Origin of the sequence: Stutzerimonas stutzeri KOS6 (assembly GCF_000307775.2) — a bacterium.
Taxonomy (GTDB): Bacteria; Pseudomonadota; Gammaproteobacteria; order Pseudomonadales; family Pseudomonadaceae; genus Stutzerimonas; species Stutzerimonas stutzeri_B.
The window spans coordinates 305,547-362,661 of the sequence record NZ_KK020675.1; the positions used below are offsets into that span (position 1 = coordinate 305,547).

56 protein-coding genes and 1 pseudogene (1 of these 57 running past the window's edge) are annotated in these 57,115 nt (G+C 61.9%); 15 read left to right on the top strand and 42 right to left on the bottom strand.

The features are described from left to right. Positions 1 to 719: hypothetical protein (locus B597_RS46835; protein ID WP_192939376.1), on the top strand; the 719-nt coding region annotated here is incomplete at its 5' end. 253 nt (positions 720 to 972) lie between these two features. Here B597_RS46835 and B597_RS25395 read toward each other — a convergent pair. From B597_RS25395 to B597_RS25405, 4 genes and pseudogenes are all read right to left on the bottom strand, one after another. Beyond that, positions 973 to 1,608, bottom strand: coding sequence for a hypothetical protein (locus B597_RS25395; protein ID WP_024161594.1), 636 nt, complete (start codon positions 1,606 to 1,608; stop codon positions 973 to 975). A 165-nt stretch (positions 1,609 to 1,773) separates the two neighbouring features. After that, positions 1,774 to 2,025 (bottom strand): BPSL0761 family protein, encoded by a 252-nt coding sequence (locus tag B597_RS25400; protein WP_003293540.1) that lies wholly within the window; start codon positions 2,023 to 2,025, stop codon positions 1,774 to 1,776. A 279-nt stretch (positions 2,026 to 2,304) separates the two neighbouring features. Then, positions 2,305 to 2,427 (bottom strand): annotated as a pseudogene (locus tag B597_RS46190) (radical SAM protein); the annotation flags it as partial. A 39-nt stretch (positions 2,428 to 2,466) separates the two neighbouring features. Continuing rightward, a complete protein-coding gene (locus B597_RS25405) occupies positions 2,467 to 3,087 on the bottom strand; it encodes a TetR/AcrR family transcriptional regulator (protein ID WP_003293537.1) in 621 nt (206 codons plus the stop codon). 74 nt (positions 3,088 to 3,161) lie between these two features. Here B597_RS25405 and B597_RS25410 point away from each other — a divergent pair, with 74 nt between their 5' ends. Next, on the top strand, positions 3,162 to 4,295 hold the full coding sequence (locus tag B597_RS25410; RefSeq protein WP_003293536.1) for an aminotransferase class V-fold PLP-dependent enzyme: 1,134 nt from the start codon (positions 3,162 to 3,164) through the stop codon (positions 4,293 to 4,295). 219 nt (positions 4,296 to 4,514) lie between these two features. On the opposite strand, the gene B597_RS25415 is transcribed toward B597_RS25410, so the two are convergent. The 14 genes from B597_RS25415 to B597_RS46195 form a co-directional block, all read right to left on the bottom strand. Beyond that, entirely contained in the window at positions 4,515 to 5,912 is a 1,398-nt protein-coding gene (locus B597_RS25415) for an amino acid permease (RefSeq protein ID WP_003293535.1), read from the bottom strand. 120 nt (positions 5,913 to 6,032) lie between these two features. Next, a complete protein-coding gene (locus tag B597_RS25420) occupies positions 6,033 to 6,818 on the bottom strand; it encodes a TatD family hydrolase (RefSeq protein WP_003293533.1) in 786 nt (261 codons plus the stop codon). Positions 6,819 to 6,920: 102 nt separating this feature from the next. Then, positions 6,921 to 7,277 carry a PilZ domain-containing protein gene (locus B597_RS25425; protein ID WP_003283656.1) on the bottom strand — a complete coding sequence of 119 codons (357 nt, stop codon included), beginning with the start codon at positions 7,275 to 7,277 and terminating at the stop codon, positions 6,921 to 6,923. A gap of 31 nt (positions 7,278 to 7,308) precedes the next feature. After that, complete coding sequence (locus B597_RS25430) at positions 7,309 to 8,295, bottom strand: DNA polymerase III subunit delta' (protein ID WP_003293531.1); 987 nt, start codon at positions 8,293 to 8,295, stop codon at positions 7,309 to 7,311. Beyond that, positions 8,288 to 8,920 carry a dTMP kinase gene (tmk, locus tag B597_RS25435; protein WP_024161596.1) on the bottom strand — a complete coding sequence of 211 codons (633 nt, stop codon included), beginning with the start codon at positions 8,918 to 8,920 and terminating at the stop codon, positions 8,288 to 8,290. Before tmk ends, B597_RS25430 begins: the two co-directional genes overlap by 8 nt. Further along, entirely contained in the window at positions 8,917 to 9,987 is a 1,071-nt protein-coding gene (mltG, locus tag B597_RS25440) for an endolytic transglycosylase MltG (RefSeq protein WP_003293528.1), read from the bottom strand. The genes tmk and mltG overlap by 4 nt, the downstream gene beginning before the upstream one ends. Further along, the gene (pabC, locus tag B597_RS25445) at positions 9,984 to 10,799 is read right to left on the bottom strand and encodes an aminodeoxychorismate lyase (RefSeq protein ID WP_003293526.1); all 816 of its coding nucleotides are present in this window, start codon (positions 10,797 to 10,799) and stop codon (positions 9,984 to 9,986) included. The genes mltG and pabC overlap by 4 nt, the downstream gene beginning before the upstream one ends. Positions 10,800 to 10,801: 2 nt before the next feature. Continuing rightward, positions 10,802 to 12,046: a beta-ketoacyl-ACP synthase II gene (gene fabF / locus B597_RS25450; RefSeq protein ID WP_003293525.1), complete on the bottom strand. Its 1,245-nt coding sequence runs from the start codon at positions 12,044 to 12,046 to the stop codon at positions 10,802 to 10,804. 160 nt (positions 12,047 to 12,206) lie between these two features. Further along, positions 12,207 to 12,443, bottom strand: a complete 237-nt coding sequence (acpP, locus tag B597_RS25455) for an acyl carrier protein (protein WP_003283670.1) — start codon at positions 12,441 to 12,443, stop codon at positions 12,207 to 12,209. Positions 12,444 to 12,639: 196 nt separating this feature from the next. Next, complete coding sequence (gene fabG, locus B597_RS25460) at positions 12,640 to 13,383, bottom strand: 3-oxoacyl-ACP reductase FabG (protein WP_003293523.1); 744 nt, start codon at positions 13,381 to 13,383, stop codon at positions 12,640 to 12,642. A 14-nt stretch (positions 13,384 to 13,397) separates the two neighbouring features. Continuing rightward, a complete protein-coding gene (gene fabD / locus B597_RS25465) occupies positions 13,398 to 14,336 on the bottom strand; it encodes an ACP S-malonyltransferase (RefSeq protein WP_003293521.1) in 939 nt (312 codons plus the stop codon). 63 nt (positions 14,337 to 14,399) lie between these two features. After that, a complete protein-coding gene (gene plsX / locus B597_RS25470) occupies positions 14,400 to 15,470 on the bottom strand; it encodes a phosphate acyltransferase PlsX (RefSeq protein ID WP_031323175.1) in 1,071 nt (356 codons plus the stop codon). A gap of 3 nt (positions 15,471 to 15,473) precedes the next feature. Beyond that, the gene (gene rpmF / locus B597_RS25475; protein WP_003293518.1) at positions 15,474 to 15,656 is read right to left on the bottom strand and encodes a 50S ribosomal protein L32; all 183 of its coding nucleotides are present in this window, start codon (positions 15,654 to 15,656) and stop codon (positions 15,474 to 15,476) included. A gap of 12 nt (positions 15,657 to 15,668) precedes the next feature. Beyond that, positions 15,669 to 16,196, bottom strand: a complete 528-nt coding sequence (locus B597_RS46195) for a YceD family protein (RefSeq protein WP_003293517.1) — start codon at positions 16,194 to 16,196, stop codon at positions 15,669 to 15,671. Positions 16,197 to 16,301: 105 nt separating this feature from the next. Between B597_RS46195 and B597_RS25485 the strand changes: the two genes are divergently transcribed. Next, a complete protein-coding gene (locus B597_RS25485) occupies positions 16,302 to 16,880 on the top strand; it encodes a Maf family protein (protein ID WP_003293516.1) in 579 nt (192 codons plus the stop codon). Positions 16,881 to 16,893: 13 nt separating this feature from the next. Here B597_RS25485 and B597_RS25490 read toward each other — a convergent pair whose 3' ends face one another. From B597_RS25490 to rluC, 3 genes are read right to left on the bottom strand one after another with little or no spacing between them, the layout of a single operon-like run. Further along, positions 16,894 to 17,877: a S49 family peptidase gene (locus tag B597_RS25490; RefSeq protein WP_031323176.1), complete on the bottom strand. Its 984-nt coding sequence runs from the start codon at positions 17,875 to 17,877 to the stop codon at positions 16,894 to 16,896. Between the two features lie 4 nt (positions 17,878 to 17,881). Next, on the bottom strand, positions 17,882 to 18,550 hold the full coding sequence (locus tag B597_RS25495; RefSeq protein WP_024161602.1) for an HAD-IA family hydrolase: 669 nt from the start codon (positions 18,548 to 18,550) through the stop codon (positions 17,882 to 17,884). After that, a complete protein-coding gene (gene rluC, locus B597_RS25500) occupies positions 18,543 to 19,496 on the bottom strand; it encodes a 23S rRNA pseudouridine(955/2504/2580) synthase RluC (protein WP_024161603.1) in 954 nt (317 codons plus the stop codon). Before rluC ends, B597_RS25495 begins: the two co-directional genes overlap by 8 nt. Before the next feature lie 748 nt (positions 19,497 to 20,244). Here rluC and rne point away from each other — a divergent pair. After that, positions 20,245 to 23,421, top strand: a complete 3,177-nt coding sequence (rne, locus tag B597_RS25505) for a ribonuclease E (protein ID WP_192939377.1) — start codon at positions 20,245 to 20,247, stop codon at positions 23,419 to 23,421. Positions 23,422 to 23,585: 164 nt separating this feature from the next. Further along, the gene (locus B597_RS25510) at positions 23,586 to 25,190 is read left to right on the top strand and encodes an FMN-binding glutamate synthase family protein (RefSeq protein ID WP_031323178.1); all 1,605 of its coding nucleotides are present in this window, start codon (positions 23,586 to 23,588) and stop codon (positions 25,188 to 25,190) included. Between the two features lie 16 nt (positions 25,191 to 25,206). Here the strand turns inward: B597_RS25510 and murB are convergent, their stop codons facing one another. From murB to B597_RS25550, 8 genes are all read right to left on the bottom strand, one after another. Then, positions 25,207 to 26,226, bottom strand: coding sequence for a UDP-N-acetylmuramate dehydrogenase (gene murB / locus B597_RS25515; protein ID WP_003293510.1), 1,020 nt, complete (start codon positions 26,224 to 26,226; stop codon positions 25,207 to 25,209). Further along, entirely contained in the window at positions 26,223 to 26,687 is a 465-nt protein-coding gene (locus tag B597_RS25520; protein WP_003293509.1) for a low molecular weight protein-tyrosine-phosphatase, read from the bottom strand. Before B597_RS25520 ends, murB begins: the two co-directional genes overlap by 4 nt. Position 26,688: 1 nt before the next feature. After that, positions 26,689 to 27,453, bottom strand: a complete 765-nt coding sequence (gene kdsB / locus B597_RS25525) for a 3-deoxy-manno-octulosonate cytidylyltransferase (protein WP_003293508.1) — start codon at positions 27,451 to 27,453, stop codon at positions 26,689 to 26,691. Beyond that, positions 27,450 to 27,635, bottom strand: a complete 186-nt coding sequence (locus tag B597_RS25530; RefSeq protein WP_003293506.1) for a Trm112 family protein — start codon at positions 27,633 to 27,635, stop codon at positions 27,450 to 27,452. Before B597_RS25530 ends, kdsB begins: the two co-directional genes overlap by 4 nt. Positions 27,636 to 27,680: 45 nt before the next feature. Continuing rightward, on the bottom strand, positions 27,681 to 28,685 hold the full coding sequence (gene lpxK, locus B597_RS25535; protein WP_024161606.1) for a tetraacyldisaccharide 4'-kinase: 1,005 nt from the start codon (positions 28,683 to 28,685) through the stop codon (positions 27,681 to 27,683). Next, positions 28,685 to 29,113 carry an ExbD/TolR family protein gene (locus B597_RS25540; protein ID WP_031323179.1) on the bottom strand — a complete coding sequence of 143 codons (429 nt, stop codon included), beginning with the start codon at positions 29,111 to 29,113 and terminating at the stop codon, positions 28,685 to 28,687. Before B597_RS25540 ends, lpxK begins: the two co-directional genes overlap by 1 nt. Then, entirely contained in the window at positions 29,110 to 29,742 is a 633-nt protein-coding gene (locus tag B597_RS25545; protein WP_003293502.1) for a MotA/TolQ/ExbB proton channel family protein, read from the bottom strand. The genes B597_RS25540 and B597_RS25545 overlap by 4 nt, the downstream gene beginning before the upstream one ends. Before the next feature lie 71 nt (positions 29,743 to 29,813). Continuing rightward, positions 29,814 to 32,039 (bottom strand): DNA internalization-related competence protein ComEC/Rec2, encoded by a 2,226-nt coding sequence (locus B597_RS25550; RefSeq protein ID WP_024161609.1) that lies wholly within the window; start codon positions 32,037 to 32,039, stop codon positions 29,814 to 29,816. A gap of 148 nt (positions 32,040 to 32,187) precedes the next feature. Here B597_RS25550 and B597_RS25555 point away from each other — a divergent pair, with 148 nt between their 5' ends. After that, positions 32,188 to 32,703 (top strand): DUF2062 domain-containing protein, encoded by a 516-nt coding sequence (locus tag B597_RS25555; RefSeq protein WP_003293500.1) that lies wholly within the window; start codon positions 32,188 to 32,190, stop codon positions 32,701 to 32,703. A 1-nt stretch (position 32,704) separates the two neighbouring features. Here B597_RS25555 and B597_RS25560 read toward each other — a convergent pair whose 3' ends face one another. The 3 genes from B597_RS25560 to B597_RS25570 are packed head-to-tail and all read right to left on the bottom strand — an operon-like array spanning position 32,705 to position 35,902. Beyond that, positions 32,705 to 33,949 (bottom strand): lipoprotein-releasing ABC transporter permease subunit, encoded by a 1,245-nt coding sequence (locus B597_RS25560; protein ID WP_003293499.1) that lies wholly within the window; start codon positions 33,947 to 33,949, stop codon positions 32,705 to 32,707. Then, positions 33,949 to 34,647, bottom strand: coding sequence for a lipoprotein-releasing ABC transporter ATP-binding protein LolD (gene lolD / locus B597_RS25565; RefSeq protein WP_003293498.1), 699 nt, complete (start codon positions 34,645 to 34,647; stop codon positions 33,949 to 33,951). The genes B597_RS25560 and lolD overlap by 1 nt, the downstream gene beginning before the upstream one ends. Positions 34,648 to 34,654: 7 nt before the next feature. Beyond that, complete coding sequence (locus tag B597_RS25570; protein WP_003293496.1) at positions 34,655 to 35,902, bottom strand: lipoprotein-releasing ABC transporter permease subunit; 1,248 nt, start codon at positions 35,900 to 35,902, stop codon at positions 34,655 to 34,657. Positions 35,903 to 35,935: 33 nt separating this feature from the next. Here B597_RS25570 and B597_RS25575 point away from each other — a divergent pair, with 33 nt between their 5' ends. The 3 genes from B597_RS25575 to B597_RS25585 are packed head-to-tail and all read left to right on the top strand — an operon-like array spanning position 35,936 to position 37,605. Further along, positions 35,936 to 36,571, top strand: coding sequence for a PilZ domain-containing protein (locus B597_RS25575; protein WP_003293494.1), 636 nt, complete (start codon positions 35,936 to 35,938; stop codon positions 36,569 to 36,571). A 3-nt stretch (positions 36,572 to 36,574) separates the two neighbouring features. After that, on the top strand, positions 36,575 to 36,883 hold the full coding sequence (locus B597_RS25580) for a hypothetical protein (RefSeq protein ID WP_003293493.1): 309 nt from the start codon (positions 36,575 to 36,577) through the stop codon (positions 36,881 to 36,883). Then, on the top strand, positions 36,880 to 37,605 hold the full coding sequence (locus B597_RS25585) for a glycerophosphodiester phosphodiesterase (protein ID WP_003293491.1): 726 nt from the start codon (positions 36,880 to 36,882) through the stop codon (positions 37,603 to 37,605). Before B597_RS25580 ends, B597_RS25585 begins: the two co-directional genes overlap by 4 nt. Positions 37,606 to 37,736: 131 nt before the next feature. Here the strand turns inward: B597_RS25585 and sthA are convergent, their stop codons facing one another. The 10 genes from sthA to B597_RS25635 all read right to left on the bottom strand — a co-directional run bounded on the left by sthA (position 37,737) and on the right by B597_RS25635 (position 48,209). Further along, positions 37,737 to 39,131, bottom strand: a complete 1,395-nt coding sequence (sthA, locus tag B597_RS25590; RefSeq protein ID WP_003293490.1) for a Si-specific NAD(P)(+) transhydrogenase — start codon at positions 39,129 to 39,131, stop codon at positions 37,737 to 37,739. Positions 39,132 to 39,286: 155 nt separating this feature from the next. Then, positions 39,287 to 39,514 (bottom strand): (Na+)-NQR maturation NqrM, encoded by a 228-nt coding sequence (gene nqrM, locus B597_RS25595; RefSeq protein ID WP_003293489.1) that lies wholly within the window; start codon positions 39,512 to 39,514, stop codon positions 39,287 to 39,289. Beyond that, positions 39,511 to 40,434: an FAD:protein FMN transferase gene (locus B597_RS25600; RefSeq protein ID WP_031323180.1), complete on the bottom strand. Its 924-nt coding sequence runs from the start codon at positions 40,432 to 40,434 to the stop codon at positions 39,511 to 39,513. Before B597_RS25600 ends, nqrM begins: the two co-directional genes overlap by 4 nt. A gap of 130 nt (positions 40,435 to 40,564) precedes the next feature. Further along, a complete protein-coding gene (nqrF, locus tag B597_RS25605) occupies positions 40,565 to 41,791 on the bottom strand; it encodes an NADH:ubiquinone reductase (Na(+)-transporting) subunit F (protein ID WP_192939381.1) in 1,227 nt (408 codons plus the stop codon). Positions 41,792 to 41,803: 12 nt separating this feature from the next. Next, positions 41,804 to 42,412, bottom strand: a complete 609-nt coding sequence (nqrE, locus tag B597_RS25610) for an NADH:ubiquinone reductase (Na(+)-transporting) subunit E (protein WP_003283709.1) — start codon at positions 42,410 to 42,412, stop codon at positions 41,804 to 41,806. Further along, the gene (locus B597_RS25615) at positions 42,412 to 43,086 is read right to left on the bottom strand and encodes an NADH:ubiquinone reductase (Na(+)-transporting) subunit D (protein ID WP_192939378.1); all 675 of its coding nucleotides are present in this window, start codon (positions 43,084 to 43,086) and stop codon (positions 42,412 to 42,414) included. Before B597_RS25615 ends, nqrE begins: the two co-directional genes overlap by 1 nt. After that, the gene (locus B597_RS25620) at positions 43,083 to 43,877 is read right to left on the bottom strand and encodes a Na(+)-translocating NADH-quinone reductase subunit C (RefSeq protein ID WP_003293484.1); all 795 of its coding nucleotides are present in this window, start codon (positions 43,875 to 43,877) and stop codon (positions 43,083 to 43,085) included. The genes B597_RS25615 and B597_RS25620 overlap by 4 nt, the downstream gene beginning before the upstream one ends. Continuing rightward, a complete protein-coding gene (locus B597_RS25625; protein WP_003293483.1) occupies positions 43,870 to 45,081 on the bottom strand; it encodes an NADH:ubiquinone reductase (Na(+)-transporting) subunit B in 1,212 nt (403 codons plus the stop codon). The genes B597_RS25620 and B597_RS25625 overlap by 8 nt, the downstream gene beginning before the upstream one ends. Before the next feature lie 3 nt (positions 45,082 to 45,084). After that, the gene (locus B597_RS25630) at positions 45,085 to 46,422 is read right to left on the bottom strand and encodes a Na(+)-translocating NADH-quinone reductase subunit A (protein WP_003293482.1); all 1,338 of its coding nucleotides are present in this window, start codon (positions 46,420 to 46,422) and stop codon (positions 45,085 to 45,087) included. A gap of 335 nt (positions 46,423 to 46,757) precedes the next feature. Then, a complete protein-coding gene (locus B597_RS25635; RefSeq protein ID WP_003293480.1) occupies positions 46,758 to 48,209 on the bottom strand; it encodes a glyceraldehyde-3-phosphate dehydrogenase in 1,452 nt (483 codons plus the stop codon). Positions 48,210 to 48,367: 158 nt separating this feature from the next. On the opposite strand from B597_RS25635, the gene mfd reads away from it, so the two are divergent. The 6 genes from mfd to B597_RS25665 all read left to right on the top strand — a co-directional run. After that, complete coding sequence (gene mfd, locus B597_RS25640; RefSeq protein WP_003293479.1) at positions 48,368 to 51,805, top strand: transcription-repair coupling factor; 3,438 nt, start codon at positions 48,368 to 48,370, stop codon at positions 51,803 to 51,805. A 9-nt stretch (positions 51,806 to 51,814) separates the two neighbouring features. Continuing rightward, positions 51,815 to 52,336: a CsiV family protein gene (locus tag B597_RS25645; protein ID WP_003293478.1), complete on the top strand. Its 522-nt coding sequence runs from the start codon at positions 51,815 to 51,817 to the stop codon at positions 52,334 to 52,336. Between the two features lie 77 nt (positions 52,337 to 52,413). Further along, positions 52,414 to 54,744 carry a DEAD/DEAH box helicase gene (locus B597_RS25650; protein WP_003293476.1) on the top strand — a complete coding sequence of 777 codons (2,331 nt, stop codon included), beginning with the start codon at positions 52,414 to 52,416 and terminating at the stop codon, positions 54,742 to 54,744. Between the two features lie 145 nt (positions 54,745 to 54,889). Next, positions 54,890 to 55,456, top strand: a complete 567-nt coding sequence (locus B597_RS25655) for a hypothetical protein (protein ID WP_003293475.1) — start codon at positions 54,890 to 54,892, stop codon at positions 55,454 to 55,456. A gap of 78 nt (positions 55,457 to 55,534) precedes the next feature. Beyond that, positions 55,535 to 56,551: a ligase-associated DNA damage response exonuclease gene (locus B597_RS25660; RefSeq protein ID WP_003293473.1), complete on the top strand. Its 1,017-nt coding sequence runs from the start codon at positions 55,535 to 55,537 to the stop codon at positions 56,549 to 56,551. A 226-nt stretch (positions 56,552 to 56,777) separates the two neighbouring features. Continuing rightward, on the top strand, positions 56,778 to 57,115 hold the 5' end (the start) of the coding sequence (locus B597_RS25665; RefSeq protein WP_003293471.1) for an ATP-dependent DNA ligase. The gene runs 1,372 nt beyond the window's last position; only the first 338 of its 1,710 coding nucleotides appear in the window; it begins with the start codon at positions 56,778 to 56,780; the stop codon falls past the right edge of the window.

The following is a 57,115-nucleotide window of genomic DNA, read 5'->3' on the forward strand; positions in this document are numbered from 1 at the left end:
TGTGCGAAGCTCTGCTTATTGCATCGCCTAAACAGGGGGTGATGTTGTGGCGAGCCCTGAGTGAGGCTCTGATAACTCGTTTCGTTGGGGTGGCTCTAATTGAAGAAATGACTCAAATGCTCTTTCGCGCACCTGAATCGGAAGAAGTTGAAAGGCTGCTTAAGGAGGTGGTGGATAATGCTAGTAACGATCAGCAACTCTTTGAGGTAGCGATTGCAGCCAGCGTGAACGGCAAAGAGGCGTGGCTGGATCGTGTCATTCAGACTGACGAATCTTCTGGGGTGGTCTGGCGGCGTCAACGAGCGCAGAAACTGTATGGCTTCAAAAGCGGGAATCCGCTTCTCGATGTTTGGCCTGAGGGGCCAGAAGAGAATCTTCAAATATCACGAAGAAATGAAACAGCACAATGGCGACATAAAGAAGCCTGCGCGCGCTATTGGTGGAGCTCTTACTGGAAGTCAGAGAGCGATGAGAATGCATTCGCAGCGTGGATTCTCTTCATGGAATCAGCAGATCGGCGGGCGTATGGCTGGATGAGATTGGAAACAGATGAACTCGATGAGTTCGCTCCCACAATTCAGAGTCGTTTGGCACATGCCAACTACAATGTAAGCAACTTGAAATCTGCAATTAAAAAGCAGGAGAACCAGCTAGATAGGAAGTTTTTAGGTCGGACAATCATTGAGGGAATTGGTCCTTGGGGAAAAGCTACAGGCTAGCTTATTAACGAAATGCGAGTATAGGCTGGGGATGTCTATTGGAGCGGGGGGTGAATAAGCGCTGCTTTCATAGAGCCATTCAACCCTCAGATGCGCTCCTGCGGCTCGACTCAAGCTTGTCCGCTTTTGGCCGGCTTCTGTCACTCCTAATTGGTAGAGCTCAGCTAGTTCCGGGCTGATCAGTGCTTGGACGACGAGCGAGCGGCGTTGCGACACTCAAAGGACAAGTATGTCCATTTCCACACTAGGGAAACTAGGCCAACTGGAACTGCCCACGGAGGTGCAGCGCAAGTCGCGATCGCCATCGCTCCACGACCAGCCCCGCTAAGTCTGCCAGGTTGCTGTCAGTTGAATTCATGATGGCATGGACGGCGGAAAGCAGGTTATCCGCCAAATCTTGTTCGGGGCTCATTCCTAGTGTGCGGATAAGAGTGATTGTGTCTTGCGATTGCCCTGGCGCGCCGCGCCAGTCCTTCGGCCACTCGAAGCGGTGTTTATAAAAATTTGCTGCTCCGTTTGCGATCGCGACGTAGCTCAGGCTTGACCTCGAATCGAGATCTGCCTCCAACGACATCACGGCGTTTTTATTTATCTTCTGTCCGTTTAGCTCGTAGATCCGCTTTACAATCGAAACCGTCTCGGTGATGGCCGCCTGAATAAGTACAAACATGGCCCCGAGCAGTACACCGACCTCGTCGTACATTAGCTCCGCTGGGTGATCCCAGAATTTGCGCCCCGGATGGCCTATGTCCCGGAGGCGATCAGACCAAGCATCGAGTGCTTGTTCAGTTAACTCCGCGTGCGATCGGATTACGCTGGAGAGGGGAAACTGATCGAGCTCGTCTTCTAGCTCCTGCACCAATCTCAATATCTGCGTTTGCTTGTCCAAGATGTCCTCCTATGCAGATGGGCATCATAACGTCAGCAGACTCCAATGCGCCTCGCTGGATGCGTACAGGGAGACTGTTTCTGGTCGAATCTGCTCTCCCTGGATGACCGCTCCTGGCCGATTTCTGCCCGTTTCGACAGCCAGGTTTGGGTGGACTGCAGCCGGTCATGGCTGACAGTAATCCCCCTGAAATAAATACTCGGCGGCGGAACTGAATACATTCGACCAGCAAATAGTGCTTGCGAGAAGCTCTTCGCCTTTCCCTGCCAAAAAAACTTCAGTTGCGTTCGGATAGTGCCGCAGCAAGTGCTTTGCACTGGATCTGACATCCTCCGGCAGCTCGACACTTCGTGACAACTCGACCAAAAAATCTCTGGTGTGGATGGCTACCCTGGTGCGCTCATGCGGCATGGTCATGCCAAGCCCTCCAAATAATGTTCCAAACCTTGGTTCATAAGGACTAGCAGACCTATATTGGCCAACACTCACATGGCCTAGCCACTCAGTTCTGTCATATCGACTCATACACCCTGGCATGAGCGGCCCTACGATATTCCTTAGTTTTTATGTACTCGTTCTGGATAAATCTAGCTCTTAAACTCGCACCAACAAGCCCTCACCAAATAAATATCAGGGATATCTATGCTGGATGTGGGCTTTTGAGTTGAGGTTTAGGACCGCGTATTGGGATAACTAATCGCAGAAAGTGCAGTTGTTCCACGAACAACCATTGGTCACCGGGAGAATCAGCGAGTGTGATTCGCTGGGCGGCCGGAAAACCGGCTCGACATATCGAATGGGAAATTCGCTCGCGCTCATGGATGCCACACCTGCCCGTCCATCATCTGCTCGGTCGCTTCAGTCACGCTTGCGCTTGTTGCCCATGCGTACGCCGATATCCATCAGGAACTGAAAGAAGCCGTCCTGATCCTCCAGCACGTTGCTCCAGAACGGCGAGTGATAGAGCGCGACGGCACCATGCACCAACGCCCAGGCTGCGCAGTAGTGGAAGTAGGGAGGCACGTCTTCCAGCTTTCCTTCGGCGATGCGCCCCTTGATCAGCTGGGTCAGGTGCTCGAAGTTCGATGCGCGAATACTGTGCAGTTGCTCGACCATTTCCGGCACCTGATTGCCCTTGACCACCTTCTCTTCGAGGCGATCGAACAACCGATAGCGCTGGGGATCACGCATGCGGAACTCGAAGTAGGCGCGCGATAACGCCTCCTTGTCGCGGTCCAGATCAGGAGAATGCAACAATCTGTTCAAATCGCGCTCATAGTCGAGCATCAGCCGCAGGTAGATTTCAGCCTTGGATTTGAAGTGCTTGTAGATGGTGCCTTTGCCGATACCCACCGCATCGGCAATCATCTCGACAGTGACGCTGTCCTCGCCCTGGTCGAGGAAAAGCTGCAACGCGGTATCGAGAATTTCCTGTTCGCGACGGCGAAATTCGCGGACCTTACGAGGTTCATTCTGCATAAGAAGGCTGCTTCGGTGAAAATCGAGACCGCCATTATGCCTAACCGGTCATGAAATGCACGGAACATCCAGCAATGATTCAATTAGATAACGAATTCCCGCAAATAGTCGGTTTGAGATATCTGAACCACGCGGCCGTCGCACCCTGGCCTCGCCGCGCAGCCCGCGCCGTGAGCGCCTTCGCTGATCAGAATGCGACCCTGGGCGCACGCGACTACCCACAATGGCTCACGGTCGAGCGCAGCCTGCGCCAGCGCCTGGCCCGGCTGCTCAATGCGCCGACCAGCGCCGACGTGGCATTGGTGAAGAACACATCCGAAGCGCTGTCCTTCGTTGCATTCGGGCTGGATTGGAAGAACGGGGACCGGGTCGTCATCAGCGATGAAGAGTTCCCATCCAATCGCGTCGTCTGGGAGGCTTTGCGGCCGTACGGCGTAGAGGTCATCCAGGTCAGCCTCAAGGGAGCCGATCCGGAAGGCGACCTCCTCGCCGCATGCGGACCGCGGGTACGATTGATGTCGATCAGCGCCGTGCAGTACGCCAGCGGCATGCGGCTGGATCTCGACCGCCTAGGGGCAGGCTGCGAACAGCGAGGTGTACTGCTGTGCATCGATGCGATCCAGCAGCTCGGCGCACTGCCCTTCGACGTCCGGCAAAACCGCTGCGCCTTTGCCATGGCTGATGGCCACAAATGGATGCTCGGCCCCGAAGGGCTTGGCGTGTTCTATTGCCGCAGCGACCTGCGCGAGCACTTGAAGCTGCACGAGTACGGCTGGCACATGCTCGAGCACGCCGGTGACTACGACCGCAGCGAGTGGGAGCCGGCACGCAGTGCCAGGCGCTTCGAATGCGGCAGTCCGAACCTGTTGGGCGCCATGGCACTCGAAGCGAGCCTGTCGGTGCTCGAGGAAACAGGAATGGAGCGGGTCGCCGCATCGTTGAATACGCGAGTCGACTGGCTGCGCCAGGGGCTGGCCGCACTGGAGGGAGCCGAAATACTCTCGCCCGCCGAGGAAGATCGACGCTCCGGCATCCTCTCATTCCGCCTCGCAGGCTGGGAAAACGCGGCGCTGTTCGAGCAACTCAAGGCCGAACAAGTGGTCTGCGCGCTACGCGGAGGCGGGATCCGACTGTCTCCACATTTCTACACGGCGGAACACGTGATCGAAGAAACGCTCGCCCTGCTTCATGGCCTGGCAGCGCACTGAAGGCGATCAATGAACGGGAGCGGTATTCCAAATACGTTTAAAAAGCATGGAAATGCGTCTGCAAACTTGCAGTACAGGGCTAATACTTGACTGACTGGCGAGGCAATCCCCCCCACTGCCTCACCAGATGAGGTCGCCAGGATTGCGATTTCATAACTCCTAATGGTCTTGGCCCGGCTTCTCCGAAACCGGGTTTTTTTTGTCCTGGCCAAGCCAGGCTCACGCCGTCCCGGGCTGCAAACGCGTCCGTCGGATCCGGAAGCACAACCAGAGAAAGCCCACCCAGACAGGCATGGCGAACACCGACATTCGGATGCCGGGCAACCACAGCATGATGACCAGAATTGCGCTTACGAAGGCCAGGCACAAATAGTTGCTCAGCGGGAACCAGAATGCCTTGAAGCTCGGCTCCACGCCCTGGCGCCGCATCGCCCGACGAAACTTCAGATGGGCGAGGCTGATCATTGCCCAGTTGATCACCAGCGCCGCCACCACCAACGACATCAGCAATTCGAGCGCACCTTGCGGAAGCAGGTAGTTGACCACCACGCACAACAGCGTCACCAGCGCCGAAACGGCGATCGCAAGCACCGGTACGCCGCGGCCATTGATCTTCATCAGGCTGCGCGGTGCATCGCCTTGCTCGGCCAGCCCGTACAGCATGCGACTGTTGCAATAAACGCCACTGTTATAGACCGAGAGCGCAGCGGTCAGCACGACGAAGTTCAGCAGGTGCGCTGCCGTATCACTGCCAATCAGGGAAAAAATCTGCACGAAGGGGCTGCCACTGTATGGATCGCCCGCCGAACCCAGTGTCTGCAGCAGTGCATCCCACGGATAGAGCGCCAGCAGCACCGTCAGCGCGCCGATATAAAAGATCAGGATGCGATAAACCACCTGGTTGATCGCCCTCGGGATGACGGTCTTCGGATCAGCCGCCTCGGCAGCCGTAATACCCACCAACTCCAGCCCGCCGAAGGAAAACATGATGATCGCCGAAGCCAGCACCAGACCGCTGAAGCCGTTGGGGAAGAACCCGCCGTGGCTCCATAGGTTGCTGATGCTCGCCTGTTCCCCGCCCTGCCCGCTGACCAGCAGAAACAGGCCGAGCAGGATCATGCCGATGATGGCTGCGACCTTGATGATAGCGAACCAGAATTCCGTCTCGCCGAAGGCTTTCACGTTGGATAGATTGATCAGGTTGATCAGTACGAAAAACGCCGCCGCGGTGGCCCAGGTGGGAATCTCCGGCCACCAGAACTGCACGTACTTGCCCACCGCCGTCAGTTCGGCCATGCCTACCAGGACGTACAGCACCCAGTAGTTCCAGCCGGAAAGGAAACCGGCGAATCCGCCCCAGTACTTGTGCGCGAAATGGCTGAAGGAGCCGGCGACCGGCTCTTCGACGATCATCTCACCGAGCTGGCGCATGATCAGAAAGGCGATGAAGCCGCCGATGGCATATCCGAGGATCATCGACGGGCCAGCGCTTCTCAGTACGCCTGCCGATCCGAGAAACAACCCGGTTCCGATCGCGCCGCCCAGCGCAATCAGTTGAATATGGCGATTCTTCAGGCCTCGTTGCAGCGGCCCCGTGTGCAGCGTGTCAGCGGACATTACGCAACCTTATGAACAGGAAGAATGATAGCGGCGCGCACCCGGTGCGCGCCGCGTGGGGCTGGGACTGAAGAGACGGATCATGGCGCGCCAACGGCGGCTGACGGCATCACGATCGCGTCAGCCACAAACCCGCGCCAGCGGAAATAGTCGTTTGAAGTTTTCCGTAGTTTGCTCGGCCAGTGCCTCGAACGGCACTCCGCGCAGCTGTGCGAGGAACTCGGCTACCTCGCGCACGTATTGCGGCAGGTTGGCCTTTCCACGATACGGAATCGGTGCCAGATAGGGCGCATCGGTTTCCACCAGCAGGCGGTCAGCGGGTACTTGCCGCGCCACCTCGCGCAACGCATCGGCATTGCGAAAGGTAACGATGCCGGACAGGGAGATGTAGAACCCCAGGTCGAGCGCCGCCCGGGCCATTTCCCAGTCCTCGGTGAAGCAATGCAGGACGCCTGCCTGTGGCAACGCCGCATCCCGAAGCAATGCCAGCGTGTCTGCACGAGCCGCACGGGTATGCACGATGACCGGCTTGCCCGTTATGCGAGCCGCCTCCAGATGCAGGCGAAACGACTGTTGCTGCATCTGCGCTGCGTCAGGCTCGTAGTGATAGTCGAGCCCGGTTTCGCCGATGGCGACGACATGCGGGTGCTGCAGCTCGCCCAGTAGCCAGTCCAGCAGCGGCTGGCTGCCCGGCTCAAGATCCAGCGGATGCACACCGATCGAGCAATCGACGTCGGCATAACGTTCGGCCAACGCCTTGACCGCCGCCGCATTGTCCGCGCTGACGCCGATGCACAGGAAGTGCCCGACCCCACGCGCTCGCGCAGCACCGAGGGCAGCGTCGAGCGAGCCGCCATGGGCGCTCAGGTCGAGTCGATCAAGATGACAGTGGGAATCTACCAGCATGGAAGGCGCTACTTATCGCAAAAAAAAAGCGATTGTAGAGCAAAAAACCAGTCAAGAGAGCCGGCGCCGCTTAGGCCAAGCGAGCGCTGCGCAGACCGTGCCTCACATCGTATGGGTCGGACGATCCGACTTGAGCGCACCGGCCAGGTAGGTCTCGATCTTGTTGCGTGCGGTGCTGTCGCCTTCGTTGAACTGGACGCCGATGCCGGCTGCCCGACTGCCCTGAGCGCCTTTCGGGGTGATCCACACGACCTTTCCGGCCACCGGAATCTTTTCCGGTTCATCCATCAGGTTGAGCAGCATGAACACTTCGTCGCCGAGCTTGTAGCTCTTGTTGGTCGGAATGAACAGACCGCCATGCTTGATGAAGGGCATGAACGCAGCATAGAGCACCGACTTGTCCTTGATGGTCAGGGACAGAATGCCGTTACGCGGACCAAGATTTGCTGGCAGGCTCATGCAGTGTTCCTAACGAAGATACCGATCGATTCTAGCCCGCGCCAGGCAGCGTTGCCCACTGCACCAGTAGCGCTTCGAGAAGCAAGACACGGTTGAGGTTGGCTTTGCCCAGAACCTTTTGCCGATGCTCCAGCAACCAATCCTGCAAGACCAGTACTTTTTGCTGAGACGACTTCTGCGCCAGGTATTGCACGACCTTCTGCATATCGGCAGCGCCGAGCCCGGCCGCATCGCCGGCCATCTGGTACCGCAGGATCAGGTGCGTCCACTCGCAGAACCAGTCGAACAGCAGGATCAACGGCAGCGCGTTCCAGCCTTCGGCCAGTTGGCTGGGTGACTGCTGTTGCTTGAGCAGCTTCTTCACCCCGTCCACCACCAGCGCTCGCAGCTCCAATACCTTCTGCTCGTGTAGTTTCCGGGCTGCCAGTGGCGAACCTGCCGCCAGTGTCAGCAACTGCTCGCGCAACTCAGGGGCAAGCTCGGGTAGTTGGCCGGCTAGCCAGTCGAGGCTCTGTTGGCGTCCCGGCAATGGGCAGGCCTGCTGGACACAGCGGCTCTTGATGGTTGGCAGCAGGCGACTGGGCTGGTGGCTGATGAGCAGCAGCACCGTATCGCCGGAGGGCTCCTCGAGGCTTTTCAGCAACGCATTCGCCGCATTCAGGTTCATGGCTTCGGCCGGCTCCAGCAGCACTACCTTGCGCCCACCCAACTGGGCGGTCTGCGTGACGAAGCCAACCAGATCACGCACCTGATCCACCCGTATGGCCTTGTCGGCCTCCTCGGGCTCCAGAATGTAATGGTCCGGATGGGTGTGCGCAGCCAGGAGCTGGCACGCCTTGCAGTTTCCGCAGGCATGCCCATTGGCGGGACGCTGGCAAAGCAGCAATGCCATCAGTTGCTCGGCTAGCTGACGTTTTCCGATGCCTCCCGGGCCGTGCAGCAAGTAGGCGTGCGCGTGCCGAGCACGGCCTGCCAGTTGCCGCCAGAGTTCTGCCTGCCAGGGAAGGACTTCAGCCATCGAGACGCTCCAGCAGCTCGGGCACCAGCACATCGATATCCTGCTGCACGGCGTCCAGCGACTGGCCGGCGTCGATAACCCGATAGCGCGACGGCGCGGTCCGAGCCCGTTCCAGATAGGCCCGCCGTACCGATTCGAAGAAGCGCATTCCTTCCTGCTCGAAACGATCGAGGCGGCCTCGTGCCGCAGCTCGCGCCAGCCCCACTTCGACCGGAAGGTCGAAAATCAGGGTCAGATCAGGTCTTAGATCGCCCTGGACGAAGGTTTCCAGTTGCGCAATGCGCTGGATCGACAGCCCACGGCCGCCTCCCTGATAGGCATAGGTGGCATCCGTGAAACGGTCGCAGAGTACCACCGCACCACGCGCCAACGCCGGCCGGATGACCTGCGCCAGGTGCTGAGCGCGGGCGGCGAACACCAGCAGCAGCTCCGTATCGACGGCCATCGGCTCGTACGCGGGGGTAAGCAGCAGTTCGCGAATGCGCTCGGCCAGCGGCGTACCTCCGGGCTCGCGGGTCAACACCACATCCAGACCGCGGGCTCGCAAGCGCTGCGCAAGGTACTCGCGGTTGGTACTTTTCCCGGCCCCTTCGGGGCCTTCGAGGGTGACGAAGAGTCCGTTCATTGAACACTCTCGCCGTTAGCCGGCGTCTGGCGTGGTGGGGGACTTGAGCGATAGTCGGCACGCCGCTTGAGCTGATACTCGCGCACCGCGCGATTGTGCTGGTCAAGCGTATCGCTGAAGACATGGCTGCCATCACCGCGGGCAACAAAATAGAGGCTGGTGCCTTCAGCCGGATGCAATGCAGCGTGAATCGCCTCGCGCCCGACCATGGCAATCGGCGTCGGTGGCAACCCGGCGTTGGTATAGGTGTTGTAGGGTGTCGGCTTGCGCAGATCGGCACGCGTGATACGCCCCTTATAGGCCTCGCCCATGCCGTAAATGACGGTCGGATCGGTCTGCAGCAGCATGCCGCGCGCCAGCCGCCGCACGAAGACACCGGCGATCTCGCCACGCTCCTCCGGCACACCGGTCTCCTTCTCGATGATCGAGGCCATGGTCAGCGCCTGGTAGGCGTCCTTGTATGGCAGGCCCTCAGCCCGCCGCTGCCATTCCTCGTCGAGCACCTGCTGCAGCCGCGCATAGGCCCGGCGCAGGAGGTCCACATCGGATGCACCGCGGGTATAGCTATAGGTATCAGGGAAGAACCGTCCCTCCGGGTGCAGGTCAGGCGCACCGATTCGCGCCATGATTTGCGCGTCGGACAGACCGTCCAGCGTTTGCTGCAGCTTGGGCTGACCCTGCAAGGCACTTAGCAACTGGCGGAAATTCCAGCCCTCGACCAGGGTCAGGCTGTACTGTACGACCTCGCCGCGCTGCCACAGGCCGATCATCTCTCGCGCAGTCATACCCGGAGCCAGACGGTATTCGCCGCTATGCAGGGGCTGGCCAGACAGATTCAAACGCCAGTAGAGGCGTAGCCAGAAGGCGTTCTCAAGTACACCCTCAGTCTCCAATCGCTGAAATACGCCGCTGGGCGTATCGCCCGGTCGCACGTCAAGCAGAAGGGCATCGTCAGCGACGACCAAGGGTTGCTCCAGGGCAGCATGCTGTTTCCAGGCGAACAGCCCGAATGCGATCGCTGCCAACAGCATCACCGTCAGCAGCAAGACAAGAAGTTTACGGATCACGAATCACTCAACAGGTCGGCGACAACGGATTGCAGTTTACGGGTCAGCGGACCGACCGGCCAGACACGCTCAGCCAAACCTGTCACCGGCCAGACACCGTAGAGGCTGTTGCAAAGGAAAACCTCATCGGCCTGCAGCAGTTCGGCGTAGCTAATGTCCCGCTCGACGACCGGTAGCGCCAGTTGAGCAGCCCGTGCCATGACCTCCGCACGCATGACACCGGCAACGCCACAGCGCACCAGCGAAGCAGTACACAACGTGCCGTCTTCGATCAGGAACAAGTTGCTGAACACGCCCTCGACCACCCTGCCGGACACATCGCGCATCAGGCCTTCAGCATAAGCGGGGTCCTGCCACTCGGCTCGTGCCAGCACCTGCTCCAGGCGATTCAGATGCTTGATGCCGGCGAGCAAGGGCTGCTCGGCGAGACGCGTACTGCAAGGAAAGAGCCGCACACCGGCTTCGGCATGCCGTGGCGGGTAGGCGGGAAGCGGCGCGCCCAGTAGCAGGCGCTGAGGCTGGCAAGGCTGTGGCGGCGCATAGCCGCGCTGGCCGATGCCACGTGTAACGACGAGCTTGGCGACGCCCTGCCCCAGCAGCTGACAGAAATGCACCAGCTCGTTGCGCAACTCGACAGCGTCGATGGTAATGGCGAGACGTCGGCAGCCCTCACTCAGGCGTTGGAGATGCCGCTCGATCAGCAGGGCCCTGCCGTCCACCACCCTGATCGTCTCGAACAGCCCGTCGCCATAGGCCAGTCCGCGATCATGAACAGGCAGCCCATCGCAGGGCTGCCCGTTCAGCCAGCTCAATGTCACTCGGCGAACCGGCGGAACACCAGCGAACCGTTGGTTCCACCAAAGCCGAACGAATTGGACACGGCGACGTCGATTGGCCTCGGCTTGGCCTGGTGCGGTACGAAATCGAGGTCACAACCTTCGTCCGGCTCGTCCAGATTGATGGTCGGCGGCGCAACCTGATCGCGAATGGCCAGCACGCTGAAGATCGCCTCCACCGCGCCGGCGGCGCCGAGCAGATGGCCGACCATGGACTTGGTGGAACTCACCGACAGTTCATAGGCATGGCCGCCGAAGACACTGCGAATGGCAGCAGCCTCGGCCTTGTCACCCGCGGGCGTGGAGGTGCCGTGGGCATTGATATAGTGCACCTGCTCGACATTCAGCTGAGCGTCCTTCAGGGCATTGCGGATACAGCGCGCTGCACCGGCGCCATCGTCGGGCGGTGACGTCATGTGGAACGCGTCGGCGCTCATGCCGAAGCCGATCAACTCGGCATAGATGTGTGCACCACGCGCCTTGGCGTGCTCCAATTCCTCGAGCACCAGCGCTCCGGCACCATCGGATAGCACGAAGCCATCGCGCTGCCTGTCCCACGGTCGGCTCGCCGCAGCCGGATCATCATTGCGGGTAGACAATGCGCGCGCTGCCGCGAACCCGCCAATACCGAGACCGCTGGCAGCCATTTCGGAGCCACCGGCAACCATGACATCGGCTTCGCCATAGGCGATGTTGCGCGCCGCCATACCGATGCAATGCGTGCCAGTGGTGCAGGCGGTGGCGATGGCGTAATTCGGACCCTGCAGCCCCAGGTGGATAGACAGGAAACCTGACACCATGTTGATGATGGAACCCGGCACGAAAAACGGTGAAATACGCCGTGGGCCCTGCTCGATCAGCGCCTTGCAGCTGTTCTCGATATTGGTCAGCCCGCCGATACCGGAGCCCATGGCGACGCCGATGCGCTCACGATTGGCGTCCGTGACTTCCAGTCCGGAATCACGCACAGCCTGAAAACTCGCTGCAAGACCATATTGAATGAACAGGTCGAGCTTGCGTGCCTCTTTGGCCGGCAAGTACTGCTCGACATCGAAATCCTTGATCGACCCACCAAAACGAGTGGAATAGGCAGAAAGGTCCATGTGCTCGATCAGGCCGATGCCACTACGGCCGGCCAGAATTCCCTGCCAGCTGCTTGGCACATCGTTACCCAGTGGCGATAGCATGCCCATCCCGGTGACTACGACGCGTCTACGCGACACAGCGATTACTCCTATACCTAAACCTACTTGGCTCGACTGCCGCCGAGACAGGAACGACCCCCGGGGCAAAGCCGCAACCCGAGACAATTCCTCTCAAAGAAAAGCCGCACTACCTCGATCAAGGCAGTGCGGCTTTCCTGGTTCCGAAGCGGATTACAACTTACTGCGCGTGCGCGTTGATGTAATCGATGGCTTCCTGAACGGTGGTGATCTTCTCAGCCTGCTCGTCCGGGATCTCGGTCTCGAATTCCTCTTCCAGAGCCATCACCAGCTCAACGGTGTCAAGAGAGTCGGCACCCAGGTCTTCGACGAAGGAAGCGCTGTTGGTTACTTCCTCTTCTTTAACGCCAAGTTGCTCAGCAACGATTTTCTTGACGCGTTCTTCGATGGTGCTCATACCTTGTTTTCACTCCTATGGAAAAATCAGGCAGCTGGTCTGCGCGGTAGTGTATAGAAAGCGTTTTCCGCATTTCAAGCTGGAAGCAGGCAAGCATGACCTCGCCTTCAACCATCTGTCTATAAGCCAGCTGCAGTTTTATAGCTAATTTAAAAAGACAGTCGTTATGACTGCCCTCCTGCCTTGGACGTCACACTCAGCTCATGTACATGCCGCCATTCACCGGCACCGTGGCACCCGTGACATAGGCAGCGCCGTCCGAAGCGAGAAACGCGACGACCTTGGCAATTTCTTCGGCCTGACCGAGACGGCCCAGGGGAATCTGCCCCAGGAGCGCATCACGCTGGGCTTCCGGCAACTCGCGAGTCATGTCGGTATCGATGAAACCAGGTGCCACGGAGTTCACCGTGATACCACGCGACCCAACCTCACGAGCCAATGCACGGCTGAAACCCTCCAGACCGGCCTTGGCTGCGGCGTAGTTTACCTGCCCTGCATTGCCCATGGCACCAACCACGGAACCGATATTGATGATTCGCCCCCAACGCGCCTTGGTCATGCCACGCAGCACCGCCTTGGAGAGGCGATACAGGCTGTTCAGGTTGGTATTGATGACGTCATACCATTCGTCATCCTTCATGCGCAGCATCAGGTTGTCGCGAGTAATGCCGGCATTGTTGACCAGAATGGCCGGCTGCCCGAGGTGCTGCTGGATGTGCTCCAGCGTGCTGCTGACCGACTCGTCGTTTCCAACATCGAGCACCAGGCCGGCACCTTCGATACCGTTGTCCTTCAGGGTTTCGGCAATGCGCTCGGCACCGGACGATGTGGTCGCCGTACCGATCACGATGGCACCCTGGCGGCCCAACTCAAGGGCAATGGCCTGGCCGATCCCGCGACTAGCGCCGGTTACCAACGCCACCTTACCTTGCAGATTCATAGCATTCTCCTAGTTCAAGCCAGTGCGGCACGAGTCGCCGCGAAGGCTTCGGGGGTATCGAGATTGTAGGTGCTGACGCCCTTGACGCAGCGCTTGTTCAGGCCGGACAGAACCTTGCCGGGACCGCATTCCACCAAACCGGTCACGCCACGCTCACTCAGGGCCACCATGGATTCGACCCAGCGCACCGGACTATAGAGCTGCGCCAGAAGATCGCGCTTGAGCGAGCCCAGATCCGCAACCACTGCCGCACTCACGTTCTGCACCAGCGGAATTTGCGGCGCCTGCCATTCGATCGCCTCGACCGACGCCGCGAATCGCTCGGCAGCGGGACGCATCAGATCGCAATGAGACGGCACGCTCACCGGCAGAGCCATCGCTCGCTTGGCACCCTTGGCCTTGCACAGCTCAATGGCCCGCTCGACGGCCGCGGCGCTACCCGCGATCACAACCTGGCCAGGCGCATTGAAATTGACCGCACTGACGACTTCACCTTGCGCAGCCTCAGCACAGGCAGCCAACACATCGGCATCTTCCAGCCCCAGAATCGCCGCCATCCCACCCTGACCCGCGGGCACGGCCTGCTGCATCAACTGGCCACGCAACTCCACCAGCTTGACCGCATCAGCAAACGGCATGCTGCCAGCAGCCACAAGAGCGGAATATTCACCGAGGCTATGACCGGCAACGAAATCGGGAAGAGGACCACCTTCGGCACGCCATAGACGCCAGAGCGCAATGGATGCAGCGAGAATGGCAGGCTGCGTCTTGTCGGTCTGGTTGAGCTGCTCTTCGGGGCCTTGCTGAGTCAACGCCCAGAGATCATAGCCCAGGGCCGAGGAGGCCTCGGCGAAGGTATCGAGAATCACGCTCTGCTGAGCACCCTGCTCGGCCAGCATGCCAAGCGATTGCGAGCCCTGACCGGGAAAGACGAAAGCGACTGATGCGGACATGAAACGACTCTCTTGTGGTTCTGTTCGTCTTGAAGAATACGCCAACGACAGGCGCGCCGAATTTCAGTTGGATGACCGAGCATTCCCGCCAGTCACATCGCCGCACTCTACCGGCAGCTGGCTAGCGGCCAGGAAAGGCCCTAGCCTGCGACCGAGCAACGCAGGAAGATCATGCTCGACATCCGAGGCCGCACGCCGAATGGCCACCTTGAACCCGTCGGCACCGGCACCGCCGTGGCTTTTCACGACGATGCCCTGCAGACCGAGAAAACTGGCACCGTTGTACTGCGCGGGGCTGAGTTCGGCACGCAACCGGCGCAGGAGCGGCAAGGCCGCGACACCGACGATGCGAGCCCCCAACGAGCGCCGGAACAGGGCTTCGACACGGGCAACCAGCATGCTTGCCACACCCTCGCTGGCCTTGAGCAGGACATTGCCTACGAAGCCATCGCACACAGCGACATCGGCCTCGCCCCGATAAAGACCATCACCCTCGATGAACCCCAGGTAGTTGAGATCAGCTGCCTGCTGCAAAAGGAGAGCGGCCTGTTTGACCTGCTGGTTCCCCTTGACCTCTTCGGTCCCGACATTCAACAGCGCCACCCTGGGCCGCATTCGCCCAAGCGACTCGGCGGCCACGGCGCCCATCACCGCAAACTGAAAAAGCTGCTCGGCGGCGCAGTCGACATTTGCGCCGAGATCCAGCAACAGGCAAGGATCACCCTGCGTCGGTATCGCCGTGACCATGGCTGGCCGGTCAATACCGGGCAAAGTCTTGAGCACCTGCCGTGCCAGCGCCATGAGCGCTCCGGTATTGCCGGCGCTTACACAGGCTTGAGCCGCACCATCACGAACCTGTTCGAGGGCGATGCGCATCGAGGAGCGCGGCTTGCCACGCAATGCCTGGCTGGGCCGCTCGTCCATGCCGATCATTTCGGGTGCATCAACGATTTTCAGACGCGAACGATCAACCCCTGAATGCTGGGCAACGAGCTGTTCGAGTAAAGATGATTGGCCCACGAGGACCAGGTGCAGCGAGGGGCTTTCAGCCAGACAGGAAAGACTGGCCGGAACAACGCAGTGGGGACCGAAGTCCCCACCCATTGCATCGATCGCGATGACCGGAGCGGACAAGGATTACTCGTCAGCGCCCTTGTCGATCACCTTGCGACCACGGTAGAAACCGTCCGGGGAAACGTGGTGACGCAGGTGAACCTCACCGGTGCTCTTTTCCACGGACAGAGCGTTCGGCTCGAGAGCGTCGTGCGAACGGCGCATGTCACGGGCGGAACGGGATTTTTTGTTCTGCTGAACAGCCATTTGGATCAACTCCTAAACGTTTGGGTCACGCTTTAACTGCGCCAGTACGCTGAACGGGTTGGACCGCGTTACCTCGTCCTCACTCGGATCAGGCTCATCTGGCCCAACCGGCGGCTGGCAAATTTCAGGGTCATGGAGTGGAACAATCGGCAGAGCGAGCAACAGCTCGTCTTCGACCAGCGCCAGCAGATCCAGAGGATCCTCTCCCACTTCCAGCACGTCATACCCCTTGGGCAGGTGCTGGCTGCTCGCCCCTTCATTCACAACCGCATAATCGCATTCGCTGTGAATCGGCAGAACAACCGGCTCCAGACAACGCTGGCAAATCATCTTGACTTCAACATCGAGCTGACTGTGGATAACCGCAGTACGCTGCTCATCGCGACCAAAGGTGAAACTGGCGCGCACCACACCCTCATCCTCTTCAAGAGGATCGGCGAGCCGCTTGAGCTGTGACAACTGCAGCTCACCCCCCAGGGTGGCCGCTCGGTCAGCGAGCTTGCGCGGATCAACGTGCGGAGGTATCGGTCCTTTCAACATAAGCGCGGCATTCTAGGGACGCGCCCGCCAGCTGTCAAAGGAATTCCGCCCACGCTCATCGTCCAGCGCATACAATCTCGCCGCCTGTATATAAAGGAAGGAATCATGCTCCCCCTGCTGCTCGCATCCAGCTCCCGCTATCGCCAGCAATTGCTTTCTCGCCTGCAACTGCCGTTCGAAAGCCATGCGCCAGACATCGACGAAACCCCACTCCCCGGAGAAGACGCCGAGCGGCTCGTCCGCCGACTCGCCGAACAAAAGTCCAGGGCGCTGGCGGCCGATTACCCGAACCATCTGATCATCGGGTCCGATCAGGTAGCAGTATTGGGCGAGAAGATTCTTGGCAAACCGCATACGTTCGAACGGGCAAAGCAGCAACTGCAGGCAGCCAGCGGCAAAAGCGTTCGCTTCCTGACCGGACTGGCCATGCTCGACAGCGCGACCAACCGAATCCAGGTGGACTGCGTGCCGTTCACCGTGCATTTCCGGTCGCTGGATGAAGCCAGGATCGAACGCTACCTCACCACCGAGCAACCCTTCGACTGCGCCGGCAGCTTCAAGGCCGAAGGCCTGGGCATCAGCCTCTTCCGCGCCACCGAAGGCGAAGACGCCACCAGCCTGATAGGCCTGCCACTGATTCGCCTGGTCGACATGCTACTGGCCGAAGGCGTCGAAATCCCCTGAACACAGGCCTTCACTATCGCAGCGCAGGCCCCTGCAGCCCGACCAGCATTGCCAGCCGCTCGGCAACACCGGCACCCAGCTTCTTGGTAAAGCGATCGAGCGGAGACTCCTTGACGGTGAAGTCGACGATATCAGGCTCGCCGATCACCTCGCGTGCCACGTAGGCAGTGCTACCCAGGGCGTCGATCAGCCCCAGCTCAAGCGCCTGCTCACCCGACCAGATCAGCCCCGAGAACAGTTCGGGGTGTTCCGCATCCTGAAGCCGATCGCCACGACCGAGCTTCACGCTATCGATGAACTGCTGATGAGTGGTGGCCAGCACGCCACGCCAGAAGCGGGTTTCCTCCGGCTTCTCGGGCTGAAACGGGTCCAGGAAGGCCTTGTGCTCGCCTGCCGTATAGACACGACGCTCGACCCCCAGCTTCTCCATGCCGTCGACAAAGCCGAAAGTCGCCGCCGTAACACCTATCGACCCAACCAGACTGGACTTGTCGGCATAGATCTCGTCGGCCGCACTGGCGATGTAGTAGGCGCCGGAGGCCCCCAGATCGGTAATCACGGCATACACCTTGATGGCCGGATACTCGCCGCGCAAACGCCGAATCTCGTCAAAGATGTAGCCCGACTGCACCGGACTGCCACCAGGACTGTTGATACGCAGAATCACGCCCTTGGTATTGACGTCCTCGAAGGCGGCCCGCAAGGCACCGACGACATTATCGGCACTGGCGGACTCCTCATCGGCGATCATGCCCCGCACGTTGATCACAGCGGTGTGACTTTCACTCACAGCGTTGCCCTTGCCGAATTGCAAGGCAGGGGAAAACAAGGCCAGCGCCCCGAAAAGATAAACGAACGTCAGCAACTTGAAGAATATGCCCCAGCGCCTTGCACGGCGCTGTTCCTGAACGCCGGCGAGCAGTGTTTTCTCCAGCAGCTTCCAGCTATCCCGATCTTCCTTGCGCTCCTCCACCGGAGCCTTCCATTCATCTGACATACATTCACCCCAGTACCGCAACGGAGCGAAGCCAGCTGCCAAGCTCCGAGAAATGATTGATTGCCACGTGCGGGTCATACTGCTGAAGAACATGCAGCGGCTGCGCGCCGTAAGAGACAGCCACACTATCGACCCCGGCACGACGAGCCATTTGCAGGTCGAACACCGAATCACCGACCATCAGCGCCTGCTCCGGCCTCACGTTACAGTGAGCGAGAATTTCCTGGATCATCAATGGGTCCGGCTTGCTGGCCGTCTCATCCGCACAACGCGTGATATCGAAGAAACCCTCCCAGCGCTGCCCCGCCAGCACCCGATCCAGGCCCGGCCGCCCTTTGCCGGTCGCAACCGCAAGCAGATATCCCGCTTCGCGAAACTCGGACAACGCTTCAGCAACGCCCGGATAAAGAGCCGAAGGCTGAGCCTCAAGCATCAGATAGTGCTCGCCGTAGCGACGGCGAAATTCCTCGACCAGCGCAGGATCGGACAACCCCGGATACAGCACGGCGATCGCCTCGGGCATCGCCAGACCGATGATACCCCTGATGGCGGAGTCATCGAGCACCGGCAGACCACAACCGCGAGAGGCAACATGAATCGACTCGACGATTCGCCCGATCGAATCCACCAGCGTGCCATCCCAGTCGAATATCAGAACCCGGTATTTACTCACCGAGGCGCTCCAGGGTACGCGCCCACATTTCGTCGACCGGCGCCTCCAGCGATAACTCGCCACCATCTGGCAGCGGCACCTTCAGGGCATAGGCATGGAGGAACAAACGCTTGCCGCCAAGATCGCGAATCTCGCGAGTGAACTCTTCGTCGCCGTATTTGCTGTCACCGGCGATGCTGTGCCCGGCATGCCGGGCATGTACGCGAATCTGATGAGTACGCCCCGTAACCGGCTTGGCTTCAACCAGGGTCGCGAAATCACCGAAGCGGCGCAGCACACGGAACAGCGTCAGCGCCTCCTTGCCATCCTCGGTCACTTCAACCATTCGCTCGCCAGAGCGCAGCGTATTCTTCAGCAACGGCGCGCTGACCTGCTTCTTGGAGGTTTCCCAGCGGCCACGCACCAGCGCCATATAGCGCTTGTCCACGCCGTCGCCACGCAGCGCCTGATGCAGGTGGCGCAGCATGCTGCGCTTCTTGGCCACCATGAGCAGGCCGGATGTATCGCGATCCAGGCGATGCACCAGCTCGAGCTCCCTGGCGTCCGGACGCAATTGACGCAGCGCCTCGATCACACCGTAGCTGAGCCCGCTGCCGCCATGCACGGCTATCCCAGCCGGCTTGTTCAGCACGATGAGCGCCTTGTCTTCGTGGACGATGGCCTTTTCCAGCCGCTCCAGCAACCCCTGGGCCAACGGCTCGGGCTCGTCACGCTCGGCCAGGCGCAGTGGCGGAACACGCACGAGATCGCCGGCCTGCAGCTTGTATTCAGGCTTGATTCGTCCTTTGTTCACCCGCACCTCGCCTTTGCGCAAGATGCGATAGATCAGCGTCTTCGGAACACCGCGAAGCTGGGTACGGAGAAAGTTGTCGATACGTTGGCCGGCAAGTTCCGGCGCCACCTCGAGTATTTGCACACCGGAGGTCTGGGAGGGGGTATTGGTCATCGCGGCATCATAGGGTCTGCTCCCGCTTCGTCGCAAGCTGCGTTGCAGCGGCAAATCGAACCGGACCGGGCAACGTTTGCAGGCGTGGAATCGGGAGCGATGGTACCTTTCCAGGCCCTGTAACGCCGCTTGGCGCCATTCGCCGCCCCCCCTGGGTCTGAGACTCCGGCGCGACCGCTTACGTGACGGAAACAGGCCCTGGCAATTTTCATGGAATTGAAGCACTTAAACATTGCTGTTATAGTCGCGAACGCCGCCAAAAGCGGCCAGGTCACAGGATGCCAGCGATATCGCCATCCCTGACCGGCTAATAAATGTCCGAGGACGTGAGGCCGTCCGACGCAGCTTTCCTCAATGTAGCGGTAAAGTTGTGAAACAAGCCTTGAAGACATGATGCGTGCCCCCGCTGGGGAATCGCGATAATCGACAACCCGCTTCCTGGATTCTGCGAGCGGCACCCGATTTTCAAAGTATGCGTGTTGGGTGGAGATGCACAGCATCGGATTGCGTAGCAAAAGCTTTCACAGACGCTTCATTCCGTCCGCTACCGATGCCTGATTCCTCCTCCCGAACCATTGCTTCTGTTCCGACAGCAAGCAGGAGATGTCGTCGCGACGCCGGCCCATTTGGCCGCACATCGCTGGACACTGGAGTGCCTTACAACCATTCCTGACTCACCTGACACCGACCGCGAGAGTCGTGTGTGCCGAACGCCGTTTCCGGATGCCACGGAAACCGACGGTACTACATGAAAAGAATGCTAATTAACGCAACTCAACCCGAAGAGTTGCGTGTCGCACTGGTCGACGGCCAACGTCTGTTCGATCTGGACATCGAATCGGGTGCCCGCGAACAGAAAAAAGCCAACATCTACAAGGGCAAGATCACTCGCGTCGAGCCCAGCCTCGAGGCCGCCTTCGTCGACTTCGGCGCCGAGCGCCACGGCTTTCTGCCACTCAAGGAAATCTCTCGCGAATACTTCAGCAAGGCCCCCGAAGGCCGCGTGAACATCAAGGATGTTCTGCGCGAGGGCCAGGAAGTCATCGTCCAGGTCGAGAAGGAAGAACGCGGCAACAAGGGCGCCGCCCTGACCACCTTCATCAGCCTCGCCGGCCGCTATCTGGTGTTGATGCCGAACAATCCGCGCGCCGGCGGCATCTCCCGCCGCATCGAAGGCGAGGAACGCAACGAGCTGCGCGAAGCGCTGAATGGCCTCGACGTACCGGCCGACATGGGCCTGATCGTCCGCACTGCCGGCCTGGGTCGCTCCAGCGAAGAGCTGCAGTGCGACCTCGACTATCTGCTGCAGCTCTGGACCGCGGTCAAGGATGCTTCGCAGGATCGTGTCGCGCCGTTCCTGATCTATCAGGAATCCAACGTCATCATCCGCGCCATCCGCGACTACCTGCGCCAGGACATCGGCGAAGTACTGATCGACAGCGTCGAGGCCCAGGACGAGGCACTGAGCTTCATCCAGCAGGTCATGCCGCAATACGCCAGCAAGATCAAGCTCTATGAAGACAGCGTCCCGCTGTTCAACCGCTTCCAGATCGAAAGCCAGATCGAGACGGCTTTCCAGCGTGAAGTGAAGCTGCCGTCCGGCGGTTCCATCGTCATCGATCCGACCGAAGCACTGGTGTCGATCGACATCAACTCGGCGCGCGCCACCAAGGGCGGCGACATCGAAGAAACGGCGCTGCAGACCAATCTGGAAGCAGCCGAGGAAATCGCCCGCCAGTTGCGTCTGCGTGACATCGGCGGCCTGATCGTCATCGACTTCATCGACATGACCCCGGCCAAGAACCAGCGCGCCGTCGAGGAGAAGGTGCGCGAAGCGCTGGAAGCCGATCGCGCCCGCATCCAGGTCGGTCGCATCTCGCGCTTCGGCCTGCTGGAAATGTCCCGCCAGCGGCTGCGCCCGTCCCTCGGCGAAACCAGTGGCATCGTCTGCCCCCGCTGCAACGGCCAGGGCATCATCCGTGATGTCGAGTCGCTGTCGCTGGCGATCCTGCGCCTGATCGAGGAAGAAGCCCTCAAGGACCGCACCGCCGAGGTTCGTGCCCGCGTGCCCTTCCAGGTCGCCGCCTTCCTGCTCAACGAAAAGCGCAACGCGATCACCAAGATCGAACTGCGTACCCGTGCGCGCATCTTCATCCTGCCGGACGACCATCTGGAAACGCCGCACTTCGAAGTTCAACGTCTGCGTGACGACAGCCCCGAGATCGTTGCCGGCCAGGCCAGCTACGAGATGAGCCCGACCGAGGCCGAGGAAGTTCAGCCAGTCAGTTCCACTCGCACCCTGGTACGCCAGGAGGCTGCCGTCAAGACCGCGCCGCAGCGTACTGCGCCAACTTCCGTCGCCACTGCGCCTGCCGAGGCTCCCGCAGCAACCGCCGCTCAGGAGCCCAGCCTGTTCAAAGGCCTGATCAAGTCCCTGGTCGGCCTGTTTGCAGGCAAGCCGGAAGAGCCGCAAGCCGCTGCCGAAGTCGAGAAGAAGCCCTCCTCGCCGCGTCCGCAGCGCAATGACGAACGCCGTAGCGGACGCCAGCAGAACCGCCGGCGCGACTCGCGGGGCGGCCGTGACGAGGAGCGCAAGCCGCGTGAGGAGCGCCAGGCTCGTGAAGAGCGTCAGCCTCGTGAGGAGCGTCAGCCACGCGAAGAGCGTCAACCACGCGAAGATCGTCAACCTCGCGAGGAGCGCCAGCCGCGTCCTCCACGGGAAGAGCGCAAGCCCCGTGAGCAGACTGAGGCGACGGAGACGCAGCTGCGTCGCGAGCGCACTCCTCGCGAGGAGCGCAAACCACGCGAAGAACGCAAGCGCGAGCTGCGCGCGCCGATCGACGAAGCGCCAGTAGCTGCAAGCGAAGAGCAGGCAGAACGTCAACCACGCGCACCGCGTGAAGAACGCAAGCCACGCGCCGAGCAACAGAGCCCGGTCGCCGCCGACGAACTGCTGCAGCAGGTCGAGGACACCTCTGAAGAGGGCCAGGACGCCAACGACAACAGCGAAGGCAACGATGGCGATCGTCCACGCCGTCGTTCGCGCGGACAGCGCCGCCGCAGCAATCGCCGTGAACGTCAGCGCGACGCCAACGGTAACGAGATCGAGGAAGTCGACGAAAACAACTCTCCGGTCAAGACTGAGGAAATCGCTATCGCCGCGACGGCCGCCGCACTGGCAGCCAACACCGCCGACACGGAAGTGACGGAAGTCGCCCAGCCCGCGCTGCTCGACGATACGCTGCCTGCACAGACTGCCGATGCTGTCACCACGGCTGCTGAAGTTGCCGTCGAAGCCGAGCAGGACGTGGGTGAGCCGCAGGTCGCCGAAGAACCGGTAGTTGCTCAGCAGCCAGAGCAGGCTCCTGCTCAGCAAGCCGCAACGGTACCGACAGAAGCGCCCGCTGTAGCCGCTCAGCCTGAAGTCCAGCCAGAGGCAGCCGCACAGCAGCCTGCAGCGGAACTTCCGGAAGTGTCGCCGGTAGTAGCCGCCCCGGCGCTCACCCCTAGCGGCCGCGCGCCCAACGATCCGCGCGAGGTTCGCCGCCGTCAGCGCGAAGCCGAGCGGCTTGCCAAGGAAGCGGCCGAGGCCGAAGCCAAGGCAGCTGCGGAGCAGCCGCTGGCCAGTCCGGAGATCGTCGCCAGCGAACCGGCGCCGCAAGCTCAGCCGGAAGAAGCTGTTCAGCCAGCAGCCGAGGAAGTTCAGCCGGAGCAAGCTGTCGAGCCAGCAGTCCAGTCGGAGCAGCCTGCTGCCGAGCAACCGGCCGCTGCCACTGAAGAGCCAATCCCGGAAACGACTGCTGCTGACGTGAGCGAACCGCAAACGGCACCTGCCGCAAGCCAGGAGCCAGAGCAGGTCGTGCCTCGCGAGCCAGACGCAACTGAAGGCAACGAACCGGACAGTCGCGAGAAGCCTCAGGGCTAAGCTGTTCAGGCGCATGGAAAAGGGATGCTTCGGCATCCCTTTTTTTGTCTGCGCAAAGCAACCATTGGACGCAAAGGTCGCGCACGCCACAAAATTGCTATTGGAACGCCAGCACTCGACAACCTTGCAATACGCCACTTCACGCGAGCCGACACGGGAGCCCGATGAATCTTTCTCTAATGAATCGCTATGCCTTTTTCGCGTTTTGCGTGCTTTTCAGCCTGCTGAGCCTGCCATGGCTAGGGCAGCTCTGGCCCATCACACTGATCACCGCCCTGCTCAGCGCCGTCGGCATCAACGACCTTCTGCAAGCGAAGCAGGCCGTACGCCGCAACTATCCGATTCTCGGCAACATTCGTTATCTCATCGAAACCATTCGCCCGGAGATACGCCAATACCTACTGGAGAACGACAGCGATCCGCTGCCCTTCTCCCGCGCTCAGCGCTCGCTGGTCTATGCCAGAGCCAAGAACCAGGTGGCCGACAAACCATTCGGCACCTTGTCGGACGTTTACGGCAGCGGCTTCGAATTCATCGGACACTCGATCCGAACCGCACCGCACAGCAACCCGCAGGGTTTTCGCATCACGGTGGGTGGCCCACAGTGCCGACAGCCTTATTCGGCCTCGATTTTCAATATTTCAGCGATGAGCTTCGGCTCGCTCAGCGCCAACGCCATTCGTGCGCTCAATCGTGGCGCGCGGATGGGCGACTTCGCCCACGACACCGGTGAAGGCAGCATCAGTCGCTACCACCTGGAACACGGCGGCGACCTGATATGGGAACTCGGCAGTGGCTATTTCGGCTGTCGCAACGAAGAAGGCGGGTTCGATGCCGAGCAATTCGCCCGGCAGGCCCAACTGCCGCAAGTGAAGATGATCGAGATAAAGCTTTCGCAAGGCGCCAAGCCCGGTCATGGGGGCATCCTGCCCAAGCACAAGATCACCGCCGAGATCGCAGCGACACGCGGTATTCCCATGGACCGCGATTGCGTATCGCCTGCCAGCCACAGCCGCTTCTCGACGCCGCTGGAGCTGCTTGGTTTCATCGCCGAGCTACGCGAGCTGAGCGGTGGCAAGCCGGTCGGCTTCAAGCTCTGCTTGGGACATCCATGGGAATTCATGGCGATCGCCAAGGCGATGCTGCAAACCGGCATCCTGCCCGACTTCATCGTGATCGACGGCAAGGAAGGCGGCACCGGGGCGGCACCACTGGAGTTCACCAACCATGTGGGTGTTCCGCTGCGCGAGGGACTGTTGTTCGTACATAACACCCTGGTGGGTTTGAACCTGCGCAAGCACATCAAGCTTGGCGCCAGTGGCAAAATCGTCAGTGCATTCGACATCGCCTGCGTGCTGGCCATCGGTGCCGACTGGGCGAACTCGGCGCGCGGCTTCATGTTTGCGATTGGCTGCATCCAGTCGCAGTCATGCCATACCAACAAATGCCCGACCGGCGTGGCGACACAGGATCCATTGCGCCAACGCGCGCTGGTGGTACCGGACAAGGCCGAGCGCGTCTACAACTACCATCGCAACACCCTGGAGGCGCTGTCCGAGATACTTGCAGCCGCAGGCCTCGGGCACCCGCAGCAACTGGAAGCCAAGCACCTGGTCCGCAGGATGTCGGCAACGGAGATCAAGCTGTTCTCGCAATTGCACACCTTCCTCGAACCGGGCGCCCTGCTCTCTGACGACCTGCAAGGTGATTTCTACCCGCACATGTGGCGGATGGCGCAGGCAGAGAGCTTCGATCCGAAACTGAGCTGAGGATGGCCGTAGCGCCTCAGAGCACGTTTGGCTCGATTTCGAGGGCGACCCCGAAGCGCTCGAGCACGTCGGCCTGGATACGCCGGGCCAGCTGCAGCAGTTGCATTCCAGTGGCCTGGCCATGATTGACCAGCACGAGAGCCTGCAGACGATGCACGCCGGCATCGCCCTCGCGATACCCCTTCCAGCCGGCCCGCTCGATGAGCCAGCCAGCCGCCAGCTTCACCTGGCCGTCGCCCTGCTGATAGGCGACCAGATCGGGATGGCTGCCTTGAAGCTTTCCGGCAACGGCAGCGGATACCAGTGGATTTTTGAAGAAGCTGCCAGCATTGCCCAGCTGTTGCGGATCCGGCAGCTTTTCGCTGCGGATGGCACAAACCGCCCGACTCACATCCGCCGCAGTGGGTCTGCTGATCCCCTGCTCTGCGAGGCGCTGACGGATAGGCCCGTACTCGAGATGCAGCGCGCCCTGACGACGCAAGAGCAAGCGCACACGCAGCACCAGATAGCGCCCCGGCTCCTGTTTGAAGATGCTGTCGCGATAGCCGAATGCACAGTCCTGCAAGGAAAACTCACGGAGCGTCCCGGTTTCGATCTCCAGCGCCGTGAGGCCGGCAAAGATGTCCTTGATCTCGACACCGTAGGCACCAATGTTCTGGATCGGAGACGCGCCGACCGTGCCCGGTATCAGACTCAGGTTCTCCAGCCCTGCCAACCCTTGCTCCAGGGTCCACAGCACGAACGGGTGCCAGGGCTCACCGGCTTGCGCCTCCACCAGCACCTGTCCATCGGAGTCTTCGATGATGCGCCTGCCACGACTGGCCATATGCAGCACCAGGGCCGGCACATCGCGCGTCAGCAGCAGGTTGCTGCCGCCACCGACTGGCAGCAACGGTACGCCTAGCTGCCGCGACAGAGCGAGTGCTTCGCGCACATCCTCATCGTCATGAGCGGAAGCGAAGTAGCGCGCACGCTGATCGACAGCGAAGGTATTGAACGGCTTCAGCGATCGATTGGATTCGAGGGTAAGGCTCACAGTCGCCCCTTGATTTCGACGAGCAGGGCATCGCAGGCCTTTTCGATGAGGTCCAGGACCTCTTCGAAGCCATCATCGCCACCGTAGTACGGGTCAGGCACCACATCGCGCCCCAGTCCATAGCGACGCAGCAACAGGTCCAGCTCTGCACGGCCTCGCGCCGGGCGCAAGGCCTGCAGCCGCGCAAGATTGTCGTGATCCATCGCCAGGATCAGGTCGAACCGCTCGAAGTCCTCGGGCCGCACCTGGCGCGCACGCAGCGCTGCGAGCGAATAGCCGCGCCGTCCGGCTGCGGCGCAGGCACGCGAATCCGGCGTCTTGCCGGCATGCCAGTCGCCGGTCCCGGCCGAATCGATCTCGACCCGGCTGCACAGCCCGGCCTGCTGGACACGCTGACGGAACACCCCTTCGGCAGTGGGCGAACGACAGATATTGCCCATGCAAACGAACAGCACCTTCATTTCAGCCACCCAGCAACCGCCGGACCCGCTCCAGGTCTTCGGCGGTATCGACACCTGCGGGCGGCGCCTGCAGCGCATCGGCGACATGGATTCGCCGGCCATGCCAGAGCGCACGCAGCTGCTCCAGGCACTCGGTATCCTCGAGCCAGCACGGGCCCCAGGACACGAAGTCGGCGAGGAAACCCGCACGATACGCATAGATTCCGATGTGTCGACGGTAAGGCACCCCGGCAGGCAACTGGCTGCGATCCGCGGCAAACGAATCCCGCGCCCACGGCAGTGGTGCCCGGCTGAAGGTCAGCGCCAGGCCATCGATGTCCGAAAGGACCTTCACCACGTTGGGATTGAACAGCGCCTGCACGTCAGCCAGCGGTTCTGCCAGCGTGGCGATGGAGGCCTCGGGATGAGCCGCCAGATTCGCCGCAACCTGATCGATCACCGCCGGGGGAATCAGCGGCTCGTCACCCTGCACGTTGACCACGATCGCGTCTGCTGCCAGTCCGAGCCGCTCGGCCACTTCCGCGAGGCGGTCAGTGCCGGAGTTGTGCTCGGGTCGGGTCAGCACGACTTCCGCACCGAACGCCGAACAGGCATCGACGATGCGCGGGTCATCGGTAGCGACCACGACGCGCTGAGCCGCGCTCTTGCCCGCCTGCTCCCACACGTGCCGGATCATCGGCTTGCCGGCGATGTCCTGCAGCGGCTTGCCTGGCAGGCGGGTCGACGCATAGCGGGCAGGAATAACGACGGTGTAGGCAGTGCTCATTTATCCAGGCGCTCATCCACGTCGAGGGTCCGGGCTTCGCTCTCGAGCATCACCGGTATGCCATCGCGCACCGGGAAAGCCAGGCCGTCGGCCTTGCAGATCAGTTCCGACTTGTCATCAGCCAGCTTGAGCGGCCCCTTGCATAGCGGGCAGGCCAGAATGTCGAGCAGTTTGGTGTCCATGCGCAGTCCTTGGAAGCGGTCGACTGCGTCGGCAGATCGAACGGCTTAAGTGTGGTCGGGCAGCAATCGCGCCAGCTGACTGTCGAACCAGGAGACGAAGGACGCAGAAGGCACGGCCTGCACCTGCAGATACGACCAACCCGGCGGCGCGAATGCCCGGCATTTCACCGCATCCTTTTCGGTCATCACCAGCGGCAACTCGGGGCAGAATTTCAACTGCTCGGGGCTGTAGGTGGCATGGTCGGCGAAGGCATGCGGAATCGGGCGCCAGTGTAGCGTTTCGAGCGTACCGAAGAAACGCTGCGGATTGCCGATGCCAGCCACCGCATGCAGTTGCTGGCCGGCCGGGAAGCGATCGAGCGACCAGCGCGCGCCTGAACACAGTTCGACCAGCGCGACGGGCCGAAGGTTGAACGCATAACCATCCGCGCGATCCGCGTCGGCACCGTTGAACAGCACCGCGTCCACGCTGCTCAGCCGCTCGGCTGGCTCACGCAGGGGGCCGGCCGGCAGGCAGCGGCCGTTGCCCAGTCCGCGGGCGGCATCGATCAGCACCAGCTCCAGGTCGCGCGCCAATCGATAGTGCTGCAGGCCATCATCGGAAAGAATCAGGTCGAGCGATTCCGTCTCCAGCAGCCGGCGGACGGCGCTTGATCGATCAGGATCGATCATCAGGGGTACGCCGGTCCGCTGGACGATCAACAGCGGTTCGTCACCCGCTTGCGCGGCCGCATGTTCCGGGCGCACGCGCCAGGGCAGTGTCGGCGGCTGCGCGCCGTAGCCACGACTGACGACACCGACGCGCAGCCCGCGACTTCGACAGTGCTCGATCAGCCAGAGAATCAGCGGCGTCTTGCCGGTTCCGCCCACGGTGATGTTGCCGACGACGATGACCGGCAGCGGCGCGCGATAGACATTGCCATTGCCTTCGAGGAAACGCCGGCGCCGGGCCTCGACCACGCGCCGGTACAGCAGCTCCAGCGGCGCCAGCAGCCCCAGCGCCGGATGCCCCTGATACCAGGCACGTTGCAGGCGATCGGCGAAGGACATCAGGGCGACGCCTGCGCCTCGACCGTGGTGATGCGCAGCTGAGCGAAGCCCAGCTTGCCGGCAGCGTCCATCGCGGTGATCACCGCCTGGTGCGGTGTCTTGCCATCGGCGCTGATGACCATGGGCAGGCGCGCATCGCCGCCGGACTCCTTGCTGAGCGCAGCCATCAGTGAATTGAGGTCGCTCTTCAACAGGGCTTTGCCGTTGAGTGAGTAATTGCCGTCCACGTCGATCAGCACTTCCAGTTGCCGAATCTCGGCATCCTGCGGCGGCGTGCCGCTGACCGCTTCCGGAAGATCCACCTTGAGCTGCGTTTCACGGGTAAAGGTCGTGGTGACCACGAAGAACAGCAGCAGGATGAACACCACGTCGATCAGTGGCGCCAATCCTATCTCGACGTTCTCGCGAGGTTTGCGCCGGAATTTCACGCCTTGCCCTCACCGAGATCGACATCACGGTCGCCCTGTACCACTTCCACCAGCTTGATCGCTTCCTGTTCCATGCCCACGACCAGTTCGTCAACACGGCGCTGCAGGAAGCGATGGAAGAACAACGCGGGAATGCCGACCATCAGGCCCGCAGCGGTGGTGATCAGTGCCTTGGCGATACCACCGGCGAGCAGGGGTGCGTTGGCCATGCCGGACCCCATGAACGCGCTGAAGATCTCGATCATGCCCAGTACCGTTCCCAACAGGCCGAGCAAGGGGGCGATACCGGCGATGGTGCCCAGGGCGTTGAGATAGCGCTCGAGATCATGGACGACCCGGGCGGCCGCTTCCTCGATGCATTCTTTCATGATCTCGCGGCCACGCTTGGAGTTGCTGAGGCCGGCGGCGAGGATTTCACCCAGTGGGGAATCCGCACGCAGCTCCTTGAGCTTCTGGTTGCTGAGCTTCTTCTCCTTGATCCATTTCCATACCTGGCCCAGCAGGTGCGGAGGCGTGACGCGGCTCGGGCGCAATGTCCACAGACGCTCGGCGATGATGCCGGCGGCAGCGATGGAACACAGGATGATTGGCAGCATTATCCAGCCGCCTGCTTTGACCAGCTCCCACACGAGATGAATCCCCCTCGAAAAAGTGGCGCCACTCTAGCATAGGGGCGCCGGCTCGCCGACGGCCGCCGTTCTCATTTTTCCCGCCAGAATCGTCGCTGCGTGCGCAGTGGAAGGGCTGAGGAAAAGCTGCCGAGATCGATACGAATGGCACCATGCAGGGCGGTGTCGTAGATACCGATATGAGCTGCCCGGAGGCGCTCGATCACGGTGGGATGGGGGTGACCGAAGGCATTGTGCCGGCTGCGGGAAATCAGCACCGTGGAGGGACGCACCGCATCCAGGAAGAGCTCGGATGAAGAACTCCGACTGCCATGGTGCGCGAGCAGCAGCCACTGCGCCTGCAGCGGCTGCTGGCTTGCCAGCAATGCCTGTTCGGCTGCCTGGTCGATATCGCCGGTCAGCAACAGTCTCTCGCCATTCGCCTCGATCAGCAGAACGCAGGACAGCTGGTTGCTGTCGCGTGCAGCCGACCATTGCCAGAGACTGAAGCGCACGCCATCCCACTGCCACTGCGTACCACTTTCGCAAGGCTCTGCGACCACCCGCCCGGCATGTCGGTGAGGCTCGCCACTGACTACACGTGCCGTCGGCATCAGGCGCTGAATGGCTTCTGCGCCACCGGAATGGTCGTTGTCGGCATGACTCAACAGCAGTATGTCCAACCCGCCCACCCCCAACGTACGCAGCGACGGGAAGATTACCCGCTCCCCCGTATCGAAATCGCCATGGCGCGGGCCGGCATCATAGAGAAGCGCGTGCCGCTGGGTACGCACCAGGACGGAAAGGCCCTGCCCTACATCAAGCAGCCATACCTGCGCCCGCCCATCGGGTATCGTCTGCATCGGTGGGAACGCGAGCGGCATCAGCAGCGCCAGCCCAAGCAGGCGAAGCGGGAGGCCTGCCGGCAGCAACAGCAGCAAGACGCCCAAAGCAATCAGCATGTACGCCCAGGACGGCAGGCCTGGCGCCAGCCATGCCGGCTGCCATGACGAAATGGCGGCCAGCAGATCGAACAGCAGGGAAAGCAAGCCGCCGACAAGCCACAGCAACCGTTCACCGACGTCCCATACCGGCAAGAGCAGCGTGCCGAGCAGCGCGAAAGGCACGGTCAGGCTTACCCAGGGTACGGCGATCAGGTTGGCCAGCGGGCCGCTGGCACTGACCGGCAACCCGAGCGCCAGCAACAGCGGCAACAGGCCGAGCGTCGCCGCCCATTGCGCGCGGACCAGGGTCTTCCACCAAACCCACCGCCCGAGGCGACCGGAAAAGACCAGCGCCAGCACCGCCACCGCACCGAACGACAGCCAGAAGCCCGGCTGCAACGTGACCAGCGGATCGATGAGCAGGACCCCGTTCAGTGCCAGCAGCAACGGCAACCAGACGCCCAGATGACGAAAACGCAAGCGCCAGAGCAGGACCACAGCCACCATGAGACAGGCACGGCGCACCGGCACGTCGAAACCGGAAACCCAGCCGTAAACCAAGGCACCGGCAAGCGCCAGCGCACACGCCCAAGGCAGCCAGGGCCACTGCCGCGGCCAGACACCGAAGCGCACGAGCAGCGCCACCAGGCCGTACAGCAAGCCGGCGAGCATGCCGATGTGCTGCCCGGAAATGACCATCAGGTGCACGGTGCCGGTGTCCTGGAGCACCTGCCAGTCATCTCGACTCAGCCCGGAGTCATCGCCTACGACCAGCGCCGCGATCGCACCTTGCCGACCAGAGGCGGAAACAGCCATCAGGCGGCTCCTCAGACGATCGCGCCATCCCTCGGGCGTGCCAGACGTCGATAACCGCTCCCCGGCCTTGACCGTACCGGTCGCCCCGATGCGTCGAGCCAGCAACCAGGCTTCGTAATCGAACGACTGAGGATTGACCTGCCCGCGCGGACGCTTCAGCCGTGCCGCCAGTCGCCATCGCTCTCCCGCCTGCAACAGCGGGCCGCCATACCAGGACAGTCGCAGCCTGGATGGCAGCCCGAAATGGCGCGACTCGATCTCCTCGAGCTCGAAGCGAACCACACCGTCGCGGCTTGCAGGCAAGCCAACCACTCGCCCCTCGAGCCAGAAGGTACGCCCATCCATGGCCGCCGACAGACGGTCATCAAGGGCTGCCTGGATCTGAAAACAGGCCCAGGCCAGGCCGAGCAGGAACAGACCTGGCGCTCGCCAGCGACCGCACAAGAGCGCCAGCACGCCGAGGGTGGCGAATCCCAGCAGGCCCGATGCGGAGGGCAATACAGGCAGGAAGCGCGGCAGGACAAGACCTGCGGCGAGCGCCAGCATCCATGTGCGCATGCTTTTCGACTCCAGGAATCCGTTCCGGAACCGCTTTTCGCGGATGGCCAATTTGTCGCAGGCTCAGACGTAATGTGACAAAACTACTGTCTGCGCCGCGATGCGATTCAAGGCATAATCGCGCAGCTGAGCCTGCCAGAGAACCTTCATGCCGCGTCGCTTTTTCAAACGCTACATGCCGCACCCCGATCGCATCAAGACTAACAAGTCGCTGCGTTTTCTAGGGGCGCTGATTCACGATCCCAATCTCTGGCATCTCAACCGCCACTCGGTATCCCGAGCCATGGCGATCGGCCTGTTCTGGGCGATGATTCCAATGCCCTTGCAGATGCTGGCGGCGGCGATATGCGCACTGCCTTCCAGGGCGAACCTGCCGATCGCGGTGGGGCTGGTCTGGCTGACCAATCCGCTGACCATGCCACCGGTCTTCTACTGCAACTACAAGCTCGGAACCTGGCTGCTGGATACCCCGGCGTCCGACATGCCTGCCGAACTGAGCCTGGCCTGGGTTCGCCATATGCTGGAGCACAACTGGCAGCCACTGTATCTGGGGTCGCTGGTCACCGCGATCGTGTTCGCGATCCTCGGCTACGTGCTCACGCAAGCCTACTGGCGCTGGTGGGTCGGCCGCAGCTGGCGCAGGCGCCAGAGCGGCCGTCGCTAGCTCACTCGTAGCGCAAGGCTTCAGCCGGCTGGGTCTGGGCGGCACGCCATGCCGGATACAGCGTAGCCAGAAAGCTCAACGTCAGTGCCGCGGCGGACACCAGTACGACGTCGTCCAGCCGCAACTCGGACGGCAGGGTACTGATGAAATAGACGTCCGAGCTGAAGATGTGCTGCCCGGATACCTTTTCCAGCCAGCTCACCAGCGCACTCACGTTCAACGCCCCGAGCACACCCAGGACCACGCCGATCACGGTGCCACTGAAACCGATAATGCTGCCCTGCACCATGAAGACCGCCATGATCTGCCGGGGCGTAGCACCGAGCGTGCGCAGAATGGCAATGTCGGCTCGCTTGTCAGCAACCACCATGATCAGCGTCGCGATGATGTTGAACGCAGCGACCGCCACGATGAGCATCAGCAGCAGTCCGATCATGGTCTTTTCCATCTTCATCGCACTGAACAGGCTGCCCTGGGTGTACGACCAGTCCTCCACGCGGTAGCCCTCGCCCAGCAGATCGCCCAGTTGCGCAGCCACTTCCGGCGCGCGGTACAGATCGCTCAGCTTGAGCCGCACGCCCTGCACCTGCTGCGCTGTCCAGCGATGAATCTGCGCGGCATCGGCGCGATGAATCATCCCCAGGCTGCCGTCCAGGTCGGCACCGACCTTGAATACGCCAACCACGTTCAGCCGCTGCATGCGGGGCGTAACGCCACCAGGCGTCGAGCTGACCTCGGGTACGATCAGGGTCAGCTTGTCGCCCAGCTTCAGGCCGAACCGGCGGGCCGTCATCACGCCGATGATGACGCCGAACTCGCCGGGCCTCAGGGCATCCAGGCTGCCAGCGAGCAGACGCTCGCCGACAATGGACACATCCGCTTCTGCCTGCGGGTCGATGCCGCTGATCTGGATCGGTTGCATGCTGCCCTTGAACGACAGCATGCCTTCGAGCTGGGTGACCGGAGCCATGCCGACGATCTGCGGATGCCCGGACAAGCGCTTCGCAACGGCCTGCCAGTCGTCCAGCGGCTGGTCGCCGATGATGGTGGCGTGCGACACCATGCCGAGAATTCGCGCGCTCATTTCGCGCTGAAACCCGTTCATCACCGACAGGACCATGATCATCGCCAGCACCCCTAGCGCCAGCCCGATCAACGAGGTCAGGGAAATGAACGAGATGAAATGGTTACGCCGCTTGGCGCGCGTGTAGCGGCTACCGATGAAGACACTCAGAGGCCGGAACATCATTCGACCACCAGATGCCCGTCTTCCAGCCGCAGGACCTGATCCATCTGCGCGGCCAGCTGGCGGTCATGGGTAACCGCCAGGAAGGCGGTCTGCAGCGAGTTGCTGAGTTCCAGCATCAGATCCTGAATACCCTGCGCGGTATGGTGATCGAGGTTGCCCGTGGGCTCATCGAGCAATACCAGAGCCGGTTCGTTCACCAGCGCGCGAGCGATGGCCACCCGCTGACGCTCGCCACCCGACAATTCCGCCGGCTTGTGCTCGAGACGATGCCCCAGCCCGACCCGCTCCAGCAAGGCGGCAGCCTTCCGGCGAGCTTCCGGGATAGGCGTGCGGCCAATCAGCAGCGGCATGCAGACATTCTCCAGAGCAGTGAACTCAGCGAGCAGGTGATGGAACTGATAGACGAAGCCCAACGCCCGGTTGCGCAACAGCCCACGATCCTTCTCGTTGAGCGCCGACAGCTCTTCGCCGGCAAGCCAGACGCTACCTTCGCTCGGCGTGTCCAGGCCACCGAGCAGATTCAGCAATGTACTCTTGCCGGAACCTGAACTGCCGACGATGGCGACACGCTGCCCCGGAAAAAGCTCCAGCTGCAGCCCGGCCAGTACTTCGACCGACTCCGGCCCCTGCTCGTAACGCTTGCCCAGATTGCGGCAGCTCAGCACTGCCGGCTTTTGCGAAGACTGCTCGTTCATAACCCGCTCACTCATAACGTAGCGCCTCAGCCGGCTGGGTGCGCGCGGCACGCCAGGCCGGATACAGGGTCGCAAGAAAACTCAGGACCAGCGTAGCAACGCAGACCTGGATCACATCGGCGGCCATCAGCCGAGACGGCAGGTAGTCGATGAAGTACACGTCGGCGCTCAAGAACTTGTGGCCGATCAGGCGCTCCAGAGCGGCGATCCAGCCACTGACGTTGACGGCTGCGAACATGCCGAGCAGCGCGCCGACCAGCGTGCCGACGACACCGATCACAGTGCCCTGCACCATGAATACCGCCATGATCTGCCCAGGCGTAGCACCCAGGGTACGCAGGATGGCGATATCGCCACGCTTGTCGGTCACGACCATGACCAGCGTCGAAATGATATTGAAGGCCGCGACCGCGACGATCAGTAGCAGAAGCAGACCGATCATGGCCTTCTCCATGCGAATCGCCTGGTAAAGATTGCCGTGGGTGCGCGTCCAGTCGCGCGAGTAGAAGTCGTCGCCGAGCTGGCCGGCCAGCTCCCAGGCGATGCGTGGCGCCTGGAAAAGATCGTCGAAGCGCAGCCGCAAGCCTTGTACCTGACCCGCCTGCCAACGCTGCAGGCGCGCCATGTCGGCGATGTTGGCCAGCGCGACGTAACCGTCGATCTCGCCGGCCCCGACATGGAAGATGCCGGTGACGGTGAAGCGCTTCATGCGCGGAAACATGCCGGCCGGCGTCACGGTGACTTCGGGCGCCACGAAGGTGATCTTGTCGCCCACGCTTACGCCGAGCTTGGCGGCGGCCTTGTCGCCGATGACGATGCCGAATTCGCCTGGCTGCAGATCGTCCAGCGAACCTTCGCGAAAGAACTGATCGATGATCGAAACCTTGCGCTCGGCCTGCGGGTCCACCGCGTTGACCAGGATCTTGGTCACCTTCCCTTGATAGGTCAGCAGGCCCTGGCTCTGAATGAAAGGTGCCGTAGCGGCGACCTGGGAGTGGCCTTCGAGCCGCCTGCCCAGAGCCTGCCAATCGCTGATCGGCGTAGGACTTTCGATGGTCGCGTGCGGCACCATCCCCAACACGCGGGTACGCATCTCGTAATCGAAACCGTTCATCACCGAGAGCACGACGATCATCACCAGCACGCCAAGGGCGAGCCCGATCATGGAAGTCAGGGAAATGAAGGAGACGAAAAGGCTACGACGTCTGGCGCGGGTGTAGCGCGCCCCGATGAACACGGACAGCGGTCTGAACATAAATCCACGGGTTCGCTGGCGGGGGAAAACAACATGCAGCTGACGCGACCGCGGGGCCTGATACACTCTGGCCATTACTGCTACCCGGGTATCGCCATGCCGACACAAGACACTGAAGAACGCCGCGAATACTACCGTATCGAGGATCGTGTGGCACTGGAAATCATCCCGGCAAGCCAGGACCAGGCTTCGGCTGGCGAGCCGCTGCCGCCGCTGTTCAACCTGCTCAACGAGCTGCATCAGCTCGATTTCGAAGCGCAGCATCTGTTACGGCAGATTGCCGAAAGCAACCGGACCCTGGCCAACTACCTGAAGGTGCAGAACAAGCGAATAGAACTGCTGGGCCAGGCATTGGCGCAGGATCTGCTGAAGGATCAGGGCGCACCGCTGCCGGTGGTGTTGTCCGAAGGCGGTATCAGCTTTGCCAGCGAACAGCCGCAGACCAAAGGGGCCGTTCTCAGGCTGAAGCTGATTCTGTTGCCGCAAGGGCTCGGCCTGCTGCTCGCAGCACGGGTCATTTATTGCACGCTGATGGAGGATGGGCGCTACGACACCGGTACCGAGTTCGAAGCGTTGACTGATGCACAGCGACAGCTACTGGCACGTCATATCCTGCAGAAACAGGCGCTGGAGCGACGCCAGGCCCTGGAACACCTGCAAGGAGACTGACCGATGCGCAACCTGGCATCCGTGCTGTTGCTGATGACATTCAGCTCGCCCCTGTTCGCCGAGGACATTCTCACCCCAGTCGGCCGACAAGGCCTTGCGGAGATGGCAATGCCTGCCCCTGGCGACTCCCGGAGCCGGGTTCTGGATCGCTTCGGTCTGGCCGACGAGGAGCGCCCCGCCGTTGGCCAACCGCCGATCACCCGCTGGGACTACCGGGAGTTTTCCGTGTACTTCGAGAGCGGCCGGGTCATCGACAGCGTACGCCATCACCAACGTACCCAATCATCGCCGAAGGAAGACTTGCAACCGTGACCCTCATCTACGGCCATCGTGGCGCCAAGGGCGAAGCGCCCGAAAACACCCTGGCAAGCTTCGAACAATGCCTGCAGCATGGCGTGCGCCGCTGCGAGCTGGACCTGCACCTTTCCCGCGATGGCGAGCTGATGGTCATCCACGACCCGACACTCAAGCGCACCACCGGTCGCCGGGGCAAGGTCGCCCAGCACGATGCCGAGGATTTGGTCGGCTACGATGCCCGGCTGGGTGGTCCCGGATGGAAGGAGCCCTGCCCTATTCCACGCCTTAGTGAGCTGTTCGAGAAATGCGATTTCGAGCATTGGCAGCTCGAGGTGAAAAGTGCCTCCCGCGTTCGCGCCGCACGCACGGTCATGGCAATCCGGGAACTGGCTGAGCGCCATGATCTGATCGAGCGCATCACCGTGACGTCCAGCTCACGGGAAGTGCTGCGCGCATTGAATCGGCTGGCGCCGCAAATCTCGCGGGGCCTGGTTGCCGAATACAACTGGCTCGACCCGCTCAAGGTTGCCCGCCAGTATGGCTGCGACCTGCTGGCCTTGAAATGGACGCTGTGCACGCCAGAGCGCCTGGAAAAAGCCCGCAAGCAGGGCTTGCATGTGTCGGTGTGGACGGTAAACGAGCCCGCCCTGATGCACAGGCTGGCCGACTTCGGAGTGGACAGCCTGATCACCGACTATCCGGGCCTGGCAGTCACCACGCTAGCGCGCAGCCGATAAAGCCAAAGCGACGTCCCGGCAACAAGTTGCCGGGACAGTCTCACCTGATCAGAAGCTCTCCCGGTTCGGCCAGTGCCAGTCCCGGGAGTCGTCACCCACTCCAGCCGGCTCAGGCCACCGGCCGGAGTTGCTCAAAAAAGCCGGTTGAGCCCATCGAACGCCGCGACCCGGTACGCTTCGGCCATGGTCGGGTAGTTGAAGGTGGTGTTGACGAAGTACTTGATACTGTTCGCCTCGCCCTTCTGGTTCATGATCGCCTGACCAATGTGGACGATCTCCGAGGCCTGGTAGCCGAAGCAATGCACACCCAGCACTTCCAGCGTTTCACGATGGAAGAGAATCTTCAGCATGCCGACCGGCTCGAAGGAAATCTGCGCCCGCGCCATGCTCTTGAAGAATGCCTTGCCGACTTCGTAGGGAATCTTCGCCTGGGTCAGTTCCCGCTCGTTCTTGCCGATGGAACTGATTTCCGGAATGGTGTAGATGCCGGTCGGCACGTCATCGACGAATCGCCAGGTATCGTTTTCAACGATGCTGCCTGCTGCAGAGCGGCCCTGGTCGTAGGCGGCACTGGCCAGCGATGGCCAGCCGATCACGTCACCCGCGGCATAGATGTTGCCAACTTCGGTGCGATAGTGCTCGTCGACCTGAACCTGGCCACGACTGTTGGCCTTCAGCCCGATATTCTCCAGGCCGAGTTTGTCGGTGTTGCCAGTGCGTCCGTTGCTCCAGAGGAACGCATCCGCCTTGATCTTCTTGCCTGACTTGAGGTGCAGGATCACCCCGTTTTCCAGCCCCTCGACCCGCTCGTACTCTTCGTTGTGGCGAATCAGCACGTTGTTGTTGCGCAGGTGATAGCTGAGCGCATCGGAGATCTCGTCGTCGAGGAAACTGAGCAGTTGTTCGCGGTTATCGATCAGGTCGACCAGCACGCCCAAGCCACTGAAGATCGACGCGTACTCGCAGCCGATCACGCCGGCTCCGTAGATGATCATGCGGCGCGGTGTGTGGCTCAGTGTGAGGATGGTGTCGCTGTCGTAGATACGCGGGTGGCTGAAGTCGATGTCAGCCGGCCGGTAGGGACGCGAGCCGGTGGCGATGACGAACTGACTTGCAACGAGTTTCTCCACCATGCCATTGAGGCAAACCACTTCGACGCTCTGTTCATCCGAGAAGCTGGCGGTACCGAAGAAGGTGTCGATACGGTTGCGGGCGTAATAGCCGGTGCGCGACGTCACCTGTTTGCTGATGACCTTTCCGGCACTCTTGAGCACGTCAGGAAAGGAAAACCAGCGCGGCTCGCCAATCTGCCGGAACAACGGATTGGTGTTGTACTGCATGATCTGCCGCACCGAATGGCGCAGAGCCTTGGACGGAATGGTCCCCAGATGCGTGCAGTTCCCTCCTACGAGCGGGCGATTGTCAACCACGGCGACCTTGCGTCCCGCCTTCACGGCGTTCATGGCCGCGCCCTCCCCGGCCGGACCGGAACCCAGTACAACCAAATCGTAGTTATAGACCGCCATATACACTCCTGAAAACGCAGCGGGATACGCCGCTGCAATCAACGAATTCGCCAGGGCTCAAGAAGGAATCAAGCGCATGCAGCGCAAGCGCCGGGTAACGCAGCAGCCCGGCACAGTGACCTTCACACAAACATCTGAGGGCGCATCAACCCGGATCAACGCTTGCTGGCGTCATAGGCGAGGTCGGCACCCGCCGCGCTCTTCGCCTCATTAATCTCTTCGCATTTCTCGCGACTGCCGCCGCAGATGGAGCATTCCTTCTCGATGCCCAGATTGGCGATGCCACCGCAGGATCCGGCGATGGGCTTGCGTCCCATGATCACTCCGATAGCCATGCCGAATACGACCAGCAGCATCACCAGAAAAACCAGAAACCAGGTCATTGCTCTACTCCTTCACCGAATAGCTCATCAAAGGCCTTGGTGCTTGCCGTTACGAACTCCTGCCCTTCCCGAACAACGAAGAAGGCAGCAATTGCATTTCGCTCCGCCAGTGCCAGGCCACGCTCGGGACCGAGCACCATGAGCGCGGTAGACAACCCATCAGCACGCAGGGTCGATTCATCGATCACCGTGACCGCTGCAAGATGATGCTCGATCGGCCTGCCGGTCTGCGGATCGAGCGTGTGCGAATAACGTCTGCCGTCACGCTCGAAATAGTTGCGATAGTCGCCCGAAGTGGAAACGCCGAGCCCATCGAGCTCGACGATCTTCTGTGCTACACGCTCATCGTCCCTGGGTGCCTCGATGGCAATGCGCCAGGGTGAGCCATCGGGCTTGCGCCCTTCGGCCTTCAGCTCGCCGGTGATTTCCACCAGATAGCTCCGTACACCAAGCGCCTCCAGCCGCGCGGTCACGCGCTCGACGGCGTAGCCTGCGGCAATGCTGTTGAAGTCCAGTTGGACGGCCACTGACTTGCAAAGCCGGTCACCCTCGATGCGCAGGTGACGATGCCCGGTCAGCGCACGCGCCGCCTCGACCTCCGCCGCCGATGGAACGCGCTCGCTCCGACCTTGCGGGCCGAAGCCCCAGATATTCAGCAAAGGCTCGAGTGTAAGGTCGAAAGCGCCGTCGCTGTCCGCGGATAGCTGTTCACCGGCTGCGACCAATTCACGCATCGCGTCCGGCACATTTGCACAACTGCCGCCCGGCAAGGCATTGAAGCGCTCGACATCCGAGTCGCTGCGGTAGGTGGAAAGCTGCTTGTCGATCTCGCCCAGGATCGCTTCGACCTCGTCCTGAAGAGCCTCTTTCGCAACGACATCACCGCTACGTACGTACTTGACCGTATAGGTACTGCCCATGGTCGGGCCGCCGAAGGCTTCGACCTTGTCCTGAAAAAAACAGCCCGTCAGGGCTGCCGCCAGGGCGACAGCGATGACGGGCTTCAGGGACACGACAGCGGTTAGAGGCTGCAGTGACGCTTGGATCATGCTAGCCGCCGAAGTCGTCGAGCAGAATGTTCTCCGGCTCGACGCCCAGGTCGGTGAGCATCTTGATCACCGACGCGTTCATCATGGGCGGGCCGCACATGTAGAACTCGCAATCCTCCGGCGCCGGATGGTCCTTCAGGTAGTTCTCGTACAGCACATTGTGAATGAAGCCGGTCGGGCCTTCCCAGTTGTCCTCGGGCAGCGGATCGGACAGGGCCAGATGCCACTGGAAGTTGGGATTCTCCGCCTGCAACTGGTCGTATTCTTCCACGTAGAAGGCCTCGCGCATCGAGCGCGCGCCATACCAGAAGCTCATCTTGCGCTTGGACTTCAGGCGCTTGAGCTGGTCGAAGATGTGCGAGCGCATCGGCGCCATACCCGCGCCACCACCGATGAAGACCATCTCGGCATCGGTGTCCTTGGCGAAGAACTCGCCGAACGGTCCGTACACGGTGATCTTGTCGCCCGGCTTGAGGCTGAAGACGTAGGACGACATCTTGCCCGGCGGAATGTCGTCACGACCCGGCGGCGGCGAGGCGATGCGGATATTGAACTTGACCAGGCCACGCTCTTCCGGATAGTTCGCCATGGAGTAGGCGCGAATCACGGTTTCGTCGCACTTCGACACGTACTTCCACTGGTCGAACTTGTCCCAGTCGCCGCGATACTCTTCCTGGATGTCGAAATCCCGGTAACGCACTTCGTGCGGCGGGCATTCCAGCTGCACGTAACCACCAGCGCGGAAGTCGACATTCTCGCCTTCCGGCAACTTGAGCGTCAGCTCCTTGATGAAAGTCGCGACGTTAGGATTGGACTCGACGGTGCATTCCCACTTCTTCACACCGAAGACTTCTTCCGGCACCTCGATCTTCATGTCCGCCTTGACCGGGGTCTGGCAGGACAGGCGCCAGCCTTCACCTGCCTCGCGGCGGGTGAAGTGCGACTCCTCGGTAGGCAGCATCTCGCCACCACCCCTCTCGACGATGCACTTGCACTGGGCACAGGTACCGCCGCCGCCACAGGCGGACGAGAGGAAGATATTGTTGGCGGCCAGGGTCTGCAGGAGCTTGCCCCCGGCCGGAACGGTAATGGTCCGTTCGCCGTTGATTTCGATTGCCACGTCGCCGCTGGATACCAGCTTGGCGCGCGCAGCCAGAATGATCACCACCAGCGCAAGCACGATGGCGGTGAACATACCGATGGCGAGGAAAATTTCGTAACTCATCAGTTCGTTCCGTCCTTACAGCTGTACGCCAGAGAAAGACATGAAGCCCAGCGACATCAGTCCGATGGTGATGAAGGTGATACCCAGACCCTGCAATCCATCCGGAACATCGCTGTACTTCAGCTTCTCGCGAATACCGGCCAGCAGAGCGATGGCCAGCGCCCAGGAGGCGCCGGAGCCGAACCCGTAGACGACACTCTCGCCCAGGTTGTAGTCGCGCTCGACCATGAACAGCGTGCCGCCCATGATGGCGCAGTTCACGGTGATCAGCGGCAGGAACACGCCAAGGGCGTTGTAGAGGCTGGGCACGTACTTATCCAGCAACATCTCGAGGATCTGCACGATGGCCGCGATCACGCCGATGTAGCTCAGCAGGCCGAGGAAGCTCAGATCGACGTCCGGCAGTCCTGCCCAGGACAGCGCGCCGGCCTTGAGCAGGTAGGTGTAGATCAGGTTGTTTGCCGGCACGGTGATCGCCTGCACCACGATAACCGCGATACCCAGGCCGATCGCGGTTTCCACTTTCTTGGAAATCGCGATGAAGGTACACATGCCGAGGAAGAACGCCAGGGCCATGTTCTCGATGAACACGGCGCGGACGAACAGGCTGATGTAATGCTCCATTAGTAAGCCTCCTTGTTCGAGACTTGCGGCGCCATCTTGAAGGAAGGCTTCTCGAGCTGATCCTTCTTCCAGCTGCGGATGCCCCAGATGAACAGACCGATGAGGAAGAACGCCGATGGCGGCAGCAGCAGCAGACCGTTGGGCTGGTACCAGCCACCATCGTTGACCACCGGAATAATGGTGTAGCCCATCAGCTTGCCAGCCCCGAACAGCTCGCGAACGATGCCCAGCGCGACCAGCATGGCGCTATAGCCCAGGCCATTACCGATGCCGTCGAAGAACGACAGCATTGGCGGATTTTGCATGGCGAAGGCTTCCGCACGCCCCATCACGATACAGTTGGTGATGATCAGGCCGACGAACACCGAGAGCTGCTTGGACAGCGAGAAGGCATAGGCTTTCAGGATCTGATCAACCACGATCACCAGCGAGGCGATGATCACCATCTGCACGATCATGCGGATCGAGTTGGGGATCTGGCTGCGGATCATGGAGATGAACAGGTTCGAGAACGCCGTGACCAAGGTCAGCGCCACCGACATCACCAGCGCCGTGTTCAGGTTGGAAGTGACCGCCAGTGCCGAGCAGATTCCGAGAATCTGCAGGCCGATGGGGTTGTTGTTGAAGATCGGATTGAACAGAACTTCTTTGACAGTGGGTTGCGACATGATCAAGCCTCCCCAGCACGCAGATTAGCGATAAAAGGACCGAAGCCGTTCTCGCCCAGCCAGAAGTGCAACAGGGCGTTGACGCCGTTGCTGGTCAGGGTTGCACCGGCCAGGGCATCGACCTGGTGGTCGGCCTTCGGGCTCTGCGGGTCGACACCGCCCTTGACGATCTGCACGGCCAGCTTGCCGTCCTCGTCGAACAGCTCCTTGCCTGGCCACAGGCCGCGCCACTTCGGATTGTCGACTTCGCCACCGAGCCCCGGTGTTTCACCATGCTGGTAGAAACCAAAGCCGGCCACGGTATCCAGGTCGCCCTCCATCGCCATGAAGCCGTAGAGCGTGGACCACAGACCATAACCGCGCACCGGCAGGATCAGCGTATCGATCTCGCCTTCAGTCTGGCCTTCTACGATGTAGACGGTGCTGTAACGCTCACGACGCTTGATCGAGGCGATATCCTGATCGGACGGCAGCGTCTTGGACAACGCCGGGTCCTTTGCTGCAGCCAGCGGATCGAAGGTCTTGGCATCGAACTCGTCACTGAACTTGCCGGTTTCCAGATCGACCAGACGCGCGACGATACGCTCGTTGAACAGCTGCTTGACCTGGTTGCCAGACATACCGGCATCACCCAGGCCAGCGATGGCCAGGATGCTGCGCTGCTTGTCCAGCAGGCGGTTTTCCTGCTGGGTCGGACGAAGCGCCACGGCGGCGCCAGCCACGAAGATGGAGCACACCAGGCAGACCAACAGGGCTACCGTCAGCGTGCGAACGGTGGATTCTTTCTGACTAGACATTACGTGCCAGCCTCCGCTTGATATTGGCCTGAATGACGAAATGGTCAATCAGCGGCGCACACAGGTTGGCGAACAGGATCGCCAGCATCATGCCTTCCGGGAAGGCGGGGTTGACCACACGGATCAGCACGACCATCACACCGATCAGGATGCCGAACACCCACTTGCCGGTATTGGTCATGGAAGCCGAAACCGGATCGGTCGCCATGAAGATCATGCCGAAGGCGAAGCCACCGACGACCATGTGCCAGTACCACGGCATGCCGAACAGCGGGTTGGTGTCCGAGCCGATCAGGTTGAACAGCGTGCTCAGGCCGATCATGCCGAGCATGACACCGGAGACGATGCGCCAGGAGGCGATCTTGCTGCCGATCAGGATGACGCCACCGATGAAGATCGCCAGCGTGCTGGTTTCACCGATCGAGCCATGAATGGTGCCGACGAACGCATCCATCCAGGTGATGCCGCTATTGATGACGTTTTCGATGCCGCCTGCGAAGCCCAGGCTCAGCGCGGTGGCGCCGGCATAGCCATCGACGGCGGTCCAGACCGCGTCGCCCGACATCTGCGCCGGGTAGGCGAAGAACAGGAACGCCCGCGCAGTCAGCGCCGGGTTCAGGAAGTTCTTGCCGGTACCGCCGAAGATTTCCTTGCCGATCACCACGCCGAAGCTGATGCCCAGCGCGACCTGCCACAGCGGGATGGTCGGCGGCAGGATCAGGGCGAAGAGCACGGAGGTCACGAAGAAGCCCTCGTTCACTTCATGCTTGCGGATGGAGGCGAACAGCACTTCCCAGAAACCACCGACGATGAAGGTCACCGCGTAGATGGGCAGGAAGTAGGCTGCGCCCTGGATGAAGTTGTCCCACAGGCTGTTCGGGTCGAAACCGGCAAGCGCGCCGATCAGGCCGAAACGCCAGCCCTCCTGTGCGGCCAGCAGCTCAGGGCTCTGGGCGAAGATCAGGTTGGCCTGGTAGCCGGTGTTCCACATGCCGAAGAGCATCGCCGGGAAGGTACACAGCCAGACGGTGATCATCATGCGCTTGAGGTCGATGCCGTCACGCACGTGAGCGGTGGTCTTGGTGACGCTACCGGGACGATAGAGGAACGTGTCAGCCGCTTCGTACAGTGCATACCACTTTTCGTACTTGCCGCCTTTTTCGAAGTGATGCTCGATCTTGTCGAGGAATGCGCGAATGCCCATGCCTTAACCCTCCTTCTCGATGCGGGTCAGATTGTCCCGCAGGATCGGGCCGTATTCGTATTTCCCGGCACAGACGTAGGTGCACAGCGCCAGATCTTCTTCATCCAGCTCGAGGCAGCCGAGCTTCTGCGCCACCTCGGTGTCGCCCACGATCAACGAACGGAGCAACTGCGTCGGCAGGATGTCCAGCGGCATGACCTGCTCGTAGTTGCCCACCGGCACCATGGCCCGGGGGCTGCCATTGGTCGAAGTGGAGAAGGCGAACTTCTTGCCGGCCATCAGCTTGGAGATATAGATGTTGAGGATCGAATGCTTCTCGACGCCCGGGCGCAGGTAATGGAGCATCTCGCGCTCCTTGCCCTCGCGCAGACAGGAAACCTGCTGGTGATAGCGCCCGAGATAGGCGAAGGCACCATGCGCAGTGCGCCCACCGAGCAACGAGCCGGATACCACGCGGTTGGCTCCGGGCTGCAGTTCGCCAGCGGTCAGCTCGTCCAGGTTGGCGCCAATACGGGCGCGGACCAGACGCGGTTGTTCCACCACCGGACCGGCCAGAGACACCACGCGCTCGACGGAAAGACGGCCGCTGGTGAACAGTTTGCCGACGGCAATCACGTCCTGATAGCCGATCGCCCAGACACTCTTGCTGGCACTAACCGGATCGAGGAAATGGATATGGGTCCCGGCCAGACCCGCCGGATGCGGACCATTGAAGGCTTCGACCTGCACCTTGGCCAGCGCCTCACCCGGCAGGGAAGCCGTCGGCGCCTTGCAGAGGAACACCTTGGCCAGGTTGCCAAGAACCTTGAGGCCGGCCTCGAAGGCTTCGGCCTGATCGGCAATGATGACCGCCGGGTCCGCCGCCAGCGGATGGGTGTCGATCGCCGTCACGAAAATCGAGCTGGGTACCGCGTCGACCGCTGGCACCTTGCTGAACGGCCTGGTACGCAGGGCGGTCCAAAGACCGGACTGCTGCAGGTTTTCGCGCACCTGCTCGCTGCTCAGGCTTTCCAGCTCGGCAGGGGAATAGCTGGAAAAAGTGATTTCCTCATCGCCTTCGAGGTCGATGACCACCGATTGCAGCACGCGCTTTTCGCCACGATGGACTGCACTGACGACACCCGCGCCTGGCGCCGTGTAATGCACGCCCTCGGACTTCTTGTCGGAAAAAAGGATCTGCCCCAGTTTGACCCGATCACCGACCTGAACAGCCATTGTAGGCTTCATGGTCGGATAGTCGAAGCCGATCACGGCGACGCTGCGTATGGGCCTGCCGGCCTCGATACGCTGCGCCGGCGCGCCGGCTATAGGCAGATCTAGCCCTCGTTTTATATTGATCATCGGTTTGCCTAACCACTGATTTTAGAAAGCTTTTTTTTGCAGACCCGGCGGCATGGCGCAAAGTAGGATTGCGCTGCGCGCACCAATACGTTATTGGCGCGACACCATGTCGCGGACCCAGGTAAAAAATCCGCCCGATTATAGAGGTCGCATGCCTTGACTGACCACCCAAGCATTGCGGATTTTTGACTCGAGACAAGAGAAGAAAAGTAACCGCAGCAGCTGTATCCACCCCGGGCCAGCCACCCGACGTAGCAGAATCGCGACTTGCACCAGCCTGCCAGAAACGCAAAACGGGAGCCGAGGCTCCCGTTTCCGCTTCACCGCCCCAGCGCTTAGCGCGGGAAGGCCGGCGGGTTGACCCCGGCCATGTCTTCCATCACGCGGACCACCTGACAGCTGTAGCCGAACTCGTTGTCGTACCAGACATAGAGCACGACGCGGTTGTCATTGCAGATGGTGGCTTCCGCATCCACCACACCGGCATGACGCGAGCCGACGAAATCAGTCGATACAACTTCCTGCGAGTTGACGAAGTCGATCTGCTTCTGCAGATCCGAATGCATGGCCATCTGGCGCAGGTACTCGTTGATCTCGTCGCGACTGGTTGCCTTTTCCAGATTCAGGTTGAGGATCGCCATGGACACGTTCGGCGTCGGCACGCGGATGGCATTGCCGGTCAACTTGCCCTTGAGCACCGGCAGCGCCTTGGCCGCGGCGGTGGCTGCGCCGGTTTCGGTGATGACCATGTTCAGCGCGGCGCTGCGACCACGACGACTGCCCTTGTGGAAGTTGTCGATCAGGTTCTGGTCGTTGGTGTAGGAATGCACGGTTTCGACGTGGCCGTTGACGATGCCGTACTGATCGTTCACTGCCTTGAGCACCGGCACGATGGCGTTGGTCGTGCAGGAGGCGGCGGAAATGATCTTGTCATCGGCAGTGATGTCGCCATGGTTGATGCCATGCACGATGTTCTTCAGCTCGCCCTTGCCAGGCGCGGTCAGGACGACGCGAGCGACACCCGGGCACTTGAGGTGCTGACCCAGGCCTTCGGCGTCACGCCACTTGCCGGTGTTGTCGACCAGCAGCGCGTTCTCGATTCCGTACTGGGTGTAGTCCACCGAGGCCGGATCATTGGAGTAGATCACCTGGATCAGGTTGCCGTTGGCGGTGATGGTGCTGTTCTCTTCGTCGATGGTGATGGTGCCATCGAAAGGACCATGCACAGAATCACGACGCAGCAGGCTGGCACGCTTGACCAGATCGTTGTCCGCACCCTTGCGCACGACGATGGCGCGCAGGCGCAGGCCGTCGCCGCCACCGGTCTTCTCGATCAGGATGCGCGCCAGCAGACGGCCAATACGACCGAAACCGTACAGCACCACGTCGGTACCCTTGTGGCCGGAGGCGGCGTGACGCTTGTCGGCCACTTCGGCCAGCTCTTCGCGTACGAACTGCTCGAGGTTGCGGCCGTTGTCCGCGTCCTTGTATTTGGCGACCAGCTTGCCCAGGTCCACCGAAGCGGCACCCAGGTTCATTTCGCTCATGGTCTTGAGAATCTGGAAGGTGTCATGCACCGACAGTTCGGTTTCGTCGGCGATGCGATGACGTGCGAAACGGTGCGCCTTGAGTATCGCGATCACCGAGCGGTTGATCAGGCCTCGCCCGTAGATCGAAGTCACCACGTTATTGTTGCGGTACAGCTGACCAATCAGCGGAATCATCGCTTCGGCGAGGGCTTCGCGGTCAATCCATTCACCAAGACACTGGTCGGGCTTCTGAGTCACGGGCAGTTCCTTCCAACATGTAGGGGCTGAGAAAAAGGGCTACATTATGACGACGCACCCTAGCGCCGGCAATCTGCAGCGGACGAAACACTGACAGCCGAGCCCCTCGATAGTTACAATCCCGACGGCCTATTTTTTGATCGGAGCCACGCCCACTCGTGTCCGTCTTGCGCCTTCCCCCCCTGCCTGCCGCCAGCGGCAAGCAACATTGGGGCAATCTTCCAGGAGCCGCGCTGAGCCTGGCGATTGCCGAAGCAGCCAGCAACGCCAAACGCTTCACGCTCCTTCTTACGGCCGACAGCCAGAGTGCCGAACGCCTGCAGGAAGAACTTGCCTTCTTCGCACCAGGACTGCCGGTTCTGCATTTCCCCGACTGGGAAACGTTGCCCTACGACATTTTCTCGCCCCACCAGGACATCGTCTCCCAGCGTATCGCCGCACTCTACCAGTTGCCCGAACTGAGCCACGGCGTACTGGTAGTGCCGATCACCACCGCCCTACACAGGCTGGCGCCCAAGCGCTTCCTGCTCGGTTCGAGCCTGGTGCTGGACGTCGGCCAGAAGCTCGATGTCGAGCAGATGCGCCTGCGCCTGGAAGCGGCCGGCTACCGCTGCGTGGACACGGTCTACGAGCACGGCGAGTTCGCCGTGCGCGGGGCACTGATCGATCTGTTCCCCATGGGCAGCGCACTGCCCTACCGCATCGACCTGTTCGATGATGAGATCGAGACGCTGCGCACCTTCGACCCGGAGAACCAGCGTTCGATCGACAAGGTCGAGTCGATCCGCCTGCTGCCGGCACGCGAGTTCCCGCTGAAGAAGGAAGCGGTCACCGGCTTCCGCGCACGTTTCCGCGAGCGTTTCGACGTCGACTTCCGTCGCTGCCCGATCTACCAGGACCTCTCCACCGGCATCACCCCGGCTGGTATCGAGTACTACCTGCCGCTGTTCTACGAAGAGACGGCCACCCTCTTCGACTACCTGCCCGAGGACAGCCAGGTATTCTCGCTGCCCGGCATCGAGCAGGCCGCCGAACAGTTCTGGAATGACGTGCGCAATCGTTACGAGGAACGCCGCGTCGATCCCGAGCGACCGCTGTTGCCGCCCGCCGAGCTGTTCATGCCGGTGGAAGACTGCTTCGCCCGGCTCAAACTGTGGCCGCGGGTGGTTGCCAGCCAGCAGGACGTCGAGCCCGGCATCGGCCGCGAACGCTTCGCCGCGCAGGCGCTACCGGAGCTGGCGATCGAGTCCAAGGCCAGCGAGCCACTGGGCAAGCTGCGTCAGTTCCTCGACAACTATCCCGGACGCGTGCTGTTCACCGCCGAATCCGCCGGACGCCGCGAGGTCCTGCTGGAACTGCTCGCCCGACTCAAGCTGCGCCCGCAGGAAGTCGAGGGTTGGGAGGGTTTCCTCGCCAGCCAGGCGCGTCTGGCGATCACCATCGCCCCGCTCGACGAAGGCCTGCAGCTGGACAGCGTGGCGCTGGTCGCGGAAAGCCCGCTGTTCGGTCAGCGGGTGATGCAACGCCGGCGTCGCGAGAAAAGCCGCGACGGTGGCGAAAACGTCATCAAGAACCTCACCGAGCTGCGCGAAGGCTCGCCGGTGGTGCACATCGATCACGGCGTCGGTCGCTACCAGGGCCTGGTAACGCTGGAGATCGAAGGCCAGGCGCAGGAATTCCTGCTGCTGCAGTACGCCGAGGAAGCCAAGCTCTATGTACCGGTCGCCAGCCTGCATCTGATCGCCCGCTATACCGGCAGCGACGACGCGTTGGCGCCGCTGCATCGGCTCGGCTCGGAAACCTGGCAGAAGGCCAAGCGCAAGGCCGCCGAGCAGGTCCGCGACGTCGCCGCCGAACTGCTCGACATCTACGCCCGTCGCGCCGCACGCCAGGGCTATGCCTTCAAGGACCCACAGGTCGATTACGCAACCTTCGCCGCCGGCTTCCCCTTCGAGGAGACACCCGACCAGCAGGCCGCCATCGACGCGGTGCGCGAGGACCTGCTTTCGGCCAAGCCGATGGACCGCCTGGTCTGTGGAGATGTCGGCTTCGGCAAGACCGAAGTAGCCATGCGCGCGGCCTTCATCGCCGTGCACGGCGGCAAGCAGGTGGCCGTGCTGGTGCCGACCACCCTGCTCGCCCAGCAGCACTACAACAGCTTCCGCGACCGCTTCGCCGACTGGCCGGTACGGGTCGAGGTGATGAGCCGCTTCAAATCCGCCAAGGAAGTGCAGAACGCCATCGCCGAGCTGGCCGAGGGCAAGATCGACATCCTCATCGGCACCCACAAGCTGCTGCAGGATGACGTCAAGTTCAGCAACCTGGGCCTGGTCATCATCGACGAAGAACACCGTTTCGGCGTGCGCCAGAAGGAACAGCTCAAGGCCCTGCGCAGCGAGGTGGACATCCTCACCCTTACCGCCACGCCGATTCCGCGCACGTTGAACATGTCCATCGCCGGCATGCGCGACCTGTCGATCATCGCCACGCCACCGGCGCGCCGCCTCTCGGTTCGCACCTTCGTCATGGAGCAGCAGAACACCGTGATCAAGGAGGCGCTGCTGCGCGAGTTGCTGCGCGGTGGCCAGGTCTACTACCTGCACAACGACGTCAAGACCATCGAGAAGTGTGCCGCCGACCTCGCTGCACTGGTGCCCGAGGCGCGTATCGCCATCGGCCATGGACAGATGCGCGAGCGCGATCTCGAGCAGGTGATGAGCGACTTCTATCACAAGCGCTTCAACGTGCTGGTGGCCTCGACCATCATCGAGACCGGCATCGACGTGCCCAGCGCCAACACCATCATCATCGAGCGCGCCGACAAGTTCGGTCTGGCCCAGCTGCACCAGCTGCGCGGCCGCGTCGGGCGCAGCCACCACCAGGCCTACGCCTACCTGCTCACGCCCACCCGCAAGGCGATGACCGACGACGCACAGAAGCGCCTGGAAGCCATCGCCAACGCCCAGGACCTCGGTGCCGGCTTCGTCCTGGCCACCCACGACCTGGAGATCCGCGGCGCCGGCGAACTGCTCGGTGAAGGCCAGAGCGGGCAGATCCAGGCGGTCGGCTTCACGCTCTACATGGAAATGCTCGAGCGCGCGGTCAAGGCCATTCGCAAGGGCGAGCAGCCGAACTTGGAGCAGCCGCTCGGTGGCGGACCGGAGATCAACCTGCGCCTGCCAGCCTTGATCCCGGAAGACTATCTGCCGGACGTGCATGCCCGCCTGATCCTCTACAAGCGCATCGCCAATGCCGCCGACGAGGACGGCCTGAAGGAACTGCAGGTGGAGATGATCGACCGCTTCGGCCTGCTGCCTGAACCGACCAAGAACCTGGTGCGCCTGACCCTGCTCAAGCTACAGGCCGAGAAGCTCGGCATCACCAAGATCGACGCCGGCCCGCAAGGGGGACGCATCGAGTTCTCGGCCGACACCTCGGTCGACCCGATGGTGCTGATCAAGCTGATCCAGAGCCAGCCGAAACGCTACAAGTTCGAAGGCGCCACCCTGTTCAAGTTCCAGGTACCGATGGAACGTCCGGAGGAACGCTTCAACACCCTGGAAGCACTGCTCGAACGACTCATGCCGAGCCCATAAGGACCCTGGATGCCGCTACTACGCTGTCTCGCCCTGCTACCCATGCTGTTGACGCCATCGGCGTTCGCGGATGCGCTCTATCGGGTCGAAGTGATCCTGTTTCGCCACGCCACGCCGCTGGAGGCCAGCCAGCGTGCACCCTACGACTGGGCGCAGGGCGCACGGCCATTGGCGCGCAGCGCCGAACGGCAACCGGCATGGGAAACGCTCGCCGCCCGGCTTGCGCCTGATCGGGGCTACCAGGTGCTGCTGCGGCGCGCCTGGCAGCAGCGCGTCACCGACAGCGGCGAGCCAATCGCCCTGCATCAGGGTCGACCGCACTTCGAGCACTATCCGATCGAGGGCACGCTGAAGCTGCAGCCGGGCCGCTACATGCCGGCGGAGGTCAGCTTCTGGGTCAATCGATTCGGTGACCATGACCAGTTGCTCGCCAGCGAGCGCCTGACCCAGCGGCTTCGCCTGGTACCGGGTCGACTGACCTATATCGACCACGACAGTCTCGGCCTGTTGATCGAGCTCAAGCCGCTATGAACCAGCCCTGCTGGTTGGCGGCCCTTGTGCCGCACCGCGGGCCGAACTGCCCGCTGTCCGCGGCGAGGGCCTGAACGATGGCTCCCCCCCTGGCGCCGCGCAAGGAACGGCTGATCGACGACCTGATGCCAACCGCGCTGCTCAGCCTCGGCAGCCATCTGGCGATCAGCTATCAGCCGGGCAATCGACGCATGGTCAGTGAGCACCAGCACCGGGCCGGCCTGTCGTTTCTTTATGGCGATGCGCGCGTCCACGGCAAGCGCGACAGCGAGCGCATTCGCCATCCGGCAGACGAAGAACTGCAGTTGATCGTCCGGCAGCCGCGGGCCGAACAGGCATTGCGCAACCAGCTCGAGCGCCTGGGCTTCCGTCCGGCGCTGCGCCAGAGCCTGGCCCTGCCGAAGGAGTCGGCGGAGATGTTCCAGTTGCCCGGCGAAGAGGCCTGGCTCAGGTTCGTCCAGCAACAGCTACCCGAACTACGCCGCCAGGGGTGGCAGATCGATGTCCACCCCGGCTTCGCCTACGACCTGACGCCAATCGACAGTTGGTATGCGCAGATCGACGAGTCCGAGGAAGACGACTGGTTCGATCTCGACCTGGGCATCGTCGTCGAAGGCAAGCGCATCGGCATATTGCCGGTCCTGCTGCGTCTGATCCGTCAGAGTCCGCAGCTGTTGAGCCCGCGCGCCATCAGCCAGCGCAGCGACGACGACCAACTGCGGGTGCAACTGGAACGCCCCGGCCAGCGCGACGGCCAGACACTGCAGGTGGCCCTGCCCTTTGCGCGCATCAAGCCAATCCTCGCCACGCTCGGCGAGCTCTATATGCGCGAACAGCTGGACGGGCCGGCGCTACGCCTGAACAAGGCCGACGGTGCGCGTCTGGCAGGGCTCGACAGCCTGACGCCGCAATGGCAAGGCGGTTCCCGGCTCCGCGAGTATGCCGCCCGCCTGCAAAACCCCGGCGACCTGACACAGCTGCCGCCCGCCGCGCTGGTAGCGACGTTACGTCCCTACCAGCTGCAGGGCCTGGCGTGGATGCAGACCCTGCGCGAACTGGGTGCCGGCGGCATCCTGGGCGACGACATGGGCCTGGGCAAGACGCTGCAGAGCCTTGCCCACATCCTTCTCGAAAAACAGGCCGGTCGTCTCGACCGGCCTGCGCTGGTGGTCATGCCGACCAGCCTCATCCCGAACTGGCAGGACGAGGCGAGTCGTTTCGCGCCTCAACTGCGGGTGCTGACCCTTCAGGGAGCGACCCGGCACAAGCATTTCGCCGACCTGGCCAACCATGACGTCCTGCTGACCAGTTACGCACTGCTCGCGCGCGACATCGCGGTGTTTCGCGAGCAGCCGTTGCACCTGCTGATTCTCGACGAGGCCCAGCACATCAAGAATCCGGCCGGCAAGGCGGCCCATGCCGCACGTGCGCTGCAAACCCGGCAGCGGCTGTGCCTGACCGGCACGCCACTGGAAAACCACCTGGGCGAACTGTGGGCGCTCTTCGACTTCCTGATGCCTGGCTGGCTCGGCGATGCCAGACGCTTCAGCCTGGACTACCGCACGCCGATCGAAAGACATGGCGACGATGCACGGCTGTTGCATCTTCGCGCCCGCATCAAACCATTCCTCCTGCGTCGCACCAAGGAACAGGTAGCCACCGAACTGCCGGCCAAGAACGAATTCGTCCACTGGGTCGAATTGAACGACTCCCAGCGAGAGCGCTACGAAACGGTGCGCCTGGCGATGGATCGCAAGGTGCGCGAGGAAATCGAGCGCAAGGGCCTGGCGCGCAGCCAGATGATCATCCTCGAGGCGTTGCTCAAGCTGCGCCAGGTCTGCTGCGACCTTCGCCTGCTCAAGGGCGACTCGGCACGGGCTATCCGCGGCAGCAGCTCGGGCAAGCTGGACAGTCTGCTGGAGATGCTCGGCGAACTGATGAGCGAGGGGCGTCGAGTACTGCTGTTTTCCCAGTTCACCTCGATGCTGACGCTGATCGAGCAGGCGCTGCACAAACGCGGCATCGCCTACGTCAAACTGACCGGCGAGAGCGACGACCGGCGAACGCCGGTAGAGCGTTTCCAGGCGGGCGAAGTGCCGCTGTTCCTGATCAGCCTGAAGGCCGGTGGAACCGGACTGAATCTGACGGCGGCGGACACCGTGATCCACTACGATCCCTGGTGGAATCCGGCCGTGGAAAACCAGGCAACCGACCGTGCCTATCGCATCGGCCAGGACAAGCCGGTGTTCGTCTACCGCCTGATCACCCGCGGCACCGTCGAGGAGCGCATCCGCGAGCTGCAGTCACGCAAGGCCGAACTGGCCGCAGGCGTGCTCGAAGGCACTTCGGACAGCGGCTGGCAGCTGGGCGAGCAGGACGTCGAGGCGTTGTTCGCTCCACTGCCCTGAACACCCGGCGCCGCAGGCAAGATGTGACGTCGGCAAGCGCAGCGTTCTACGCTTTGCCAGATCATCGCCATCTCGCTTATGTTTCCTCCGGCGGCGGCACGGCCGCCCTCACGAACAATGGCAGCGGCCACAAAAGGAACAGCCCATGAGCCTCTACGAGATCGCCTTTTCCGGCCAACTGCTCCCCGGCGCCCGGCTCGAGCAGGTCGAAGCCAACCTGAGCAAGCTGTTCCAGGCTGACGCCCAGCGCATTGCACTGCTGTTTTCCGGACGGCGCATCGTCATCAAGCAGAATCTGGATTACGCCGCAGTGGAAAAGTACCGACAGGCGATGGAGCGCGCCGGAGCGCAGGCAGAAGTCAAGCCGATGCCGGTCGCTGTCGAGGAAATCGAACTCGCGCCGCCACCGGCCCCAGCGGCATCAGACATCGACAGCGCGGCGGCTGCAGCGAGCGCTCCGGGCGAAATCCCGGGCATGCTCAGGGTCACGCCCCGCGACGAGTACATGGCTGCATTCGTCGACGTCGAGGCACCCGACTTCGGCATCGCCCCGCTCGGTGCGGACCTTCAGGACGCCCGCGCGCCGGTGCAAGCGCCTGCCGTCGACCTGTCCGGGTTCAGCCTCGCACCGGTGGGCAGTGACATGAGCGAGCGCCGGCGCGCCAGCGATGCACAGGTACCCGATGTCTCGCATCTGAAGCTGGTCGACTGACGCCGCTCAGACGCCCGCGCCCGAACTCCTTGCCGACCGTGGCGCTCCAACCTAGCAAGCCCTCAAAGTGCTGTATCCATGGACCTCGTCGTTGCCCGCCCCGAAGGCCTGTATTGCCCACCCGGTGATTTCTACATCGATCCCTGGCGCCCGGTCGATCGCGCCGTCATCACCCACGCCCATGGCGACCACGCGCGCTGGGGCATGGGCCATTATCTGGCCGCCAGCGATAGCGAAGGCATCCTGCGTTCTCGGATTTCCGCCGATATGCCGCTACAGACCCTCGCCTATGGCGAATCCATCGAGCATCACGGCGTGAAACTGAGTTTCCATCCTGCCGGTCACGTGCTTGGCTCGGCCCAGGTGCGACTGGAATTCAAAGGTGAAGTCTGGGTCGCCTCCGGCGATTACAAGGTGGAGCCGGACGGTACCTGCGCGCCCTTCGAACCGGTGCGCTGCCACACCTTCATCACCGAATCGACCTTCGGCCTGCCGATCTACCGGTGGCCCGCGCAAGCCGAGGTGTTCCGCGAAATCAACGACTGGTGGCGCGCCAACGCAGCGGTCGGGCGCGCCAGCGTGCTGTTCTGCTACGCCTTCGGCAAGGCCCAGCGCATCCTTCATGGCCTCGACGAAAGCATCGGCAGCATCGTCGTCCATGGCGCCGTCGAGCCATTGAACAGGGTCTATCGCGAGGGCGGCATCCATCTGCCAGCCACCATCTATGCCGGCGACCTGAAGAAAGGCGACCCGCGACTGAAACAGGCAATCATCCTCGCGCCCCCCTCTGCTGGCGGCAGCAACTGGATGCGCCGTTTCGGCGATTATGCCGATGCCTTCGCCAGTGGCTGGATGATGCTGCGCGGCACCCGACGCCGGCGCGGGGTGGACCGCGGCTTCGTGCTCTCCGATCACGCTGACTGGCCGGGCCTGCTCTGGGCCATCGAGCAGACCGGCGCCGAACGGGTGATGGTCACCCACGGCTCGGTCGCCACGCTGGTGCGCTATCTGCGCGAGGAACGCGGGCTGGACGCACAGGCCTTCGCGACCGAGTACGGTGATGAGGATGACACCCGGTCCCAGGAGGCCGAATGACCCGCCGTCATGCCGTAGGTGCCCGACCGACGAACATCAGCCTTGAGACTCGACGCAACCACCCTTACAGGCGCGAGTTCGCTCGAGAACCGAAACCCTTGCGTCGTCACGGATCGCCAGCAAGCTGGCTCCTACGAAAGTGCGCCCAAGCAGAAACGCGACCCAGCCCCAGCAGGAGCCAGATTGCTCGCGAACAGCCTGCCGCAGCTCTTGCAGGCGGGCCGAAATGAAAGCCTTCGCCACCCTCTACAGCCGTCTCGACGCCACCACCTCGAGCAATGCCAAGCTCGCCGCCATGCGTGATTATTTCCGCGAAGCCGACCCGGCCGACGCCGCCTGGGCGGTCTACTTCCTCTCTGGCGGCAGACCACGACAGCTGGTGCCGACCCGCGTACTGCGCGAAACCGCCATGCAGGCCTCGGGCATGCCGGAATGGCTGTTCGAGGAAAGTTATCAGGCCGTCGGCGATATGGCCGAAACCATCTCCCTGTTGATCCCAGAGGCCGAGCACAGCTCCGATGACGGGCTTGCGGCCTGGATGCAAGACAAGCTGCTGCCGCTGCG

Bases quoted from the DNA above. Each gene is read 5' to 3' on its own strand.
- B597_RS25400 (WP_003293540.1), bottom strand. From the start codon at position 2,025: ATGACCATGCCGCATGAGCGCACCAGGGTAGCCATCCACACCAGAGAT.
- B597_RS25405 (WP_003293537.1), bottom strand. From the start codon at position 3,087: ATGCAGAATGAACCTCGTAAGGTCCGCGAATTTCGCCGTCGCGAACAG.
- B597_RS25410 (WP_003293536.1), top strand. From the start codon at position 3,162: ATGATTCAATTAGATAACGAATTCCCGCAAATAGTCGGTTTGAGATAT.
- B597_RS25415 (WP_003293535.1), bottom strand. From the start codon at position 5,912: ATGTCCGCTGACACGCTGCACACGGGGCCGCTGCAACGAGGCCTGAAG.
- B597_RS25420 (WP_003293533.1), bottom strand. From the start codon at position 6,818: ATGCTGGTAGATTCCCACTGTCATCTTGATCGACTCGACCTGAGCGCC.
- B597_RS25425 (WP_003283656.1), bottom strand. From the start codon at position 7,277: ATGAGCCTGCCAGCAAATCTTGGTCCGCGTAACGGCATTCTGTCCCTG.
- B597_RS25430 (WP_003293531.1), bottom strand. From the start codon at position 8,295: ATGGCTGAAGTCCTTCCCTGGCAGGCAGAACTCTGGCGGCAACTGGCA.
- tmk (WP_024161596.1), bottom strand. From the start codon at position 8,920: ATGAACGGACTCTTCGTCACCCTCGAAGGCCCCGAAGGGGCCGGGAAA.
- acpP (WP_003283670.1), bottom strand. From the start codon at position 12,443: ATGAGCACCATCGAAGAACGCGTCAAGAAAATCGTTGCTGAGCAACTT.
- fabG (WP_003293523.1), bottom strand. From the start codon at position 13,383: ATGAATCTGCAAGGTAAGGTGGCGTTGGTAACCGGCGCTAGTCGCGGG.
- fabD (WP_003293521.1), bottom strand. From the start codon at position 14,336: ATGTCCGCATCAGTCGCTTTCGTCTTTCCCGGTCAGGGCTCGCAATCG.
- rpmF (WP_003293518.1), bottom strand. From the start codon at position 15,656: ATGGCTGTTCAGCAGAACAAAAAATCCCGTTCCGCCCGTGACATGCGC.
- B597_RS46195 (WP_003293517.1), bottom strand. From the start codon at position 16,196: ATGTTGAAAGGACCGATACCTCCGCACGTTGATCCGCGCAAGCTCGCT.
- B597_RS25485 (WP_003293516.1), top strand. From the start codon at position 16,302: ATGCTCCCCCTGCTGCTCGCATCCAGCTCCCGCTATCGCCAGCAATTG.
- B597_RS25490 (WP_031323176.1), bottom strand. From the start codon at position 17,877: ATGTCAGATGAATGGAAGGCTCCGGTGGAGGAGCGCAAGGAAGATCGG.
- rluC (WP_024161603.1), bottom strand. From the start codon at position 19,496: ATGACCAATACCCCCTCCCAGACCTCCGGTGTGCAAATACTCGAGGTG.
- rne (WP_192939377.1), top strand. From the start codon at position 20,245: ATGAAAAGAATGCTAATTAACGCAACTCAACCCGAAGAGTTGCGTGTC.
- B597_RS25510 (WP_031323178.1), top strand. From the start codon at position 23,586: ATGAATCTTTCTCTAATGAATCGCTATGCCTTTTTCGCGTTTTGCGTG.
- B597_RS25520 (WP_003293509.1), bottom strand. From the start codon at position 26,687: ATGAAGGTGCTGTTCGTTTGCATGGGCAATATCTGTCGTTCGCCCACT.
- kdsB (WP_003293508.1), bottom strand. From the start codon at position 27,453: ATGAGCACTGCCTACACCGTCGTTATTCCTGCCCGCTATGCGTCGACC.
- B597_RS25530 (WP_003293506.1), bottom strand. From the start codon at position 27,635: ATGGACACCAAACTGCTCGACATTCTGGCCTGCCCGCTATGCAAGGGG.
- lpxK (WP_024161606.1), bottom strand. From the start codon at position 28,685: ATGTCCTTCGCCGATCGCCTGCAACGTGCCTGGTATCAGGGGCATCCG.
- B597_RS25550 (WP_024161609.1), bottom strand. From the start codon at position 32,039: ATGCGCACATGGATGCTGGCGCTCGCCGCAGGTCTTGTCCTGCCGCGC.
- B597_RS25555 (WP_003293500.1), top strand. From the start codon at position 32,188: ATGCCGCGTCGCTTTTTCAAACGCTACATGCCGCACCCCGATCGCATC.
- B597_RS25560 (WP_003293499.1), bottom strand. From the start codon at position 33,949: ATGTTCCGGCCTCTGAGTGTCTTCATCGGTAGCCGCTACACGCGCGCC.
- lolD (WP_003293498.1), bottom strand. From the start codon at position 34,647: ATGAACGAGCAGTCTTCGCAAAAGCCGGCAGTGCTGAGCTGCCGCAAT.
- B597_RS25570 (WP_003293496.1), bottom strand. From the start codon at position 35,902: ATGTTCAGACCGCTGTCCGTGTTCATCGGGGCGCGCTACACCCGCGCC.
- B597_RS25575 (WP_003293494.1), top strand. From the start codon at position 35,936: ATGCAGCTGACGCGACCGCGGGGCCTGATACACTCTGGCCATTACTGC.
- B597_RS25580 (WP_003293493.1), top strand. From the start codon at position 36,575: ATGCGCAACCTGGCATCCGTGCTGTTGCTGATGACATTCAGCTCGCCC.
- sthA (WP_003293490.1), bottom strand. From the start codon at position 39,131: ATGGCGGTCTATAACTACGATTTGGTTGTACTGGGTTCCGGTCCGGCC.
- nqrM (WP_003293489.1), bottom strand. From the start codon at position 39,514: ATGACCTGGTTTCTGGTTTTTCTGGTGATGCTGCTGGTCGTATTCGGC.
- B597_RS25600 (WP_031323180.1), bottom strand. From the start codon at position 40,434: ATGGGCAGTACCTATACGGTCAAGTACGTACGTAGCGGTGATGTCGTT.
- nqrE (WP_003283709.1), bottom strand. From the start codon at position 42,412: ATGGAGCATTACATCAGCCTGTTCGTCCGCGCCGTGTTCATCGAGAAC.
- B597_RS25620 (WP_003293484.1), bottom strand. From the start codon at position 43,877: ATGTCTAGTCAGAAAGAATCCACCGTTCGCACGCTGACGGTAGCCCTG.
- B597_RS25625 (WP_003293483.1), bottom strand. From the start codon at position 45,081: ATGGGCATTCGCGCATTCCTCGACAAGATCGAGCATCACTTCGAAAAA.
- B597_RS25630 (WP_003293482.1), bottom strand. From the start codon at position 46,422: ATGATCAATATAAAACGAGGGCTAGATCTGCCTATAGCCGGCGCGCCG.
- B597_RS25645 (WP_003293478.1), top strand. From the start codon at position 51,815: ATGCCGCTACTACGCTGTCTCGCCCTGCTACCCATGCTGTTGACGCCA.
- B597_RS25650 (WP_003293476.1), top strand. From the start codon at position 52,414: ATGGCTCCCCCCCTGGCGCCGCGCAAGGAACGGCTGATCGACGACCTG.
- B597_RS25655 (WP_003293475.1), top strand. From the start codon at position 54,890: ATGAGCCTCTACGAGATCGCCTTTTCCGGCCAACTGCTCCCCGGCGCC.
- B597_RS25660 (WP_003293473.1), top strand. From the start codon at position 55,535: ATGGACCTCGTCGTTGCCCGCCCCGAAGGCCTGTATTGCCCACCCGGT.